The organism is Haloechinothrix aidingensis (assembly GCF_013450155.1).
Taxonomy (GTDB): Bacteria; Actinomycetota; Actinomycetes; order Mycobacteriales; family Pseudonocardiaceae; genus Haloechinothrix; species Haloechinothrix aidingensis.
In genome coordinates, this window is record NZ_JACCKD010000001.1 from 171,376 (window position 1) to 226,920 (window position 55,545).

Genomic DNA, 55,545 nt, shown 5'->3' on the forward strand with positions numbered 1-55,545 from the left:
CACACAGCCCAACGCCCGGGGCGAGATGACCGGGCCGTTCTATGACGGCAGCGTCTTCCACCGGGTCATCGACGGCTTCATGATCCAGGGCGGTGACCCCACCGGCACCGGTCGTGGCGGCCCCGGCTACAAGTTCGGCGACGAGTTCCACCCGGAGTTGCAGTTCAACCGGCCGTACCTGCTCGCCATGGCCAATGCCGGTCCGAACAGCAACGGCTCGCAGTTCTTCATCACGGTCGGCCCCGCGACGCACCTGAACTTCAAGCACTCCATCTTCGGCGAAGTCGCCGACGAGGAGTCGCGCCGGGTGGTCGACTCGATCGCTACCAGCCCCACCGGTCCCGCCGACCGGCCGCTGGAGGACATCGTGATCGAGCGGGTGTCGATCGAGCGCGAGTGAGCGCGAAGCCCGCGATGGCGACGAGGGTGGCTGCGTCGTGAGCGAACCCCCACAGAAATCCGATCAGCCGGAGGAACGCGCACCGCGTACCTGCTGGTGGCATCCGGACCGGCGGACCGGCCTGCGCTGCGCGCGGTGTGAGCGGTCCGCCTGCCCGGACTGCCTGCGCGAGGCCACGGTCGGCTACCAGTGTGTCGACTGCGTCGCAGCCGCGCGCAAGCAGCATCAGGCCCAGCGCGCGCGGTACCGCAAGTCCGGCTTCGGCTACCGCACCATCGCGGGCGCGCGCGTACCGAGCCAGCCGCTGGTGACCTACACGCTGATCGCGCTCAACGTGATCGTCTTCGCTGTCACCGCGGCGCAGGCACAGGATGTGATGCGCAACTTCCAGTCCGAGGTGATGAATCTCGGGGTGCTGGTCCCGCTGGTCGCCGCCGCGGGCGAGTGGTGGCGAGTGATCACGTCCGGGTTCCTGCACATCGGCCTGTTGCATCTCGCGGTGAACATGTTCGCCCTGTGGATCCTTGGTAAGGAACTGGAGCGCGTGCTCGGCACCGCCCGCTACCTCGTGCTGTACCTGCTGTCCCTGCTCGGCGGCAGCGTGGCGGTCTTCGCGTTCTCCAGCCCGGACACTCCCGTGGCCGGGGCGTCCGGGGCCGTGTACGGCGTCCTCGGCGGCATCCTCATCGCGGTGCTGCGGCTGCGGCTCAACCTCACGCCGATCATCGCCATCATCGTGCTCAACCTGGCGATCAGTATCGGCGTCAAGCAGATCTCGCTGTTCGGCCACCTCGGTGGGCTGGTGGTCGGAGTCCTGGTGTGCGCTGCGATGGTCTACGCCCCGTCCCGGCACCGTACCGGGTGGCAGGCAGGCGCGGTGGCGATCATCCTTGCCGCGCTCATCGGGGCATACGCGATCCGGTACGCGCAGCTGAGCGCGCTCATCTGGTACTGATCAGCGGCAACCCGCGTCAGTCCAGGTCGTCATCCTCGTGTCCTGCTGCGTCCGGGTTGTACCAGACCAGCCGCGAGCTGATCGCCCCGCGCTTGCCCTGCGGCGGCGTTGTCCGCACCTGAGTAGTTCTGCTCACCTCGCTTCGCATCTGGCGCGTTGGCGCGCCTCCTGTGGCATCCTGGGCCTGTTCGGCCCGTGCTGGGGAGGCTGCGGTGAGTGACATCGAGGTGTATACCGAGGAGCTGCGCGCGGCGGGCCACGCCACACGCGAGGCCGCGGAGTCCGTGGCAGGGATCGAGCTGGGTGCCGCGCTGACGGGTGTGAAGTCCGGGTTGCCCGGCTCGCGTGCCGCGTCGGAGTCGAGCGCGCTGGCGGAGCACTGGGACGGAATCTCGGCAAGGTGCGCCGAACGGCTGGCCGAGCGGGCGGAGAAGCTGGCCGATGCGGCGGACGACTACGACTCCCGTGAGCGGTCGGCGGCCGAGGATTTCGAGGGGTTGTTGCCGCGCGGCCCGGAGGGCCCGATCTGATGGGGGCCTGGTCGGATGTGCTGCGGTGGGATTCCGCCGCTCTGGAAGGCGTCGGCGACGCGTTGAGTTCCGAACGCAAGGTGCTCGACGGTGTGCTCGGGGACATCGAGGACGGTTCGGTGCCCCGGCAGTGGCGTGGCGAGGCCGCCGAAGCCGCCCGGAGCTCGCTGCGCGACCGGATCGAGGAACTGGAAGCGCTCAAGACCGACGTCGCCGCGATGATCGCCGAGGTGGACGGGGCGAGCGAGGCGGTCGCCGCGACGCTCCGCGCCGTCGAGGAGGCCGAGAGCCTGGCCGCATATCACGGCTTCCGGATCACCGAAGCGGGCAACGTGGTCGATGAGCGGGTCCAGCTGGAGACCACGCCACAGGATGTGATCGAGACCCGCGCAGCGGTGCAGCAGGAGCTGGTGGATCGGATCGAGCAGATCCTGCGCAGGGCCGCCGAGATCGACGAGAGTCTCGTCGGCATGATGACGCGGCTGACGTCCGGGGCGACGCTGCCGGGCGCGTACATCGATGAGATGAACGCGGAGGTGTGGGGCGGTGCCCCGCCGCCGCCGACGAACGGCTCGCCGACGGAGATCGCGGGCTGGTGGGCGACACTCAGCGACGACGAGCGTGAGTGGCTGGTGAACAACCGTCCCGAGCGGATCGGCACGATGGACGGCCTGCCCGTCGCGGAGCGCAGTGAGGCGAACATGCTGCGTTTGCCCGCCGAGCGGGAACGGCTGGAGGCCGAACTCGAAGAGCTGCGCGCGGACGGGCGGGAAAGTGAGATCCACCAGGTGCAGGCCCAGCTCGACTCCATCGAGTCGATCGAGGACATGATGGACGGCGGCGACCGGAGCCTGATCACGCTGGACCTGGACGGGGAGCGTGCGCGGGCGGCGATCGGCACCGGCGATGTGGACAACGCGGAGAAGGTGTCGGTGTTCACCCCCGGTATGAACTCCACCGTGAGCGGGAACATGGAGGACTACGTCCGCGAGATGGAGCAGGTGCAGCGTGAGGCACAGGAGATGCTTCGGGACGACGAGTTGACTTCCGACCAGGAGGTCGCTTCGGTGGTGTACCTGGACTACGAGCCGCCGAAGACCGTATTCCCGGAGGTGCGGGAAGGGCTCCATCCGGACCGCTACGAGGAGGGCGCTCGGCGGTTGGCGCCGTTCCTCGACGGGCTGGCGGCGAACCGGACCGGGGACATCCCGATGCACCTGACCGCGACGGGTCATTCCTACGGCAGCCCGACGACAGGGCTCGCCCTGCGGGAGAGTTCGGCGGCGGACGCGGTGGTGTTCCACGGGGCGCCCGGTGTCGGTTCAGCAGCACCGGACGACGAGGGCAGGCTCGCCCCCGACACCGGCGAGGAGGTCTGGACGGACAGCGACGAGATGCGGGTCCCGGAGGGCAGTATGTACAACCTGTCCAACGAGGAGGACATCATCGCCAACACCGGGTGGCACGGGGTGAACCCGAGCCTGGACAAGCACATCACCGAGCTGTCCACGGACGACGCCGTCGCCGCCGACGGCAGGGAACTGCACGCCACCTACGGCCACACCAGCTACGTCGAGGAGCGGGAGCCCACCAGCGAGGAGCTGTCCACCAGTGAGTACAACACCGCCGCCGTCATAGCCGACAAGACCGACGTTCTCATCGAGCAGCCGCGATGACGAACTCTCTGAGGATACGAACCATCAGATCGCTGGTGGTGTTGGCTGCTGTCGTGGTGTTGGGGGTGGGGTGTAGTGATGCGTCGGACTATATCGGTGGTCCTGGTGAGCGTGAGGAGCACGACAACATGAGCGCTGAGGAGCAGTTCGAGGAGCTTGCCCAGCGCCCGGACATCGAGCAGGCCGTGCGGCGTTATGAGGAGGTGCTGTCCGAGATCAGTACCGAGCTTCGGGGATTGACCGATCTTCCGGAGTGGGAGCGCCTGGAGGGGATGGGCTCTCAACCCGGCTGTAATGCGTTCCCGGATGTCGGTAACTGGGATGCCGAGCGCCGCTTCATGGATACGTGGCATTCTCCGGGGCATTTCGCTGAGGAGGAGTGGCCGGTGGTGCGTGATGCGTTGCATCGCATCGCGGGTGAGTATGGTTTCGACACGGTGGTGCAGGACATCTTCCAGGCGGGTCGCCGGTCGTACAAGCTGGTTGACGATTACGGGGCGCAGTTATCGCTTTCGTATCGGGACAACACGAATCTGAGCGTCATGACGGGGTGTCATTTGCTTGCGGAGGCGGTTGAGCATGGTGGGCCGCGTCCGCGTCCGACGGAGCGTACTCCTCGGTGACGATGCTGGCGGTGCGTCGGCGTGCGCTGCGCCTACTGGCGGTGTTGGCTGCTGTCGTGGTGGTGGGGTGTGGTGATGCGTCGGACTATATCGGTGGTCCGGGTGAGCGGGAGGATCGTGACGAGTTGAGTGTTGCGGAGCAGTTCGACGAGCTTGCGCAGCGCCCGGACATCGAGCAGGCCACCGAGCGCTACGAGGAGATGCTGTCCGAGATCAGTACCGAGCTTCGGGGATTGACCGATCTTCCGGAGTGGCAGCGCCTGGAGGGGATGGGCTCTCAACCCGGTTGTAATGCTTTCCCGGATGTCGGCAACTGGGATGCCGAGCGCCGATTCATGGACGATTGGTTCTCGCCAGGGCATATCGCTGAGGAGGAGTGGCCGGTGGTGCGTGATGCATTGCATCGCATCGCGGGTGAGTATGGTTTCGACACGGTCGTGCAGGACATCTTCCAGGCGGATGCACGGTCGTACAAGCTGGTTGACGGTTACGGGGCGCAGTTGTCCTTCGGATACAGAGACAACACCACACTTGACGTCATGACGGGGTGTCATCTTCTTCCGGAGGCGCTCGAGCATGGGGGGCCGCGTCCTCGTCCGACGGAGATGACTCCCCGGTGACGGGGCGTCCCGAGTAGCGACCGAGGCCGCGACGGCAGGACGAGTGCGGGCGGCAGCCAGCGGTGCGTGCGCGTCTCCGGTGCCTCGGCTACTCCGTCTGCTGCCGTAGCCGTTCCAAGACCTCGTGCGGGTCCGCTCCCAGCTCCAACTCGCCGAGGGCGATGAGCTCGGGGTCGGATCCGGGGTGCTCGTCGGCGATGTCCAGTTCGAGCGTGTCGACGTCCCGCCCGAGCCTGCGAGTGGTGGCCACGCGGCAGTGCACGCGGTTCCACGGTGTGTAGCGGTGCCCGCTGAGCGTGCGCACGGTGATACCGGAGGCATCGGCGGCCAGGCGGGGGCGAACGAGCGCGCCGTACAGGGTGGTCGCGGCGAAGAACACCGTGATCACGCTGAGTAGGAGAGCGCCTGGGGGGTCACCGGTCGTGCCGAACCAGGCCGCCCCGCCTCCCGCTGCCAGCGTCACTACGCCACACAGGGCGACGAGTCCGGGCTTGGGTCCCCAACGTACTGGCCAGTTATCCACACGAACAGGCGACTCGGCCGAGTTATCCACAGGGTTATCCACACTGGGGAGGGTTACATGGGTGTCATTCACGCCAGCGCATGGTCATCAGCAGCCCGGTGATCATCAGAGCGAAGCCGATGGCGAAGTTCCAGTTACCGAGGTCGGCCATGAACGGGATCTCGGTACCGGCCAGGTAGTTCACGACCAACCAGATCAGCCCGAGCAGCATCAGGCCGAACATCACGGCCTTGTACACCGGATGCGTCGGCCCCTGCGCGTGAGCCGTGGCCGACGACCTCCTGTCGGCCGGAGGGGTGTACGCGGTCTTCTTGCGTACCTTGGACTTGGGCATAGCGCTCCTCGTAGTCCTGCTCGTTCACCGGCCGGGCCGCTCACCGCGCTCGGGTCACCGGGCACTGCCGGTCACCCGGGTTCGCCGGTCGCCTACCACCCGTACTCGGTCGGCGCAGTCAGCTGTGTCGATCGTTCACGGTTACCCGTGTACCCACCGTAGGAGGGCACATCTCCACGTTAACGCAATGGTGGATGCACAGGCAGTGGGGTGAGGGCGGGCAACTACTATGTACGCCCAGCAGGCGGCGGCTCCACTCGGTGGCCGTTGCCTGTGGACGAGTTCGCGGTGACGGGGCAGAAGCCCCAGGGTCACCGGGTCGCGGGTGAGAGGAGTCTGGCGTGTCCCAGCGCCCAGAACGGGGCAACGGTGGTCGGCAGGCGACCGGGCACCGCGCCGGGTACCTCGTGATCCGGACAGCCGGGGAGCTGCTGATCACCGCGGGTATCGTGCTGCTGCTGTTCGTGTTCTACACGCTGTACGTCACCAACTGGACCTCGGCGCAGCTGCAGCGCGAGTCCGAGGAGCGGCTCGAGCAGGCATGGGACGAGCAGGACGGGATGGATGTCTCGGCCGAAGCGGGCACCGACAGCACCGATGCCGGCACCGACAGCGCGTTCGCGCGAATCCGGATCCCGGCGTTCGGTCCTGATTACCGGTACACGGTCCAGTCCGGCGTCGATGCGGACCATCTGGAGATCGGCCCTGGTCACTACCCGCAGAGCGCGTTGCCCGGCGAGCCGGGCAACTTCGGAGTCGCCGGTCACCGGATCGGCCGAGGGGCGCCGTTCACCGACCTCGACGAGCTGAGCTCCTGCGATGCGCTGGTGGTGGAGACGGCCACGAACTTCTTCGTCTACCGCGTGCTGCCGTTCGACGAGGAGATCGACGGCTGGGAGTCGATCCGCCAGCGGCGACCGGAATGCGCCAACGTGCCGACGCTGCGCGAGGCGGGGGACGGCGCGAACGAGCCGTACGGGGATACGGTGGGTCGGCGCATCGTGACCCCGGACCGCTCCGACGCCGTGGCCCCCGTGCCGTACCGGGAGGTGGATGCGCTGCCCAGGCTGGAGCAGGCCGCGCTCATCACGCTGACCACGTGCCATCCCCAGTACTCCGACCGGGAGCGGCTCATCGTGCACGGCGTGCTGACCCAGCAGGTTCCGAAGAGTCAGGTACAGGACGACTACGGGCAGTTGCTCGAACAGCTCGGGGAGGTGTGATGTACGCGTGGCTGTGGCGGCACCTGCCTGGTCCGCGTCCGGTGCGCGCGTTGATCGCCCTGGCACTGATCGTGGGCGTGATCGCGCTGTTGATGCTGGTGGTGTTCCCCTGGGCAGAGCCCCTGCTGCCGTTCAACAACGTCTCCGTGTGACGCATGCGCACGCCGCCGCGTCGCTGATCGGCGGCGTGCGCATGGCAGTTGCTGGCTCTGGCTGACTGTGGCTGGTTGTGGCGTGCCGAACGTGGTTACCGGCGCGGGCCGGGCGGATGGGCGGGCTGCCCGTCCAGCACGTTGAACGAGATCCCGGCATCCCGCAGGCGTGCGATGAGGGGCTCGGCCATGGCGGTCGCCGTGGTTACCTGGCCGGCCGTCTCCGGCAGGTCGTCGAAAGCCAGGCACAGTGCGGACTCCGCCAGCATCTTCGATGTCTCGCCGTAGCCCGGATCGCCCCCGGATACCTCCGTCACCACCTCCCGGTCGCCAGCGACGCCGTGGAAACGCACGGTGAACCAGCTCTTGGCGCGCTGGCTCTCGCTGGGCCCCTCGCCCGGCTTGCGCAACGCCGCGAGGCGGGTGCGCACCGGTGGGATCTGGGCGAGCGCGGCCAGCGCGCCGGCTCCCAGCACACCACCCACCGCGACCGGGAGCCGCTTGACGGCGGCGTAGTGGCTGTAGCGGAAGTCCGGTCCGTACCGTTCGACGGCCCGCGCCGAGCGGGCGACCACAAGCGGGTCGATGGTGGGCATGGGCAGTACCCAGGACCGGGCGATCTTGTTGTGGCGCGGCTTGCCGGGTACCGACCGGGCGATGCGGTCGCCGGGCCGGCCTTCCCGGTCACGGCGCTGCCGCGACACCGCGTTCATCTGCCTGGCACGTGACATGGCCTCCAGCGCCGAGGCGAACGTGCCGCCCGAGAAGTTCCCGCTGCCCCGGAGGAAGCCCTCCATCCGGATCGGGCGGTCGCTGGGCAGCTGGGACACCGTGTAGTAGACGCCGAGGTCGTGCGGAACGGAGTCGAAGCCGCAGGCGTGTACCAGGCGCGCGCCGGTGGACACGGCCTGGTCGTGGTACGCGAGGTACATCCGGTCGACGAACTCCGGCTCCCCGGTCAGGTCGACGTAGTCGGTTCCCGTCTCGGCGCACGCGGCGACCAGTGGTTCGCCGTAGCGCAGGTACGGGCCGACCGTGGTGATGACGACCTTGGTGCTCCTGGCGAGCTCGCGCAACGAGTCCGGGTCGCCGATGTCTGCGTGAAGCAACGGGAGTCGCGCGCAGGACGGGTCGATTTCGGCCAGCCGTGCCCGCACGGTCTCCAGCTTGCCCTGGTCTCGCCCGGCCAGCGCCCAACGGCAGTCGGCTGGGGCGTGGGCGGCGAGGTACTCGGCAGTGAGCCCGCCGGTGAAGCCGGTGGCGCCGACGACGACGAGATCGTAGGTGCGGTCGTGGGCCATTCGGAACGCTCCTTCGTTGATGCGACGCACGAGCAGTACGCGCCAGTAGCGTACTCGCGGTTACGCTGGAGGCATGCGCGTGCTGGTGGTCGACAACTACGACAGCTTCGTCTACAACCTTGTTCAGTATCTCGCCCAACTCGGCGCCGACTGTGTCGTGCAGCGTAACGACGTGGTCGAGATGGACCACCTGGGCAGTTTCGACGGGGTGCTCGTGTCTCCGGGGCCGGGGACTCCCGAACGAGCGGGGCAGAGTATGGCCGTGGTCCGGGAGTGTGCCCGGCGGGAGATCCCCGTGCTCGGTGTCTGTCTCGGTCATCAGGCGATGGCCGCCGTGTGGGGCGCCACCGTGGACCGCGCGTCCGAGCTGCTGCACGGCAAGACGAGCGAGGTGCACCATGACGGTGTCGGTGTGCTCGCGAGCGTGCCCTCGCCGTTCACCGCGACCCGGTACCACTCGTTGACCGTGCTCGCCGACACCGTCCCCGAGGAGTTCGAGGTCACCGCCCGGACTTCGTCGGGCATCGTGATGGGGGCCCGTCACAGGGAGCTGCCGCTGGAAGGTGTGCAGTTCCATCCGGAGTCGGTGCTGACCCAGTACGGGCACCGCATGCTGGCCAACTGGATGTCCGGCACCGGCCACCCGGTGGAGACCTCACTGGTGAACGGCCTGGAGGAGTCCACCCACGCCCTGCAGCGAGCCGCCGCAGTCTGAGCGCGGGTGGGAGCCCAACGGGTTGGAGCCCAATGTGACATCCGGCTCCATCTAGGGAACCAAGGTCACCTTGGGCTCCGCACCCGTCGGCGGAGTCCCGGCCAAGCGGTTACCAGTCCCCACCGCCGTCCCTGCCGGGCGGGCTGTTGTTGCCGTCGCCACCACCGATACCGAAGCCGCCGTCGTCGTCACCGCCGTCACCACCACCGTCGTCGCCCCCGCCGGGCTCGAACTCGCCGATGAGGAGGGTGACCGAGGTGGAGCGGGTCATGGTGTCCCCGGGGCTCGGGGAGCTCTCCAGCACCCGTTCGTGCTCCTCGGGGTTGTCCACCGACGTGGTCTCGACCGAGACGTTGCCGGTATGGCCCGCGTCCTCCAGCGCCGACCGGGCCTCGTCCTCGGTCATGTCGATGACGTCCGGCATCTCGATCTCCTCGTCGGCGCCCGTGGAGACCTGCAGGGTCACCTCGGAGCCCTCGACGGCCTCGCCGTCCCTCGGGGACTGGCCGACCACGGTGCCCTCGGGCTCGCTCGAGTCGACGTCCTCCCGCACGACCTCGAACCCGGCGCCGTCCAGGCCGGCTCGCGCGATCTCGAAGGTCTCACCGACGTAGTCGGTGACCTCGACCATCTCCGCCTCCTCGTACACCTTCAGCTTCACGACCTCGCCCTCCTCGGTGGACGAGCCCGCTTCGGGGGTGTGCTCGGCGACCTTCCCTGCGAGGTCGGGGTCGTTGTTCTCGACTTCCTCCTGGGTGGGATCCAGCAGGAGGTTGTGGTCCTCGATGGTCTGCTCGGCCTCGGAGACGGACTTGTCGGTCAGGTCGGGCATGTCGAACACCTCTGGCGGTGCCCCGACGTGCACGACGACCTCGGTGGAGACCTGGTGGTTGGTTCCCTGCTCGGGGTCGGTACTGATCACCTTGCCGACCTCGTCGCTGCTACAGGGCGGTTCCTCCCCGTACTCCTGCGGCCAGCACGGTACGGACTGGCGATCCAGGTTGTTGAAGCCTGCCTCTCGCAAGCTGCGTTCGGCGGAGCTGTACTCCTGGCCGACCACCATGGGGATATCGGCGGATCGCTCGCCGGAGTCGAACACGCCCATCAGCCACATGATGAACGCGAGTGCGGCGACCGCCACCGCGGCGAGCACCATGAACATCCGGTTCCGCCGCTTGCGCCGATCCTCCTCGTCGTCCTCGAAGTCCTCGCCGAACTCGTCGGTGTCGGCGTCGTCGCCGCCCGCCGCCATCACCTGCGTGCGGTCCTCGTCGGTCATGACCGCGGGAGCGGTGGGGCGCTCGTTGGCGAGCACGCGAACGAGATCGGCACGCATCTCCGAGGCCGACTGGTACCTGTTGGCAGGCCCCTTGGTGAGCGCCTTGAGCACCACGGCGTCCAGCGCGGGACTCACGTCCGGATTGATCGCGGACGGCGGCGTCGGATCCTCCCTGACGTGCTGGTAAGCCACCGAGACGGGGGAGTCGCCCGTGAAGGGAGGTTCCCCGGCGAGGAGCTCGTAGAGCACGCATCCGGCCGCGTAGACGTCGCTGCGGGCGTCGACCGACTCCCCGCGGGCCTGCTCGGGGGAGAGGTACTGGGCTGTGCCGATCACCGCGGCCGTCTGGGTCATGGCGGCTTGGCCGTCGTGGATGGCCCTGGCGATACCGAAGTCCATCACCTTGACGGCGCCACTCGTGGTGATCATGACGTTGGCCGGCTTGACGTCGCGGTGCACGATTCCGGCGCGGTGCGAGAAGTCGAGCGCGGCACACACGTCCGCCATGACCTCCATGGCGCGCTCCTGCCGGAGCGGGCCCTCGGTCTTGACGATGTCGCGCAGCGTCCTGCCGTCGACGTACTCCATCACGATGTACGGCAGGGTTCCGGAGTCGCTGTCCGTCTCGCCGGTGTCGTAGACGGCGACGATCGCGGGATGGTTCAGGGCAGCCGCGTTCTGTGCCTCACGCCGGAAGCGTTCCTGGAAGATGGGGTCACGGGCAAGGTCCGCGCGCAGGATCTTGACGGCGACCTCGCGGCCGAGTCGAACGTCGTGCCCGTGGTACACCTCGGACATGCCGCCGTAGCCGAGCGTGTCGCCGATCTGGTAACGGTCGGACAGCAGGTTGGCTGTGCTCATCTGGTTAGGCCCGTTCTCACTCTCGCAGCAAGGTCGTCATGCTCATCTACCTAACCCCATAGGGTTAACGTACGTCGACGGCGTCGGGGTTCGCGCGTGACCCCGGCTGATTATGGGCGTACACGGCGGTCCCGTCGCGCCAACTATCACTCGAATCACGTCCTCCGCCGGGTGCTCCTCTGTCCAGGGGTTCGGACCGCGCGTCCTGCTGACGCGATTCCGTGGTGTTCTCGGTGACGCTCGATGGTCCGCTGTCGCCGCGTAGTGCCAGTGGGACGATCACAGCCACGGCGATGAGCAGGACCGTGACGAGGGCAACGATCACCCACGGCCATACCCGCCCGCTCTCTCCTGAAGACGACGCGGCCCCGTGGGGCATTACGCCGCCCGATGGCGGAGTCCGCGCGTACTGGTCCGCGACCGGTACGTGTCCAGCCTGCTGATACGGCACCGGTACCGGCTGCAGGCCGGGCCGGGAGCCCGGCGGGACGGCGGGTGAACCGGCAGGGCGTGCGAGCCCGGACGGTAACGGCGGGGGCCCGCCTGCCCGCACCGCCGCTGCCGCCCCGGCGAACTCGCTACCGTCGCGGTAACGCTGGGAGGGATCCTTCACCAGCGTCGACTCGATCAGCGCGCGCACCGTCGGAGGTACGTCCTGCGGTAGCGGCGGCGGCGTGTCGCGGATGTGCATCATCGCGACCGTGACCGCGTTCTCGGACAGGAACGGGCGGTATCCGGTCAGGCACTCGTAGCCGCATACACCGAGCGAGTAGACATCGCTCGCGGGCTCGGCCTCGTGCCCGATCGCTTGTTCGGGAGCTATGTAGTGCGCGGTTCCCATGACCATGCCGTTCCGGGTGACCGGGGCGGCGTCCGCGGCCTTGGCGACGCCGAAGTCGGTGATCTTAACCGTCTCGGTGCCGTCCGCGCCACGCATGACGAGAATGTTGCCTGGTTTGACGTCGCGATGCACCAGCCCGCGCGCGTGCGCCGCGTGCAGCGCACGACCGGCCTGCTCCAGGATCGGCAGCAGGCGGTCCGCCCGGATGCGGCCGTTCCTGGCGAGGATCCCGGCGAGCGGCTCACCGTCCACATACTCCATCACCAGGTAGGCGATGTTGTCGTCGCCGCCGTCCAGCGCGCTCGCCTCACCGTAGTCGTGCACCGCCGCGATCCCCGCGTGGTTCAGCGCGGCCGTGGTGCGCGCCTCGGTGCGGAACCGGTGGAGGAACTCGGCGTCCCCGGACAGTTCGGCCTTGAGGATCTTGACAGCCACGACCCGATCCAGCCGGGTGTCGTTGGCCTGCCACACCTCGCCCATACCGCCGACCGCTATCCGGCTCGTCAGCAGGTATCGCTCCGCGAGGAGCCGTCCGGACGTGATCATTCGGACTGCCCCCTGAGCGCGGAGTCGATCGTCATCCTGCCGATCTCGGCGGCTACCGAACCTCCCGTGGCAGCCAGACCGCGGTCCCCGCCGTTTTCCACCAGCACGGCGACCGCGACCTCCGGGTCATCGGCCGGTGCGAAAGCGGTGTACCAGGCGTGCGGCGGGGTGTTCTTCGGGTCCGATCCGTGCTCGGCCGTCCCGGTCTTGGAGGCGATCGTGAGGTCGTCGCGCTTGCCCCCGCCTGCCGTGTTCTCCTCGGACTCGATCATCATGTCGCGAAGGATCTCGGCGTTCTCCTCGGACAATGCCGGTTCGCCGGTCAGCTCGTCCTCGCTGTAGTCCGAGATCGTCGACAGGTCGGGGGCCAGTAGCGACTTGACCAGCTGTGGGCGCATCGCGGTGCCGTCGTTGGCCACCGCCGCGGCGAGCTGGGCGACCTGCAACGGTGTCAGGCGCACGTCGCGCTGGCCGATCCCGCTCTGGTACAGCGAGGCCTCGTCCGGGAGCTGGCCGACGCTGGACATCGCCACGCGCATCGGAATGTCCAGGTCGGATTTCCCGATGCCGAAGTTCTCGGCGGTGTTGCGCAGCGTGCTCGCGCCGAGCTCGCCGGCGAGCTCGGCGAAGGCGGTGTTGCACGAGTACGCCAGTGCGTCCTCCAGGGTGGACCCCGGGCAGGTCTGGCCCCCGAAGTTCTGCAGCTGGGTCTGGGTGTTCGGCAAGGTGATACTGGACGCGCTGTTCACCTCGGTGTCGGGGGTTGCCCCGTTCTGCAGCGCGGCGGCTGTGGTGACGAGCTTGAACGTGGATCCGGGCGCGTAGGTCTCCCGGATCGCTCGGTTGCTCATCGGTCTGGAGGGATCCTCGGACATCGCGGTCCAGGCTTCCTCCTGTGCCTCTCCGTCATGGGTGGCCAGCGAGTTCGGGTCGTACGACGGGGTGGAGACCATGCCGAGGATCTCGCCGGTGTCCGGCTTGATCGCAACCACGGCTCCGGTGAAGCCGCGGTCAGTCATGGTCTCGTAGGCGGTGCGCTGCACCTCCGGGTTGATGGTCACCTGGACGTGCCCGCCCCGCGGGTCCCTGCCGGTGATCATGTCGGAGAGCCTGCGCACGAACAGTCGCGCGTCGTTGCCGCTGAGGATGTCGTTGCGCGCGCGCTCGAGCCCGGCCGAGCCGTACCGCCACGAGTAGTACCCGGTCACCGGCGCGTACATGGGCCCTTCGGTGTAGCGGCGCAGGTACTGCAGGCGCCCCGAGGTCGGCTCGCCGTGCGCGAGGACCCGACCATCGAACTGCGAGACGATCTGGCCGCGCTCGCGCGAGTACTCGTCCAGCAGGACTCGCTGGTTGCGCTGGTCGGCACGGTACTCGTCGGCCTTGAACACCTGGATGTATGTGGCGTGTGCGAGTACGAGCACGATCATGGTGAGCATGGCGATGCCGACGCGACGCAGTGGTGTGTTCATGACGGCCGCTCCACCATGACGGTGCCCGTGTCGGACAGCGGTGTCCGCTGCTGCTCGGCGCGCGGCCGCGCACCCTGCTGCGGCCTGCGTGCGGCATCGGATATCCGGAGAAGCAGCGCGACCAGGATGTAGTTGGCCAGCAGGGAGGAACCACCGTAAGACAGGAACGGCGCGGTCATACCCGTCATCGGGATGAGGCTGGTGACCCCGCCGACGACGACGAATACCTGCATGGTGATGGCGAACGCGAGGCCCCCGCCGAGCAGCTTGCCGAAGGTGTCCCGCACGGCGAGCGCTCCCCGCATCCCGCGCATCGCCAGGATCAGGTACACCATGAGGACGCTGGCCAGCCCGATGAAGCCGATCTCCTCACCGATCGCCGCGGCGATGAAGTCGGTCTTCGACAGCGGCACCATCTCCGGCCTGCCCGCGCCGAGACCGGTGCCGGCCACGCCGCCGGTGCCGAGGCCGAACAGTGCCTGAGCGTTCTGGTAACCCCCGCCCGCCTCGTCGTAGGTGGCCAGCGGGTCCAGCCAGTTCCTCGTTCGCTGCTGCACGTGCGTGAACAGGTTGTAGGCGATGACACAGCCTGCGGCGAACGGCACCAGGCCGACGAAGATCCAGATCGCGCGCTCGGTGGCGACGTAGATCAGCATCAGCACCATGCCGAACAGCAGTAGCGCCTGTCCCAGGTCTTTGAGCAGGACGAAGATCGCCAGCGCCGCACCCGTCGCCAGCACGATCGGACCGAGGTCGCGGGGCCGCGGCCACTCTATCCCGAGCACCCGCTTGCCGGCGGACATGAACAGGTCCCGTTTCGAGACCAGGAACGCCGCGAAGAAGATCAGCAGCAGGATCTTGGCGAACTCGCCGGGCTGGAGGCCGAGCGGGCCGATACGGACCCACACCTTCGCGCCGTTGACCTCCGAGACGGATGCCGGCAGCAGGCCGGGCAACGCGAGCGCGAAGAACCCGATAAGGCCGCAGGTGTAGGCGTAACGGGTGAGAGTGCGGTGGTCCTTGATGAGGACCAGTACGGCGAGGAAGAGCGCCAGCGCGATCACGGTCCACAGGACCTGGCGTGGCGCGTCCGGAGTGAACGCGATGTCCTGCTGGGCCGCGCGCTCGGCGCTCGCCAGGTCGATGCGGTAGATCATCACCAGGCCGATGCCGTTGAGCAGGGCCACACACGGCAGGATCAACGGGTCGGCGTACGGGGCGAAGTACCGGACAGCTACGTGCGCGACGGTGAACACACCGAGATAGGACAGGCCGTACCAGACGATGGACAGCGTGAGCTCCTGTCCCTGGTTGGCGTCCACGAGCATGAGGGCGAACGTGATGATCACCGTGGCGAAGGCCAGCATCAGCAGCTCGGTGCCGCGGCGGGTGGGGAGCTTGCGGGTCGGTCCGCTACCCGTGCCCGGAGAGGTGTCCACCGGTGAGGACATCAGCGATCGCCACCGCTAGCCTCGTCAGCGGTGCAGCTGACCTCCTCGCGCGTGCCGGCATCGGGCTTGTCATCCAGCACGAACTCCGCGCGCAGGGTCGCGATGAAGTCGCGGGCGTCGTCCAGATCGTCCTGCTGCACACCCCGGCACACGTCGCCACGCGCACCGTACTGCAGTTCCGCGAGGAACAGCGGGTCACACAGCGCGTCGCTCGGCGCACACGAGCCTTCCGACCGGGAGCTGAGCTCGAGCCCGAAGATGCTGCCCGTGACGCCCTGGTAGATCGTCACCTCGTTGTTGTCGCCCACCCCGACGTAGTACTGCTGCATCACGAAGTACCGGGTGGCCAGCGCGATGGCTGCCAGCAGCACGAGACCGAGCCCGAGCAGGGCCGTGAACGTGATCCCCTTGCGCCACCCGCTCGTCCCCGCCTCGGGCTGGTCCGCGCCGGACTCGGTGGAGTCGGGGGGTTCTGTGGACGGTGCGGGTGCCGTCAGGGCCTGCGCACGGGCTGCGGGTGAGTCACCCTGCGGCCCCTCATCACTGCCGTCCCCGGCGGCGCCGCCGACGATCGGGGCGTCCTCCCCGAAGTCGACATCGACGACATCGGCGACGATGACAGTGATGTTGTCCGTACCACCCCCCTTCAGCGCGAGCTCGATCATGCGGTCCGCACAGTCCTGCGGGTCGCCGATCGTGATCGCGTCGGTGAGTGTCTCGTGCGAGACCATCCCGGACAGCCCGTCCGAGCACAGCAGGTAACGGTCGCCTGCCCTGGCCTCCCGGACGGTCAGGTTGGGCTCCGCTTCCTGGCCGGTCAGTGCCTTGAGGAGCAGCGCGCGCTGCGGGTGGTTCTCCGCCTCCTCCTCGGTGATCCGGCCTTCGTCCTGCAGCTGCTGGACGAAGGTGTCGTCGTGGGTGATCTGCGAGAACTGGCCGGAACGGTAGAGATAGGCGCGGGAGTCGCCGATGTGCACCAGTCCGAGCCTGCTCCCGGAGAACAGGATCGCGGTCAGGGTGGTGCCCATGCCCTCGAGCTCGGGGTCGCTCTCCACCAGCTCGGCGATGGCCCTGTTGCCGCTGAGCACGCTGTCACGGAGCTGGGTGAGCAGGTCGTCTCCCGGCTCGTCGTCGTCCAGCGGCGCGAGCGCGGCGATGACGACCTTGCTGGCGACCTCACCCGCGGCATGGCCACCCATGCCATCGGCGAGTGCGAGGAGGCGAGGCCCGGCGTAGACGGAGTCCTGGTTGTTCGAGCGAACCAGGCCGCGGTCACTGCGGGCGGCGTAGCGAAGCACAAGGGTCATGGGCGCAGCTCGATCACCGTCTTGCCGATCCGTATGGGGACACCGAGTGGCACTCGGAGGGGTGCTGTGACTTTAGCCCGATCCAAGTATGTTCCGTTCGTTGATCCCAGATCTTCGACATACCAGTCCGACCCTCGCATGGACAGGCGGGCATGCCGGGTGGAAGCGTAATCGTCGTCGAGTACGAGCGTGGAGTCGTCCGCCCTTCCGATCAGGATCGGCCGATCGTCCAGCGCGATACGGGTGCCGGCCAGTGCCCCGTGCGTCACGATCAATTGCCGCGGCTGCTTGCCGCCACCGCCGCCGCGGGACTTGGGCTGCTTCTTATCGCGCTTCGAGGGCGGGAGCTCGGTGCGCACACCGGACGCCGCGTACAGATCCGAGCGCACGACCCGCAGGGCCGCTAGCACGAACAACCAGAGCAGGGCGAGGAACCCTGCTCTGGTGAGTTGAACCACTAGCTCCGGCACCGCCTACGCCCACTCCCGCTTCGTAGTGCCCATGGTTTGCGCTTGTTCCCCTGCGATTTCCGGTACGGCCCTGTCGGTCGGTGCTAGCCCTGCGTGCGGAACGTGAGTGAGGAATGTCCCACCCTGATCACATCGCCGTCGGCCAGCTGCCAGGTCTGTACCGGGGTTCCGTTGACGGTTGTGCCGTTCGTCGAACCGATGTCGGCCAGCGTGGCACTCTGCCCGTCCCACGTGATCTCCAGGTGCCTGCGGGACACGCCCGTGTCGGGCAGCCGGAAGTCGGCGTCCTGCCCGCGACCGATGACGTTACCGCCCTGCTTGAGGGAGTAGTTGCGGTTCGATCCGTCGTCGAGCTGGAGCGAGGCGGACAGCTGCCGGGGTGCGCCGCCCTGGCCTCCCGGAGGCGGGAAGCCGGGCTGACCGTAACCACCCATGCCTGGTGCGCCACCGGGTGCTCCGGGCGGAGGGCCGGCAGGACCGCCGTAGCCGGGGTCGTAACCGGGGGCGCCTCCTGGTGCGCCGTAGCCGGGGTCGTAGCCGGGTGCGCCGCCCGGCGGGCCGTAGCCCGGTGGGCCGTAACCGGGGTCGTAGCCGGGGTCGTAACCGGGTGCCCCGGCTGGGGCGCCTCCTGGTGCGCCGTAGCCGGGGTCGTAGCCGGGTGCGCCGCCCGGCGGGCCGTAGCCCGGTGCGCCGCCCGGTGCGCCGCCCGGTGCGCCGTAACCGGGGTCATAGCCGGGGTCGTAACCCGGCTGGCCGTAGCCGTACGGGTTCTGTTGACCGTACGGGTCGCCCTGGTCGTAGCCGGGCTGACCGTAGCCGGGGTCATAGCCTGCCTGACCGTAGCCGGGGTCGTACCCCGGCTGACCGTAGCCGGGGTCATAGCCGGGCTGGCCGTAGCCGTACGGGTTCTGTTGACCGTACGGGTCGCCCTGGTCGTAGTGGCCGTAGCCGGGTGGCTGACTCATTGCTCGGTCTCCTGCGTCACGGGGTGGTGTTTGTTGTCCTGCGCTTCCCACGCTGTGCACTGCGGCGTCTGGGTCGACAGTAGAGCGGACCCTGAACTGCCCAGTATGCAGCGCCTCAGTGCGCTCAAGCGAGACTACGACGTCACCATATGTGTCCCATCCATGTTCTGCGAGATGTTCGGCGACTGCGTTCGCGAGGATGTGGGTGATGCGGGACTTGCCGTCCGCCATGTGGTCATAGTCCCTCTGTCCCAGCAGCACGACGTAATGGTTCGGTGCGAGTAGCCGGCCACCGGCGAGTTCACGGAGGTTGTCCTCGCTTTCTCGTTCGAGTGCCTGCGCAACTTCCTGTGTGACGACCTTGCCGCCGAACATGCGTGCAAAGGTGTTACCCACGATGCCCTCGAGGCGCCGATCAAAGCGCTGTACGCGGCCCATCGTTCCCGGCCTCCTTTGCACGACCTCTCACCTTTAGATCGTATCTGCGTGCGGTAGGGCCGGCACTGGCCCTGTCGAAACGTGCGTTCGAGGCCCTGCTAGAGTGGTCCCGCTTGCGATTCAGCACTCGGGCGAGTGGCGGAATGGCAGACGCGCACGGTTCAGGTCCGTGTGTCCGAAAGGACGTGAGGGTTCAACTCCCTCCTCGCCCACCCTTCCCGGTGTCCTCTGGGGCTTCCCCCAGGAGACGCCGCTTCGCGGAGGAGCCGAAGGTGACACTCGGCTCCTTCTACGGAACCGAGGTCACCTTCGGCTCTGTCCTTCACTCCCGCCCGGGCCTGGTCAGGCCGTGTGCCGCGGCACCGTCCCCGAGTACGGCGCCGTCCGTACGCTCCAGTGCCTCCTCGCGCCGCGGCGTGGGATCAGCGGTGGTCAGGTCGACGAGCCGGATCGGCTCGTCGAGGTCGACCAGGGTGGGGATGTACTCGGCGGTCTCGGCTACCCACCCGTCATCGGTGTGGGTGAACTCGAAGCGTGCCGCGATGCCCTCCTCGGTCGTGCCGCGCGGCTCGGCGTGCCGCGCGACATGGTTACCGAGGCCGTAGGCCACCCACCGCTCGCCGACGCGGTCGATGGACTGCACCACGTGCGCGTGGTGACCCAGGATCAGGTCGACCGCCCCCGCCTCCAGCAGCCGCTCGGCGAGCTCGCGCTGCGCAGGGGACGGGACGTGCTCGTACTCCCGTCCCCAGTGCAGGCTGGCGACGACGATCTCGGCGCCGTTCTCACGCGCCAGCGCGGCTTCCTCGACGATCGCCTCGTGGTCGAGCTTGTCGGCGAGCCACTCCTTGCCCTGCGGGAGCTGTAGACCGTTGAAGCCGAACGTGTAAGACAGGTGCGCGACACCGACCCCATCCACGTCGATCACGGTCGGGGAAGCGGCCTCCTGCTCGGTACGCGCCGAGCCGGCGTGCTCGATGCCGTTGCCGTCCAACGCGTCGAGCGTGCGCACGACGCCGTCCTCACCCTGGTCCAGCGTGTGATTGGAGGCTGTGGAACACGTGTCGTAGCCGGTGGCGGCCAGCGCGTCGGCGATCTCCGGCGGGGCGTTGAAGCTCGGCCACCCGCTGAACGGGCCGCCCTGCTCGGCCAGCGGTACCTCCAGGTGGCAGATCGCCAGATCGGCGTCCGACACCAGCGGCTCCACGCCGGCCAGCAAGGGCCGGAAGTCGCGCTCGCCGCGTCCGGTCGTGCTGGCATCCCGGGCGGCCTGCTCGGTCAGGTCCGGGTGCAGGAGTATGTCCCCGGTGCCGAGCACGGTGATCGAGTCGGGACGGCCCGTGCGATCGTCCGGGGCCTGCTGGCTGCCTTCCCGGTCCGGCTCCGCGGGTTCGGGCGCAGCGTCGCCCAGTGTCGTCGTGCACGCACCGAGCAGCACGGCGCAGGACAGCGCGAGTGCTGGACGAACCCTACGCCGCATACTCGCTCTCCTTGATTCCCCAGGTAGGTGGGAGCCGAACGTGACATTGGGCTCCCAAGAAGGAACCCGCTGTCACGTTCGGCTCCCACCTACTGCCGAGTGGTGATGGCTTCGGACAGCGCGAGGATGCGCCTGGCGTTGTCCACGTGCAGGTTCTCGATCATGCGGCCATCCACCGTCACGACCCCGCGCCCTTCCGCGCGGGCCTCCTCGAACGCATCGATGATCTTGCGCGCCTGCGCCACCTCGTCCTCGGAAGGCGCGAACACCCGGTTGCACGGTTCGAGCTGGCCGGGATGGATGAGCGTCTTGCCGTCGAAGCCCATCTGCCGCCCCTGCAGGCACTCGGCCTCGAATCCTTCCGCGTCGGAGACGTCGTTGTAGACGCCGTCCAGGATCGTCTTGCCCGTCGCTCGGGCGGCCAGCAGTGCCAGCGACAACCCCCCGAGCAGTGGAGTACGACCCGGCACGAACTCGGCGTGCAGTTCCTTGGCGAGATCGTTGGTCCCCATGACGAGGACGTCGAGTCGCGCGCTCGCCGCGGCGATCTCCTCCGCGTGCAGCATCGCCACCGGTGTCTCGATCATCGCCCAGATCGTGGTGTGCTCCGGAGCGCCGGTGAACTCCAGGGCCCGCTCGATCGTGTGCACCTCCGCCGCGGAGTTCACCTTCGGGACGACGATGCCGTCCGGCCCGGCCTCGGCCGCCGCACGCAGGTCCGCCTCGTGCCACTCGGTGTCGAGCCCGTTCACCCGGATCGTCACCTCGCGCGAGCCGTACCCGCCGGAGGACGCCGCCGAGCACACCCGTTCCCGGGCCTCCTCCTTGGAGTCCGGTGCCACGGCATCCTCGAGATCGAGGATCAGGGCGTCGGCGTCGAGTGTCTTGGCCTTCTCCAGTGCCCGCTCGTTGGCTCCGGGCATGTACAGCACGGAGCGGCGGGGTCGCAGGGTCTCGTCAGTCATCGGCCATCGCTTCCTTGGTCGCCTCGTCGTAGGCCTGACCCAGCTCCGGGTCACGGGAGGCCAGCTGTTCGGCCAGTTCGGCGACCACCCGGCACTGCTTGACGGTCGCGTCGTCCTGCATCTTGCCGTCGATCATCACCGTGCCGGTGCCGTCGCCCATCGCGGCGATCACCTTGCGCGCCCAAGCCACCTCGGAAGGCTCGGGGGAGAAGACCTTCTTCGCGATCGCGATCTGCTTGGGGTGCAGGCTCCAGGCACCCACGCAGCCGAGTAGGTAGGCGTTGCGGAACTGGTCCTCGCAGCCGACGACGTCGCGGATGTCTCCGAACGGTCCGTAGTACGGCAGGATCCCGTGCATGGCGCAGGCGTCGACCATCCGCGCGACCGTGTAGTGCCACAGGTCCTGCTGGTAGCTCGTGCGCCCCTCGGTGACGTCCTCACCGGTCGGGTCGGTGCGCACGAGGTAGCCGGGATGCCCGCCACCGACGCGGGTGGTCTTCATCCTCCTGCTCGCGGCGAGGTCGGCCGGCCCGAGCGAGATGCCCTGCATGCGGGGGCTCGCCGCGGCGATCTCCTCCACGTTGGCCACCCCGCTGGCCGTTTCCAGGATCGCGTGCACCAGCAGGGGGTGGCGCAGCCCGGCACGGGCCTCCAGCTGGGCGAGCAGGCGGTCGACGTAGTGAATGTCCTCGGCGCCCTCGACCTTCGGCACCATGATCACGTCGAGCTGCTCACCGACCTCGGTCACCAGCGTGATCAGGTCGTCCAGCACCCAGGGAGAGTCCAGGCTGTTCACCCGCGTCCACAGCTGCGTGTCCCCGAAGTCCGTCGACTTCGCGACCTCGACCAGCCCGTTGCGCGCCGCTTCCTTGTGGTCGGCAGGCACGGCGTCCTCGAGGTTGCCGAGCAGCACGTCGACGTCGCGAGCCATATCGCCGGCCTTGGCGCGCATCTTCTCGTTGCTCGGGTCGAAGAAGTGAATCATCCGGGACGGGCGCAACGGGATCTCCCGGACGGGGTCAGGAGCACCCAGGGCCAGGGGTGCGAAGAAGTCCTTCGGTGAGCGCATGGAACCTCCGTGTTCCGGGTTCTAACTCCTCAGGCGGACCGTTCACCGTGCTCGGGTCACCGGAGACCGACCGGTGCGTGCCGCCGGTGGTCGTGAGCCACCCGGTGGGCAGCCCCGCCAGCCGGCTGGTGAACAGCCCTCCTGGGGTTTCCTCTTCACTCGTCGGCAGCGTGTGGTTACCGCTCACCTTAGATCCCGCCGGCGCGTTCGCGCGGGGGCGTCGGCAGCGGTGTTAGTCACCTCCCATTCGTGACGGCAGGTCGCGGAGAGGGCCGTGCCCTCCCGCCACAGGGTCAGCCGGCTGTTGCTCTCCGTGGCCATATGGGCGGAAATGCTCGGCGACCACCGGTATGGCATCACCCGTCTGGTCGTACGGTCGGACTGAACTGGGTGTACCGCTCGTCGACCGGTCACCGACCGCTCACTGCCGTCGGTCGCATGTCGATCGCGAGAAGCAGACGCAGGCGATCACGCCCTGATAGCTAGTAGGGAGAAGCGCTCGCACGCCCAGTTGCACGGGCAGTACGCGTGCGCCGAGCGGCAAGATTACGAGGAGGCTGAACTTCGTGGCGGTGACACCTGGACACACAGGATCGACGTCGGTCACTGGTGGTTCGCAGGGTGCGGGTGCGTGCCCGAACCGAGTCGTCCCGCCGGGTCCCCTCCCGGACGACACCCGGCGTGTGGCGCAGAAGGCCGCCGCCGAGCTCGGTTGGGGCGGCGAGGTTCTGCCGGAGATGCGCGTGCTCGGCAGGAAGGTGCACCTGGTGGCGCGGCTGCGCCCCGATGCGCATGCCGAGCGCATCGCGACCGGGTACGAGCCGGTGATCGACCGTACGACGGTCGCGACGTGGACCTGGCCGGAAATGGCGGATGTGGCGCCCGCCCCCGCCGTGGAGATCAGCGGTGTGCTCACCGTGACGCGGCACTGGCGTACGGCGCTGGCTTGGGCCGTGCCGTTCGCGCGCTACTTCGACGCCGCGATGTTGCTGCCGGGCGAGGCTGCCCTCACCCACGATTACGTGACCAACTGCCTTCCCCGGGCGCGGGCCTACGGCCTGTCGATCCTCACCCTCGACGGCGAGGACGGGGTGAGTCGCGATCTCGCGGGCAGCGTGGACCGGGTGATGATGGGCGTCGACCCGATTTCGCGGTGGATCAACGAGCTCGCCTACGAGCAGGTCCTGGAGTCCGCGGACGTGCCGGCAGGAGCCGAGTGACGGCACGCCCGGCCGACACGCACGCATGATCATCTCGCTAGAGTGAGATCATGCGTGTAGTGATCGCGGGCGGGCACGGCTTGATCGGTCTCCGCCTCGCGCGGCTGCTGTGCGAGCGCGGCGACGAGGTATGCGGCATCGTCCGCAACTCGGCGCACCGGGACGACCTGTCCGCGGTCGGTGCATCCAGCGAGGTCTGCGACCTCGAGGAGGCAGGCGCGGACGAGGTCGCCGCGATCCTGACCGGCGCCGACGCGGCGGTGTTCGCCGCGGGCGCAGGCCCGGGCAGCGGGGCGGCACGGAAGGAGACGGTCGACCGCGACGCGTCCGTCCTGCTCGCCGATGCCGCCGAGCGTGCGGGTGTGCGCCGGCTCGTGCAGATCAGCGCGATGGCGCTGGATCGTGCCGATGATCCCGCTGTGGGTGAGGTGTTCGCGGCGTACCTGCGCGCGAAAGCCGCGGCCGAACAGGACCTGCGTGCTCGCGACCTCGACTGGACCATCCTGCGTCCCGGTCGGCTCGATGACGCGCAGGGCACCGGCCGCGTGTGGCTCGCCGAGCAGGTCGACCGCGGGGAGGTCTCCCGGGACGATGTCGCCGACGTGCTGCGCGCCTTGCTGGACGCGCCGGAGACGGCACGGATGACGCTGGAACTGATCGGGGGCGAGACCCCGGTCGCGGAGGCTGTTCGCGCGGTGGCGAGGAGCCGAAGGTGACAGCCGGCTCCATAGATGGAGCCCGCTGTCACCTTCGGCTCCCGACCGGGCCGAGGACTCGGTCGGTATAGGCGTTGCTGAACACGCCGTCCGGGTCGAGTTGCCGGCGCAGGTCGCGGAAGTCGTCGAAACGCGGGTAGCGCTCCCGCAGCGCATCGGCGTCCAGGGAATGCAGCTTGCCCCAGTGCGGCCTGCCGCCCGCAGCCGAGACGATCGCTTCGAATGCCGCGAAGTACTCCCGGTAGGGCATCCCTGCGTACTGGTGCACGGCGATGTAGGCGGAGTCGCGCTGGTAGGCGGTGGACAGCCAGATGTCGTCGGCCGCGGCCACCCGGACCTCGACGGGGAACGCGATCGGGTCGCGCAGCAGCGGCACCACGGCACGGAGCTCGGCGAGCACGTCGCCGAGCGCGGCACGCGGGATCGCGTACTCGGACTCGACGAAGGGCACCGTGCGCCTGGTCACGAAAACGCGGTGCGACCGGTCGCTGTACCGGCGTGTGGACAGCATCCGATCGGTGACCGCACCGATCGGCCGCACCAGCGTGGGTACCGCCCGGCCGAGCCTGCACAGCGCGCCGAAGGCACGGTTCTCCACCAGCTCGTACTCCACGAACTCGCGTACCGGCCCGAGTGGGCGGGGTCGCTGCGAGTCCGGGATCCGGTTGTTGCGCTTGACGACCGCGTTGCGCCCGTACGGGAACCAGTAGAACTCGAAGTGGTCGTTGCCGCTGATGCCCTCGTCGAGGCCGTCCAGTACGTCCTCGAGCGGCTCGGGGCGCTCGCTCGCTTCGAGGGCGAACGCCGGGACGCAGCGCAGCGTGACCGTGCTGATCACGCCGAGCGCGCCGAGCCCGACCCGTGCGGCCTGGAACAGGTCCGGGCGCTCGGTGGGCGAGCAGCCGACGATCGAGCCGTCGGAGAGCACCAACTCGAGCGCGGCGACCTGTGTGGCCAGCCCGCCGAGCGATGCCCCCGTGCCGTGCGTGCCCGTGGAGATGGCACCCGCGATGGTCTGGGCGTCGATGTCGCCGAGGTTGACCATGGCGAGCCCGAGGGCATCCAGGATCGTGGTGAGCTCGCGCAATGTCGTGCCCGCGCGCACCGTCACCAGCCCGGCGTGCATGTCCACGTCGGTGACGCCGGTGTACCCGGTCAGGTCGATGGCGTGCTCGTCGGTGGCCGCGGCCGCGGTGAACGAGTGCCCGCTGCCCCAGGCACGGATGCGCTCACCACCCCGGGCGGCGTCGGTGACCGCGTCGGCTATCTCCTCGGTCGAGCGCGGCCGGTGCACCGCTCGGGGGCGCGCGTGTACCGTGCCGGCCCAGTTTTTCCACGTCACCTCGTGCACAGGGGTTTCCTACCTCATCGGGCGCTCGTTGACCAGTCGGTCATGGCGCGCTGTCGGGAACGAATACGTGAAAGATGTTCGCATTAATTCCGGCGGTATCGTACGGTGCGGGTGTGAGGATCATGCGTGGAGACGGCGATCGCGGCGCGGCAGCGCGCACGCGATACGAGGCAGCGACGTGCCACCTGGAGGCCCCGCTGGCGGTCGTGGACCGGGACGCCTTCGACGCCAACCTCGATGACCTGGCCGCAAGGGCAGCCGGGCTCCCGATCAGGGTGGCCAGCAAGTCCGTGCGTTGCCGGCACCTGCTGGAGCGCGCCCTCGCGGCGCCGCACACCGCGGGCGTACTGTCCTACTCCCTCGCCGAGGCACTGTGGTTGCACGGGCACGGGGTCAGTGACGACCTTCTCGTGGGCTACCCCACGGCGGATGCGCGGGCGCTGGACCGGTTCGCCGCCGATCCGGCCGCGCGGCGGCACGTCACGCTGATGATCGACGCACCGGCGCAGCTCGATCTCGTCGATGCTGCGGTGCGCAGGATGGGGACGGCGGGCCAGGAGGTCCGGGTGTGCATCGAGCTCGACGTCTCGTGGCGCCCGTTGCCAGGGGTACATATCGGCAGCCGCCGCTCCCCGGTAGTCACCCCGCGGCAGGCGGCGGAGCTGGCCGGGATAGTCGCCGCGCGTCCGGGCTTTCGCCTGGTCGGGTTGATGGGCTACGAGGGGCAGATCGCCGGGGTCGGCGACGCGAGCGGTAACCCGCTGCGGGCGGCGGTCATCCGGCGGATGCAGGAGCGCTCCGCACGGGAGCTCGCTGCCCGCCGTGCGGCCGCGGTACGCGCGGTGCGCGAGGTGTGCCCGCTGGAGTTCGTCAACGGGGGCGGCACGGGCAGCTTCGAGACGACAAGGGCCGATGAGTCGGTCACCGAGCTCGCCGCGGGATCGGGCCTGCTCGGTCCGGCACTGTTCGACGGGTACTCCCGGTTCCGGCCGCGCCCGGCCGCGCTGTTCGCGCTGCCGGTGGTACGCAAGCCCGCGAGACGGGTCGCGACACTGTTCTCCGGCGGCTATGTCGCCTCCGGCGAGGCAGGGCCGTCCCGGCTGCCGACACCGCACCTTCCGGCGGGCTTGCGGCTCCGTGACGTCGAGGGAGCAGGGGAGGTGCAGACCCCGGTCACGGGACGTGCCGCCGGCCGGTTGGCCGTCGGCGACCGGGTGTGGCTGCGCCACGCCAAGGCCGGCGAGCTGGCCGAACGGTTCAACGAGTACCACGTGATCGCCGGCGACGATCCGGTGCGCACCGTGCCGACCTACCGCGGGGAGGGTATGAACTTCGGCTGACCCCGTGTCGGGCGAGCCGAGGGGCTCCTTCGGTGCACATGATGTACCCGAGGAGGCCTTCGGCTCGCCCCTGGCGGACAGCTAGTAGTCGCGCCAGGACAGCGGTGGTACCTCCGGCGCGACCTCGGCGATGCGGCGCGCGGTGCCGGTGGACAGCGCCTTGCGGGCGGTGGCGATCCACTCGTCTACCTGGCTGACTCCGCTGTTGGCGTACTCCACGGCCTGCAGGAGCATCTCGAGCTTGTCCGCGTCGCGCGCACAGCGGGCTTCCGGCGTGCTCGCCGACTCGTACTCGTCGACCGCGGCCCGCACCGTGTTCGCCGCGGCGGCGGAGAGCGCCTTGGTCTGGTCGTCGGTGATCCGGCGAGCGTCGGGTTTGGTCACGTAGGGCAGTGCGGCGCGCGGGAGGTCTCCCGTGCGCGCTTCCTGGGTGTCGTGCCACAGCGCGAGGTAGGCGGCCTTGGCCGGATCGGCCCCTTCTTCAGCTGCGAGGAGCGCGGCGAGCTGGGAGGCGCGCAGGCTGTGTTCGGCGACCGACTCCGGATCCCGCACCCCGGCGTGCCACCAACCGGCCCGGCTCATGCGTTTGAGTACGCCGAGCTCGTAGCCGAATGCGGCAAGCGCGGCATCGGAGTCGGCCATGTGGTTCTCCCCGGAGGTAGCTACTTCTCGCCGAAGCGACTGGCCAGATACTCCTTGATCATATGCTTGGTCTCGTCGACGATCTGCTGGTCGCCTTCGGCGTTGCGGCGAAAGGCGTACTTCAACAGTGTGTCACCCGCTTCCACGGCCACGCTGATCGGTAGCGTGACGCGCTCGGGTGGTAGGTCGAGCAGCTCATCGAGCAGCGCCACGATGGAGTCGGCGACGACGGCGTTGTTGTCCCGCTGCTCGTCGAGCAGGTGCACGTCCACGACATCGCCGAAATGCACCTGGGCGAAGCCAGGAACCTCCCGGTGCATGGCCACGTAGACGTCCAGCAGCGAGTCGACCACGTCCCACCAGTGCGTGTGGTCGACGGAGTTGAGACGCTCGCGCACCACCTGGAGGAACCGTTCGAAGTTGCGTTGGGTGAGTGCCTGGACGACCGCGCGCTTGTCGGGGAAGAACTGGTAGAGCGAGCCGACAGCCACACCGGCCCTGCGCGCGATCATCGTGGTGGACAGCGTCTCGTAGCCGACCTCGTCGAGCAGCTCCGCGCAGGAGTCCAGCATCAGCGTCACGCGCTTGGCGCTGCGCTGCTGGACGGGCTGCCTGCGAAACGGCGTGGGTTCACCGGGCACCGGGGCGGACCGTCCGGCTGGGGCCGATTGCACCTGAGACACGAACCACTCCTCGCTGGTACCCGATACAACACTTGCTTGCGATCGAGTGTTTCATGTTACCCAGAAGTAAGCGTTACGCAAAGTCATACTTATAACGCGCGTAAAACCTCGCACCGTCCTGCAGGTGACTGCACGGATTCGTACAGATGGAGTGGAAGACCGCGGGCCGGTACCGGTCGGGGGAGGGGGTGCGCAGTACCGGCCCGCGGAGTCTGGGGGCCTTCGTCAGGCGGGGATCAGCGGCTAGTGTGCTCCCGCACCGGTCGCATGCGGGGTCGCCGTGTGGAGTGCGTGTCGCCCCGTCCCGCTCGCCGGTGCCGGGCTCCTGCGGGTCTGTTCGGGGGCGAGCCCGCCTGCGACCAGGTGCTCGTGCGCGGCCTGCCAGACCGTGCACGGTGCCTTGCTGCGATGCCAGCGGGTGGAGCAGGTGGGGCAGTCTCCGCGCTCATCGGGTTCGTGGGCGCGCAGGATGGACCGCCATCCCTCAGCCAGACGTGGAAGCTCGGATTGAGCCGCTGAGGCCAGTGAGGCGGTGTCCGCGCGTTCGGCCAGCTCGGAGAGCATGTCCAGCCGTTCCCACACGGCTTCGCGGAGAATCTGCCCAAGGATCTGATCCACGGCGTACTCACCGGTACCTTTCTGCCAGCCTCGTCGCTTCACCGAGTGCCACCTGCAGGCGGCTGACCTGCTCGGCGGACATCCGTGCGGTCTCCCCCGGGGGGCAGGCCACGACGACTTCGCCCGCGTCGACGTAGACCGTGACGCAGCGGCCACGGTTGATCAGGTCACCACACTGCACGCGCCACACGGTGTGGTCGCCTTCGTTGCTGCGGAGCATTCCGTTGCCGTCATGGACCAGCCCGTCGGGTACGCCTGCCGGTGGGATGGTCCCGGTGGGCGCGGACCCGCCCTGGCCGCCGACGGGCCCGGCGTATCCGGTGGCGATCGAATCAATGAGCTCCATCGGCCAAACTCCGCCCTTCTTCGTCGAATGCTTGTGGTCCGCACCGTCGGTGTGGCGTGACCATTCGCTCCGCGACTGCACAGCTGTCCTGCGTGTGAAGTTGTCAAACTGCCCGTTCCCGTCCGCGGTCCGCCCGGTGGATCCCGGCGACCCTGGTGCTGACGGAGGGCTACTTTCTACATTGATGGGTAGCGGGCTTGATCGGGAGTCATGAGCGCCGACCGGCAGAAGTTCACCGGTAAGCGGTCGATTGAATTCGTTTCGACCGATCAGGCTCCACATTTGCCGCCTCGCGCGGTTCAATGGGGATGCTTACGCTGCAACACCGAAGCCCGATGGAGTAGTGAGGCCGCATATGGGCGACAGCGATACCGATCTGGGGCATCCCATCAAGGCTGAAGTCTGGGAGTCCAGCGAGATGCGTGAGGCACTCGCGAGCAGGGACGTCAGCGTGGTGTACCGGCTGCTCAGGAAGGAAGGCGTGTCCCAGCGTCAGATCGCGGCGCTGACCGGCCAGTCACAGTCCGAGGTCTCGGAGATCCTCAAGGGCAGGCATGTCATCGCCTATGACGTGCTCGCACGGATCGCGGACGGCCTCGGGGTTCCACGCGGGTACATGGGCCTCGCGTACGACGAGGCGACAGCAGTGAGTGTCGTCGGAGCTGGCGCCGAAAGCTCCGACGAGCAGCCCGAGGAGGACGAGTCGGTGAAACGACGCAGGTTCCTCGCGCACGCAGCGCAGGTCACCATGGGCGCCGCTGTGCTGGGAACGGAATCCGGGCCCGTTGCGGCGGCGAGCCCGGCCACGACACCCGCACCGGGCCGGATCGGCATGGCCGACGTGCGCCAGGTCGAGGCAGCCACACGGGCGTTGCGTGCGCTGGACTACCAGTACGGTGGCGGCTTCTGCCGGGATGCCGTTGTCGCGCAGCTGTCCTGGGGGCAGCAGCTCCTTACCGCGGGAGGCGCCGAAGGCGTGCGCTCCCGCTTGTTCGTCGCGCTCGCGGACCTGCACAGTGTCGCGGGGTGGACCTCGTTCGACACCGGGTTGGTCGACGCGGCGCGCGGGCACTTCTCCAGCGCCCTGGAGCTGGCGAAGCAGGGCGGCAGCGACCCGCTCGTGGCCAACGTGCTGTACCGGATGGGTCGGGTCTACCTGCACCAGGAGTCGGCCAACGACGCGCTGAAGCTGTTCCAGCTCGGCCAGATCGCGGCGCAGGAGTCCGGTTCCGAACTGGCCGTGGCCGTGCTGTGCGCGAACGAGGCGTGGGCCTACGCGTTGCTCGGCAATGCCGAGCAGGCGTCGAAGTTGCTAGGGAGGACGCGGGACGAGTTCGCCCGCGCGGACCTGGCCAGCGCCGAGTCCTGGGTGCAGTTCTTCAACGAGACCGACGTGCACGCGATGGTTGGGACGGTGCACACCGTGCTCGCGCAGACCGTGGACCGTACCCACACCAAGTACGCGATCCCGGCGCTGAGCAGGGCGGTGGAGAACTACGGTGACGACATGGCGCGGAGCAAGGTCTTCAACCTGAGCTCGCTGGCCACCAACCACCTGCTGGAGGGTGACGTCGATCATGGCTCACGGGTGGGGCGAGCCGCGCTGGACGCGGCCGAGGGCCTGAAGTCGAAGCGGGTGCGCGACCGGATGCAGCCGATGAAGAAGGAAGCCGAGCGCAGGGTGAACAACGTCGACGCTCGTGACCTTGTGGAGCGCATCAACGATTTCTACGCAGCCTAGCCGGAGCGGCGTGCGGCGAGCCCGCTTCACCAGGGAGAAGCTGGACGAGGCACTCGCGGCGGTATGTGCACGGCTCGGCCTGGACCACCGGGGAGCCCGGCTGGTCCGGTTCACCAACAACGCGGTGTACGCGCTGGAAAGCGCCCCTGCAGTGGTGCGCATCGTCGGCTCGCACGGGTTACGCCATCGCGTGTACAAGGTGGTTGCCGTGGCGCGCCACCTGGCCGCGCACGGGGTCCCCGCGGTACGCCTGTATCCGGGGTTCGAGCAGCCGATCGTCGTGGGGCAGTACCTCGCCACGGTATGGCGCAAGGTCGAGGAGTCGGAACGCACGGCGACCGCCGGCGAGCTGGGGAAGCTGCTGAGCGGCATGCATTCGCTGCCGGTGCCGCCGCATATCCCGCAATGGAACCCGCTTGATGACGTGCAGGCCAGAATCGCCGACGCGGAGGAGCTCGACGACAGGGATCGCCGGTTCCTTCAGGATCACTGTGCCTCGGTGCGTGACGCGTTGGGCAGGCTCGAGTTCCCGCTCGCGACAGCCCTGGTGCACGGGGACGCCCATGCGGGGAACGTACTCGTCGGTGCGGACGGTCCCGTGCTGTGTGACTTCGACTCCGCCAGTGTCGGCCCGCCGGAATGGGATCTGGTGCCGCTCGCGGTCGGAGTGCTGCGCTTCGGGGACAGCATGGCGGACTACCGCGCGCTGGCCGACGCGTTCGGGTTCGACGTCATGGCCTGGGAGGGGTTCGACGTGCTCCGCGCCGCGCGGGAGCTCAAGTTGACCACCAGCGTGCTGCCAATCCTGCGGAGCAAACCCGACGTCCGTGCCGAGCTACACAGGAGGTTGGCGGATCTGCGGGACGGACGGTCGGGAACGCGGTGGGAGCGGTACCGCTGACCATGCCGGTCACAGACGGGTGACTGCCGTTCGGCGTCTTTCTGATTTGTTCCGTATGTCCCGATTTCACGGCGCGATCGGTAGAACCGAAGTGTTCACTGACAGTGACGAGATCGCGCCGGGAGTGCGCTGACAGCCCGCTCAGCCTACCGCTGTCCGGCTGAGCACGACAGCGAAACCGAACGCCAGCCCCATCAGTGCCAGCTCCAGACCGGCCCAGCTCGCGAACGCGGTCGGGACGTGTCGTGCGATGCGCGGGACGAGCCGGAAGCGCAGGCGGGCGCCGAGCAGGCCGATCGCGGCCAGGCACACAACCTTGGCGATCACCAGCTGCCCGTAGCCGGTGCCGAGCGCGGCCGTGAAGCCGAGCGTGCCCTGTTGATCGAACGCGGCGAACGCGCTCGCGAGCCCGGTCACGGCGGTGAGCAGCAGGCAGATCGTCGCGAGCACGGAGAACCGCGGGACCGCTGTCGCGAGCAGCCTGCGGTTGCCTGCCAGGAGGAGCAGCGCGGCGAGGCCGCCCGCCCATGCGGAGGCGCCGAGCACGTGGAGCTCGACGGCCATCGACAGGTACTCGTGCCGGTCCCAGGTCGACGCGTGCCCGGTGACCGGGAGGGGAAGCAGCGCGAACAGGGCCAGCCCGGTCCGCGCTTCGGCGGGTACCTTCTCGCCTGCGCGAACGGCCACGGCTCCGAGCGCGACGTGCGCCAGGGCGAGCGCGGCCACGATCACCAGCGCGCGGCCTCCCGCGACCTGCGTCGCGTACTCCCGCAGGTCGCCGACGCCGATGGCGGTGGTCGTACCGTGCAGCTCGGCGACCTGGAGGACCAGCACGACCATCGCGCACGTCGCCCACAGCAACGCCGTGACCGTCGCCGCCCGGCGCGCGACGGCGAGTACCGGCTCGGTCACCGGTACCCGCTCGTCGCGGACCAGGATGGGTAGCAGCGAGAGGCCGACCGTGGCCACGGCGGCCACGGCCAGTAGCGCACGAGCCACCGGTATGCCGACCAGCACCGCTGTCGGTGGGTCGACGATGCCGTTCGCGGCACCCGCGCCGGTGACGGCGATACCGATCAGGGCCCCGCCCAATGTGGCAGGGACCGCGTAGACCGGTATCGCCGCACGGATCCGGGGTGCGGTCCGTCCCGTGGGCACGTTCAGCCGGTTGCCCTGCCCAGACGCAGGGCGAGGGCTACGCCGATCACCAGGAGACCCCCGGCGCCCACGAGCCATACCCAGATGCCGACCCCGGAGTCGCCGTCCTCGGCTGCCCCTTCGGGGTCCTCCCCGGGAGCGTTCTCCCGCTCGTCCGCGCCGTCGTCTCCCGCATCTTCGGCTGCCGGGTCACCCGCGGCCGGAGTGCCGGCTTCCCCGGCGGTCAGCGTGAACGGGATCTCGTCCCCGACAGGATGGCCATCGGCGGACAGGACGTAGTACCCGATGACGTACTCGCCTGCCGGGCCGAGCTCGCCGAGCGGGACGCTCACCTCGTTGCCGTCCACATCCGGCGGCGCATCGACCCACTGCTCGCCGTCCGGCCCGGTCACCGCGATCTGGTTGATATCGCTGTCCTGGACGGCCTGGTCGAACGTGAGCGTGACCGCCTCAGGGCTGCTGTCCAGGCTGACCCCGTCCTCGGGCTCGGAGGAGACCAGCACGTTGTGCGCCGCGGCCGGGGTGGCCAGGCCGAGCACCGCACACGCGGCGACAAGCGCGGCGAGCGTGCCAGTACGCACCGCACTCATCGTGCCGCACCACTTCCCTCGTTCGCCGCCCCGCCGGTGGAGGCGTCTCCTGCGCGGCGCGCACGCACGGTGGCGCCGATGCCGACACCGAGGCCGAGCGCGCCGAGTCCGAACCCGGCACCGCCGAGCCAGCGGGCCGTGTTGTCGGTGCCCTGTTCGCTCAGGGCTCCGTCCGTACCGCCTGCGTTGCCGTTCTCCGTGTCCGGCTCGTCGTCGTGGCCGTGCCCGGATGCCCCCTGTTCGGCAAGCGGGACGACGGGGGCGGGGTACTCGGGCTCGTCCGCACCCTCGGCAGGTGGAGGGGCATCCCACTCGACGACTTCGCCGCCCTCGTAGGTCTGCGCGGTGGGTAGGACGAGCTCCTCGACATCCGAGGGCAGCGTTCCCACGGTGAACGCGAACTCCTGGTACTCGGAGGTGCCCGCGGCGATCTCGTTGCCGGGCTCGGCCTGCCAGACGATCCCGGTGACCACCTCGTCGACCTCGCCGCCGTGCGGGCCATCGATCGGCTCGGCCAGCTCGTCGGTGCGTATCTCGGCGGACCAACCAGGCACGGGTTTGGTGCGCGCCGACGTGATCGCGTACTCCTCGGGGATGGTCACCGCCACCTCGGTCGTGCCGCGATCGGCTTCCTCGTTGGGCACCCGGAGCGTGATCGCTCCGTAGCCCTCCTGCTCCGGTCGATCACCGTAGCTGTGTGCCGTGACGTGGGCCGCGGCCGTTCCGGTCGCCAGCAACCCGGTGATCGAGACGGCAGCGGTGAGCACTGCGGTGCGGAACGTTGCATGTTTTATCGACATAGCGATACTCCTGACTGGATGCGTTGGGCTGCCCGGGTGATCGCTCCGGCTCGCGGGCGGTATATCCGCCCGGGACAGCGGGATGGTGTCGCGTGCGTCAGGAGTGCACTGGTGGGCCGCGCCGGGTACACACCTTGCGGAAGTGCACCTCGACGACCGGGCGTGGGCCCGCGGGGGTGACCACGGCCGGCAGCACCCGGCCGGGAGGTAGTGGCGGGACCGGTGGGTTCGCGATGGGCAGCAGGCCGCGCAGCCCGGCAAGGGCGACGGCCAGCCCGTGCGCGGCGCCGGGAACCAGCAGGGCGGTCAGGACCGTCGCCACGACGTGCGCGGCGAGCATGGCCCGTGGGTCGAAGGCGGTCACGTGGCCGGAATGGCCTGCAAGAAGGGTGAGCCCGAAATGCATCGCCAGCTGCGCCGCGCCCAGGATCACGAGCGTGCCGGACACGCCGCGCCCCCGGTCCGCGAGCGAGGCCGCCACCCAGGCGATGAGGCCGAGGAGCACCACGGTGATCGAGGCGTCCGGGAGTCCGCCGCCCCCCGCCGCGTGGGCCGAGGCCGCTAGCGTCGCGGCACTCGTGACGAGCAGCGGCCGCCGGCAACGTCCCGACGTGTTCTCGGCCTGCTCTCGTCCCACGCGGCCAGCATATGCGCCCCGCGTCGGGCAGCGTGGCTCGGGACGTGCCGTTTGCCGGTCAGCTCACGCCGAGGTGGTGCAGCAGGTCGTTCTCCATGGCGTCGAGCTCGTGAGCCACCGCGGCGTGCGCCGCCTTCCGCCGCGCGGCTGGCATCCGTTCGGCGGCGCGTACGGCAGCGGTGAGCTGCCGCAGGGTCGCCTCGGACTCCTCGGCGAACGTGACACGGTCCGGGTCGCCTGCCGCGCTCTCCCGCAGCCCGGTGAGCTCCCTGGCGATACCGCTGATGCGGGCGTGCAGGCGAGCGCCGCGCCCGGAGAACTCCCCGATCGAGTCGATGCTGACCCCGAGCCTGCGGGCGCGGAACCGGTCGTAGGCCTCACGCAGTGCGGACGCCGCGCGTACCGCGAGCGGAGCGAGGACCGGGATCACGGCAGGTGCGATGACCTTGATCACACCGATGGCGTTGCGCGCCTTCGCCGGTGTGATGCGTGGTTCGGGTTCTTCGGGCTTGTGCTTGTGCCCCATCGACGTGCCACCTCGTGTGCGATACCTGTACGGTCCGGCCGGCTTCCGCGTGACCCTCCGGGCAGGGCCCGGTGTCGTCCCTACCGGACGGCTGATCAAGCCTGCTGGAGTGCCCAACGTACTCGGTACCGGCGCGGCCGACACGGGTGCGGTGCGACCCGCGCGTGTCATTCGCGTCGTCCCCGACGCCTAAGCTGGGTATATGTGTTCGGATAGTGCGCGAGGGGCGGCGGGGCGGGTGCCCGTGCTGCTCGATGCCGTCGCGGTCACGCGATGCCGCAGGCGGGTACACCTCGAGCACGACCCGCACGCGCCGAAGGACGAGCGCCTGCCGACGGACGCGGGTACCCGGCAGCGCATCGTCGACGCCGCCGAGCACAGGAGGGACGTCGCGGAGCGGCTGCGGGGCGTGCACCGCGGTGCGCACTGGGTGACCGTGCCGGAGGGCGTCCCCGCGGCGGAGCGCGTGGCGGCCACGGTGGCCGCGCTGGAGGCAGGCGCGGCGTACGTGTGCGGGGCCGTGCTGCCACCGGACACCGAAGGGGGACGGCGAGGAGGCGCCGAGCTGCTGGTCCGTACCGATGCGGGGTACGTACCGGTGATCGTGGTGCGGCACAAGATCAGTGATCCCGGGACGGCGCCGAACCCCGTGTACACCACGCCGTTCGGTGACCTCGACCCGGACAATGCCCGGCCCGACCCGGAACGCAAGCTGCGCTCACAGCCGCGTGACCAGCTGCGGTTGGCGCACCTGTGGGAGTTGCTGCGGGTGGCGGGCCACGCCGAGCCGGACCGTTCACGGGGTGGGGTGATCGGGATGGAGGCGGATGTCACGGTCTGGCACGACCTCGACGCCGCCACGTTCCCCGGCGGCCTCAGCGCGCGCGAGGAGTACGGCAGGCGCTTCACCGACCGGTTCGCCGTGGCGAGCGCGGCCGCGCACGAGGAGGAACCCCTCGCGCAACCCTCGCGGATCCTGGAATGCCGTAGCTGTCCCTGGTGGTCGCTGTGCGAGCGGGAGCTGCTCGCCGCGCGGGACGTGAGCCTCGTGGTGCGCGGGGACGACGCGGTCGAACTGCGCAGGGCGGGGATCACGACGGTGGACGAGCTCGCGGCGCTCGACCCGGGCGGAGCGCAGCCTGCCCCGCTGAACGGTAACGACCCCGCGCACCTCGTCGCACTCGCACAGGCATGGCTCGGTGGTCACAGCGTGGTCCGCAAGGTGGACGCGCTGCGCGTCCAGCGCGCCGATGTCGAGGTCGACGTCGATATGGAGAGCTACTCCGACCGCGGCGCGTACCTGTGGGGAGCGCTACTGGGTGGCGCGGACATCGGCCTCCGCCACGGGTACTACGCCTTCTCCACCTGGGACCCGCTACCGACCGGGGACGAGGCTCGCTCGTTCGCCGAGTTCTGGGCGTGGTTCTCGGACGTGCGCGCCCGAGCGGCCCGGCGGGGCCTGAGCTTCCGCGCCTACTGCTACAACGCGCGCGCCGAGAACCGGTGGCTGCTGTCCTCGGCGGAACGCTTCGCGGGCCTGCCGGGGGTGCCGGAGATCGCCGAGGTCAAGTCGTTCGTGGAGTCCGAGCAGTGGGTGGACCTGTTCCGCACGGTTTCGGACAGCTTCCTGTGCGTGCGCGGCAAGGGGCTGAAGGTGGTCGCCCCGCTGGCGGGTTTCTCGTGGCGCGATCCGGACGCCAGCGGGGAGGCGTCGATGCAGTGGTACCGGGAAGCGGTCGGGATGACGGGCGAGACGCCGGACGTCGCGCAGCGCGACCGGTTGATGCGCTACAACGAGGATGATGTGCGCGCCACCGCCGCGCTGCGCGAGTGGATGTCCGGCTCCGCCATGACCGAGATCCCGCACATGCGCGACCTGTAGTCCCGCCACCGTGTCGGGATTGCCGGCACCCCGTGTCGGGCACGCGGGAACCCCGTGTCGGGCCCGTCGGCAGGCCGTGTCGGGTGTGGGCAGTGCCGATCAGCGCGGCGCCATCCGCAGCGAGCCGTCCAGGCGGATCACCTCGCCGTTGAGGTAGTCGTGGCCGACGAGGTCGAGGACCAGCTGGGCGTACTCGTCGGGACGGCCGAGACGCTTCGGGAACGGCACGCCGGCGGCGAGTCCGGCCCGGACGTCCTCGCCCACCGTGGCCAGCATCGGCGTGTCGATGATGCCGGGCGCGATGGTGAGCACCCTGATACCCACCGAAGCCAGGTCCCGGGCCGCGGGCAGGTTCAACCCGACCACGCCGCCCTTGGAGGCCGCGTAGGCGACCTGGCCGATCTGGCCGTCGTAGGCGGCGATGGACGCGGTGTTGATCACGACGCCGCGCTGATCGTCCGCCAGCGGCTCGGTCTTGGCGATGGCCTCGGCTGCGAGCGTGGTGACGTTGAAGGTCCCGATCAGGTTCACCTCGACGACCTTGCGGAAGAGGTCGAGATCGTGCGTGCCCTTCTTGGAGAGAATGCGCGCCGAGGGGCCGATGCCCGCGCAGTTGACCACGGTGCGCAGCGGTACGCCCGCGCCCGCTGCCGTGTCGACGGCGGCCCGCACCTGGTCCGGATCGGTGATGTCGGTTTCCACGTAGGTGATGCCGTCGATCCGCTCGGCGGCGGCGATGGGTTCGGCGAGGTCGAGCGCGAACACGCGCGCTCCGTTGCCAGCGAGTGCCGTGGCCGTCGCACCACCGAGACCCGATGCGCCGCCGGTGACGATCGCCGCTGTCTGGCTGAGTTCCATGCTGCTGGCCTTCCCTTCGTGTGACGTTCCTTCGTTGTCGACGCCCGACACGGCGACCCGATGGTCGAGAGGTTAACGAACGCTTACGCTTCCCGCATCAGGTGGTGCTGAATGACGCTTTCCTCCGTTCGGTGGACTGAAAGCGTCATTCGGCATTCCGCCGTACCGGGAGGGTGCGTTAGGTTGTTAGCAGTATGCCAATAACCTGCGATCGAGGTGGCGATGTCCGTGCAGTCGCAGCAGAGCGTTCACCGGCACACCTGCACGCTGTGTGAGGCGGGATGCGGGATCACGGTCTCGGTCGAGGGCGACCGCGTCCTCGAGGTGCGCGGGGACCCCGACGATCCCGCCTCACGCGGATACATCTGCCCGAAGGCCACCGCGCTCGCGGACCTGCATCACGACCCGGACCGGCTGCGCCACCCGATGGTGCGCGACGGCGACCGGTGGACCGAGGTGGGCTGGGAGGAGGCATTCGACCTGGTCGGTCGCAGGCTACGGGAGATCCGGGAACGGCACGGCCGCGACTCCCTCGGCGTGTACCAGGGCAACCCCACCGCGCACAATCTCGGCCTGCTCACCTACGGGCAGGCACTCTTCCGCGGCCTCGGCACCCGCAACGTCTACTCGGCGACCTCGGTCGACCAGCTCCCGCACATGCTGGCCGCCTACCTGATGTTCGGGCACCAGTTGCTGATGCCGGTACCGGATATCGATCGGACCGAGCTGTTCGTGTGCCTCGGCGGTAACCCGGTCGTGTCCAACGGCAGCATCATGACCGCACCCGACATGCGTACGCGGCTCAAGGCACTGGCCCGGCGCGGTGGGCGGGCGGTCGTGCTGGACCCGCGCCGCACGGAGACCGCCGAGCTCACCGGCGAGCACCACTTCATCCGGCCGGGAACCGACGCGCTGCTGTTGATGTCGCTGGTGCACGTGCTGTTCACGGAGCAGCTGGTGCGCACGGGGCATCTGGGCGCGTACCTGACCGGCCTGGACAGGCTACGGGAGGCGGCAGCGGACTTCCCGCCGGAACGCACGAGCGACGTGACCGGGGTCGACCCGGCAGTAGCGCGGCAGCTGGCGCGCGACCTTGCCGAGACACAGCGCGCCGTACTGTACGGCAGGGTGGGCACCTGCACGCAGGAGTTCGGCGGGCTCAACGGCTGGCTGCTCGTGGCCGTCAACGCGCTCGCGGGCAATCTCGACACCCCTGGTGGGGCGATGTTCAGCACGCCGGCCGTCGACGCGGTACCGGTGGCGAGATGGGCGGGTCACGCTGGCAGCTTCGCGCGGTACGGGAGCAGGGTCCGTGGGCTTCCCGAGTTCGGTGGAGAGCTGCCGGTGTCGGTGCTGGCCGAGGAGATCGATACCCCGGGGGACGGCCGGATCCGGGCGCTGGTCACATCGGCGGGCAACCCGGTGCTGTCCACGCCGAACGGCGCGCGCCTCGAACGCGCCCTCGACCGGCTCGACTTCATGGTTTCCGTCGACCCGTACCTCAACGAGACCACAAGGCACGCGGACGTGATCCTGCCGCCGACCAGCCAGCTGGAGCGTTCGCACTACCCGCTGGCACTGGCCAACTACGCGGTACGCAACACGGCCCGGTACTCGCAGGCGGTGTTCCGGCGTGCCGCCGACCAGCGGCACGACTGGGAGATCTGCATCGGCCTGGCCGCGCAGCTGTTCCGCCCCGGCAACGCGCTGCTCCGGCGGGCCGCCGGGCTCGGTTGGCGGGCGCTGCGCGCGCTCGGTCCGGAGCGCATCGTCGCGATCGGGCTGCGGCTCGGCCCACACGGCCTGCGCAGGGGGCGCCACGGCGTGTCCCTTCGCAAGCTGCGGGAGCGCAGGCAGGGCATCGACCTCGGACCGCTGGAGTCCCGGCTACCGGACCGGTTGCCCGGCAGGTCGTCGACGATCGCACTCGCGCCTGCGGAGTACCTCGCCGATGTGGCCAGGCTGCGGGAGCGGCTGGCAAGCGCGCCTCCGGACGGGCTCGTCCTGATCGGCAGGCGGCAGCTGCGCAGCAACAACTCCTGGATGCACAACAGCCCGCGGCTGGTGAAGGGCAGAGCGCGCTGCACGCTGCTGATGCATCCGGATGATGCCGCCGAACGGGGACTGGCCGATGGCGAGTTCGCCACGCTGTCCTCCCGCGCCGGACGTATCGACGTCGGGGTGGAGGTCAGCGACGCGATGATGCCCGGAGTGGTGAGCCTTCCGCACGGCTGGGGCCACCATCGCCCCGGAGCCCGGCTGTCGGTGGCAGGCGCGAACCCCGGGGCGAGCATCAACGACGTCACCGACGAGTACCTCGTCGACGAGCTGACCGGGACGGGCGCGGTCACCGGTGTTCCGGTCGCGGTACACGCGCGGGAGGCGGTAGCCGGGTAGCGCAGCGCGTCACCCCTGCGTGACCGGAGGGACGCGGCCGGCGGACGGCGGGCTAGGTGTCCGTGGGCATCGCGTCGAGCTGCGACATGATCGCGTTCTCGAAGTCCGCCGTAGCCACCGTGGGTTCGCTCGTGTTGTGGATCTCGAGCCGCACGATCACGTCCTCGCTGCCGTAGTGCCCGCGGATCTGCTCGTGGCCGTTGTTGAGGAACTCCGTGACGTGCACACCCGGCGGTGCCTCCGGCACCTCGTCGGCGTCGTTGCTGAGGTGAATGTCCCGCAACTCCTCGGCGGCCGTGTCGGCGTCGGAAGGGCTGGAGGCCGTCACGAGCAGCACGATCGCGCGGCTGCCGCTGGGGAGGCGTTGCACGCGGAAGTCCGCGTCGCCCTCGCCGTATTCCCGGTAGACCTCGATCTCCCGGGAGATGAGGTAGTTGAGCTCGGGGAGGTCGTCGACCGAGTCGATGCCGCTGTCGTTCTCCGCCGAACCCGGCAGGTCCGGCATGACGAGCTTGTTCTGCTCCTCCTGCGCTGCCCCGCCGGAAGACGGCATGGGCTCGTCGCGGCTCGTGGCCGTTTCCCAGAGGATGTACGCGCCAAGCGCGCCCCCCGCGAGGAGTACGACGGCGAACACGCCGCCGAGGAACCGCCTGAGGAACGTTCCGCCACCGGCGCCGTCCGGGACGATGTCGCCGGATTCGGGGGCATGCGGCGTGGCGTCCTCGCCCGCCGCGGGATCGTCGAGCTTGTTCTGCTCCTCCCGCCAGGTCACGCCTGGCACCCCCTTTCGGGATACATCCTCGGCCGCGCAGTTCCGCGTGGTATTGGCTTCCGCCGGCGCGACCGCGTTGTCGGCCGTGGGCTCGCGGGAGGTCGCTGGTAGTTCTTCTCCGCGCACAGGGTTATGGAAAGCCTCATCCATTGTGCAATGTGCGCGCAGGTGCGCTGCCGCGGCGTAACCGGCAGCCGTCCGGGTGAGAATCATTCACGTTGTCGCGAGAATATCCCGATTGAGCACTGACGATGTAGTTGTCGGTTCGGTATCCGGCGCGCCCGGACCCGCCCGGTGCTCCCCGGTCTCGACCTGCGATGAACGCGTAACGTAGGTATAACTATCCGGTGTGGCTCCGTAACATGCCCGTGCAGCGGAGCGCTCGGATGGGACGCCGGCCGCTGTTCTGGCAGAGTGAACGCATGTCGTTCTCCGGTGACAAGACGCAGTTCGTGGATGCTTCGGAGGCATTGCCAGGACGCGCCGAGCCGATACAGGTCCAGCCAACCCACGCCGTCTATCCGGACGCGCGGATCGTGCCGCCGTTCCCGGACGGTACGCGCCGGGCGGTGTTCGGGCTCGGTTGTTTCTGGGGCGCGGAGCGGGTGTTCTGGCAGCTGCCCGGTGTGTACTCGACCGCGGTGGGGTACGCGGGCGGGTACACCGTCAACCCGACCTACGAGCAGGTGTGCACCGGTCTGACCGGGCACGCGGAGGTCGTACTCGTGGTCTACGACCCGGACCGTGCCGCGTACGGCGAGCTGCTGAAGGCGTTCTGGGAGAACCACGACCCGACGCAAGGCATGCGCCAGGGCAACGACGTGGGTACGCAGTACCGCTCGGCGATCTACTGGACCGGCGAGACGCAGCGGGCCGAGGCGGAGGCCTCCTACGAGCAGTACGCCGCCGCGTTGCGCGCGGCCGGCTACGGGGACATCACGACGGAGCTGGCCGCGCTGGACGCGTTCTACTATGCCGAGGACTACCACCAGCAGTACCTGCACAAGGTTCCTGGCGGCTATTGCGGCATCGCCGGCACCGGGGTGACCTGCCGCGTGCCGTGAGCAAGCCGGGGCACGCGCGGCGTGCCGGGCTCACTCGGCCCTGTCGGGCTCCTCGGTCGACGAGGGCTCGTCCGTGCCGCCGGTGCCGGGCTGCGGGGACAGGTCGGGCAAGCCGGACGGGATGATGGTCCGCCCGGCGCCCCACAACGTGCTGTAGACGCTGTTGGCTACGGCGCCGTGCGCGTCGCGCAGCAGCCGGACGGTCCCTTTCGGCATGGGAGTGGCTTCCAGCAGGGCGAACGGAACCCCGGAGATGATGTCGTAGGAGCGCCTGACCACGTCGCTGTCCGCGCTGTCCGGCGAGCCGATCACCTCGTCGCGGGCATGCTGGACACGTTCGATCTCGGCGACGGCCGCGCGGGTGCGCCGCAGCGTCCGCTGCGTGGCGACGGCCTGCCTGCGCAGCCGCAGCGACTCGCGGAGCAGCGGCAGCGACGCGAGAAGCAGGACGAGACCACCGAGCAACGCGGTACCGCTCGCGAGGTCACCGACCACGGTGCACCTGCACGTCCGCCTCGATGTTCAGCTGCGAGAGCTGCTTGTCCACCTGCGTGACGGCCTGCTTGTAGACCAGCTCACGCAACAGGTTCGGGGTGATCGCCGACATGGGCTTGGCGACCCACGTCTTCTCGGCGGCCAGCTCCACCGGGTTGAGCAGCTCGGCGGTGAGTACGAGCCGGTCACCCTCCCCCAGGTAGTCCACAAGGTCCGGGGGCAGCGCGTGCACGCGGTCAGCCACCTCGTCGGCATCGGCGGCCAGCTCGGCCAGCCGTGCGCGGAGCGAGCGGAGGGTGAGCGTGGCGAGTACGACGGCCACAAGCCCGGCGAGGAGTACGCAGTACCCGATGATCTCCATATGACAACCCGCCTTCCATGGAAGGCCATCCACCACCCTGCGGGTGGGTCGCGCCGGACGGCGCTGACACGAACACCCTCGCGGGCCGGATCCGGCCCGCGAGGGTGGTAACGGAGCGGACGACGGGATTCGAACCCGCGACCCTCACCTTGGCAAGGTGATGCGCTACCAGCTGCGCTACGTCCGCCTGTGCGGCGCTCACGGTGCGTCCGCATCGCGTGCGATTACCAGTCTATACGGCACGCTCAGTGATCAGTAACCCACCCTAATGGGGGTAGCGACAACGAGTTGAGCGATGGCCTGGTGACGTAACCATGATCACTCCGTATTGTGTTCGCGCGGCCAACTCATTCGGGAGTGTAAGCCACCGGTACCGCGGGGAGGTGCTCGACGGGATGACATCCACGTCCTCGGCTTCTCGGTCCGACGATGCCGAGCTGCTGCGCCGGTTGCGGCGGGACGATGACGCCGCGTTCTCCGAGCTGTTCGAGCTGCACGCCGCTGCCGTGCGGCGGCTGGCGCGCGGGCTGACCAGGCACGCCAGCGAGGCCGAGGACATCACATCGGAGACGTTCTTCCGCGTCCTGCAGGCTGTCCGGCGGGGCTCCGGACCGACGGACTCGGTACGCGGCTACCTCCTCACGGTGGCGCGCCGTGTGGCGATGGAACACCAGGCGGCGTCACGGGACGTCCCGGTCACCGACGAGGAGCTCAGCAGCCGCGCCGGGAGTTACGAGCACGGCATCGCACGATCCGCCGAACGCTCCTTGATCACCCGCGCTTTCTCGAGCCTGCCCGCGCGCTGGCGCGCGGTGTTGTGGCAGACCGAGGTCGAGGGTGAGCAGCCCGCGGTGATCGCACCGAACTTCGGGTTGAATGCCAACGCGACGGCCGCCCTGGCACGGCGGGCGCGCCAGGGCTTACGGGCCGCCTACCTCCAGGCGCACCTGAGTGAGAACGAGCGGGGTCAGCTGTCCGCGGGTTGCGGGGATGTGCTCGACAAGCTCGGGGGGTACACCGCGGGCAGCGTGACCGGCGCGGAAGCTCGCCGGGTCCGGATGCACCTCGCCGAGTGCGCCTTCTGTGCGACCCGGCACGACGAGCTGCGCGACGTATCCTTCTCGCTGCGCGAGCACGCCGCCGCGCTTGCCGCCGTGACGACGGCGTCCAGTGCCCCGGCAGCGGCCGCCGCAGGCGATACGGCCGCGGCCGCTGCCGCCTCCTGGTTCGGGCGACAGGTGGTGCGGGTGTGCGGCGCTGTGCAGAACGCCGTGGGCGGGGTGCAGGTCAAAGTGGCGATCGCCGTGACATCGACCGCAGCCGCAGGGGTGTTCGGGTTCACCGCGGCCGCGCAGCTGTCCGACGCCCCTCCGGAGATCATCGGATTGCCTGGCCAGCAAGGAGTTCCCGAGCTGACCGCCGAGAGAACCAGCGAGCGGGACGGCCCGCACGGGGTCGTCCCCCCGAGGCCGGAGGAGCTCAACGAACCGGACGGTTCCTGGGGAGTCGACGCTGGAGAAGGAGAAGACACCGAGGAGGGCACGCACCACGGGGGCCAGCACGAGCCGGGCGAGCCGGCCGCGCCGGGCGAGGACGGGGCGGCCGGTGACGTGCCTGGCGCGAACGAGGAGGTCCGCGACGCAGGCGACACGGCCGGGGAGCTGACCGAGCGCGGCGACGAGGCCGATCCGGCGGGCAACGGCGCGCGTTCCGATGACGTGTCGCGGCCGAGCGCGGCCGAGGAAGCCCGTAGCGCCGCGCGGGACGAGCAGGGCGCTACGGCGAACGCCGAGGGTGCCGCGGGCGGCGAGCAGGGCGCTACGGCGAGCGCCGACGGTACCGCGGGCGGCGTGCGCGTGATGGAGGACACGGACGGCTCGGTGGCCGGGGAACAGAGCAGGGGAGAGGATCAGGCCGCCGGAGTGGACGCGGACCCCGGGGAAACCACCGAGGTGCGTCCCACCGGCGAGCAGGACCCGGGGGCCACGGGCGCCGCCGCCGACCGCACGTCGCCGGAGTGCTCCTGCGAGGAACAGAGCTCCTACGAGGTCTATTACTACGAGGAGGAGTACTACTACGAGTACTACTATGTCGAGTACGGGTCCGGTTACTACTATTTCGGCTACTGATCGTGATCACACGAGTGGAGTATTCCGACTACTTGCCTGGTCACGATGCGGATCGGGCCTCGCCACGATGTCCCGCGGCGCGGTACTTTGCGTGAGGTGCTGACAACCGAGTGCGAACGGAGCTGGATACGCGATGGACCGGGTGGTTACGGGCGCCGACGGCCGCGAGTGGTCGGTACGCTGCCAGATGGAGTGGCGTCCTCCGGTCACGGCTGAGGACTTCGAGCACGACGTCTCCGGTGGGGCGCGGCCCGGGTACGTGATGCTGGCGATTCTCGCGGTGCTGGTCGCGGCACTGGTGATCTGGATGCCGGAGGGCGTGCACGTCCCCGGCTGGTTCCTGCTGACGCTCGCCCTCGTGATGCTGTTCTTCCCGCTGCGTTGGGCCCTGCGGCGCCCGTGGACCGTGGTCGCCGAGACCGGTGGCCTCGAGCCCGAACCGGTCCCACACGGCCGGCGCGATACGCGGGAGGACGACGGCGAGCAGGACGGTGACGCGGAGCGGACCGAGGCGGTCGTCGAGGACGCCGAGCCGGAGAACGACCCGTATCCGGCCGAACGCTGGGTGGGTACGGTGCGCGGCATGTTCGCCGTCCGGCAGCAGATGGCGCGGGCGGCCAAGGACATCGCACGCGGGTCGGCTCCCGACCCGACCGGCCCGCTGCGGCCGGTGGACTGAGCCCGTGCGGGAGACCCGTTCCGGGCTGGGCGGAGCCACGCACAGGGAGCGAACTGGCACGCAAAGTGAGCCAGGCTCTTGTCATCTGTGCCGAATCCGCCCAGCATTGACGTCGTGACCAGCGTACCGGCCTCGCTCGTGCTCCCGTGGGGCGTCGCCACGCTCGCTGTCCTGGTGCTGCTCTGGGTACTGATGCGTTCCCGGCGTCCGGGCAAGGCGACCGAGGACGCCGTGCTCGACGCGGTGCACCGGCTCTCCCTCGCGGCTCCCGGCCTGCGGGAAGGGTTGGACCAGTCGGCGGCCGACCGGATCACCATGCACCTGTTGCTGCTACTGAAGTGCGTGGCAGTGGGGATCACCGATCGGCACGGCATCCTGCAGAGCTGGGACGGCGAGGCCAACGACCACTACGTCGATCTCGAGCCTGCCATCACCGCAGCACGTGTCCGGCATCGCAGGGAGATCGTCGCGCACGAGAACCTGTTCTGCTCGGCGCGGGGCGAGTGCCGCATGCGCACGGCGGTGGTCATCCCCCTGATCGTGGAGGGCAGCACGCAGGCGGTGCTGATCGTCGTGGGGCGCAGCAGGGGGCAGCGGCTGATGCAGATGGCCGACGCCGTCGCGCAGTTCGTCCGCACCCAGTTCGAGCTGGCCAGCCTGGAGGAGTCCAGACGCGCGCTGAACGAGGCCGAGATCAAGGCGCTGCGCGCACAGATCTCGCCGCACTTCATCTACAACGCGCTGAACACGATCTCGTCGATGATCGAGAAGGATCCGGAGCAGGCCAATGACCTGCTGCACGAGTTCGCCGACTTCACCAGGTACTCGTTCCGGCAGTCGAGCATGTTCACCACGCTCGCCGAGGAGCTGCGCAATATCGAGCGGTACCTCGCCATCGAGTCGGCGCGGTTCGACGACCGGCTGGACGTGCGCATCAAGATCGCCCGCGAGGTGCTCACCGTCGTCGTGCCGTTCCTGCTCATCCAGCCCCTCGTGGAGAACGCCGTCAAGCACGGGCTCGCCCAGAAGCCGAGTGGCGGCACCGTCAGCGTGGTCGCCGAGGACGCCGGCAACGAGGCCGTGATCAGCGTCGAGGACGACGGCGTCGGGATGGACCCGGCCAAGTTGACCGAGCTGCAGAACGCGCACGCCCGCTCGAGCGGCCACCACGTGGGCCTCGGCAGCCTCAACAAGCGGATGAGGCAGCTGTTCGGCGACGAGTACGCGCTGGTCGTGGAGACGGCGGTGAACGCGGGGATGAAGGTCACCCTGCGGGTGCCGAAGTTCACGCCAGGGGTGCGTCCCGACCTGCCGGACTACGGGGCAGGCAAGAACGGTGAACCGGACGAGACGCCGGAGTTGCCTGGCCAGCGTGACGGCTCGGCGGGCGGCAGGGGCAGCACCAAGCCGTCGATGTCGCCCGTGGACGGTGTGTGAGCGGCGGCATCGCCTGCGCGGCGTGAGGGCGGCGAGGGAGGTCACGCCCGTGAACAGGCTTACCGGCGGGGCGGTGCGGCGGTCCTGACGGGTGGGACACCCTCCGCTACGGTGGCCCGTATGAGCGTGGCGGAGATGGTGACGTCGAGGATTCCCGGGATCGGTGACCGCGGTGACCGTACGGACGTGGTTTCGGTGCTGAAGCTGCACGGGGTGATCACGCCGACGCCGAGCCCGCTGTCCAGGGGAGCTCTCAACATCAACTCTCTCGAGTCAGCGATCGTGCGGGCGTTCGCGCCCGACCGGCTCCGTGCGGTGGCCTTGTTGATCAACTCGCCGGGAGGGGCTCCCACCCAGTCCGGCCTCATCGCCGAACGTATCCGGCAGCTGGCCGACGAGAAGAACGTGCCGGTGCTGGCATTCGCCGAGGATGTCGCCGCGTCCGGCGGGTACTGGCTGGCCTGCGCCGCCGACGAGATCTTCGCGCACCGCACCTCGCTCGTGGGGTCGATCGGTGTGGTGTCCGGGGGTTTCGGGTTTCCGGAGCTGCTCTCCCGGTTCGGCGTGGAACGCAGGCTCTACACCGCGGGTGAGAACAAGCGCAGGCTGGACCCGTTCAGCCCGGAGCGCTCCGAGGACGTGGAGTGGCTGAACCAGCTCATCGTGCAGCTGCACGACGAGTTCGCCGACTGGGTCCGGAGGCGGCGCGGCTCGCGGATCGCCGAGCACGACGACCTGTTCAACGGCGACGTGTGGCTGGGGACGAGGGCAGCGGAGCTCGGCCTTGTCGACGGGCTCGGCACGATGCGCGAGATCGTGTCCCAGCGCTACCCCGAAGCCGAGGTCACCGTCGCCGAGCCGAAGAAGCCACTGCTGGCCAGGCTCGGGTTGGGCGCTCCTGTCGGCAGCGGTATGTCGGCGTTGCTCGACGTGCTCGAGCGGCGGTCGCACTGGTCGCGGTTCGGGTTGTGAGGCATCGACGGCCTGGACATCGCGGAGGTGACGAGGCAAGATGCGGGTCACTGTGAGTGCTCGAGGGGACACGGGAAGGCTCGGCGTTCTCGTTGTGGACGCTTCGGACGCACCGCGGGTACTCACCGCGCTCGAGCTGTACGACCGGGCTCGGCCGGACCGGTCGAGCCGGGCGCCGCAGGCGGGTGCCGCGTCGACGCGGCCGCGCGCGGGCCGGGGTGGCTGCCGGGGCGTCGTCGGGGACCGCGAGCGGGTACTGCAGGCGCGTCGAGGGCACATGCCGGAGCTGGCGCGTCGTTCGACGGTCAGCGCCCGGCGCAACCGGGTACCGTACGTCGGTGAGTAGGACACGTCGTGAACCAGCACCGGTCGAACCAGCCGAGACGGGGAGGGCAGCACCGCCAGCCCCGGCACGGCTCCTCCGAGGCGGGGACGCGTATGTGGCGGGCGAAGCCGGCCTCGCTCACCGACGGCGCCCAGTCCGGGAAGCTCCCGTCCGCCGAGCAGGCCGACTCGCCGACGAAACCGAAGCGGCAGCGCGTGGTGCTCGCCGACAGCAGGCAGCAGAAGACCGGCATCCGACCCCGCGTGGAGCTGGCCCAGCAGACCAGCTGGGGGGAGATGCTGATCAAGGACCTGATCGGCGCGCAGCTCAGGCTGGGACTGGCGATCGGGCTCGTGGTGCTGGTGCTGCTCGGGTCGTTGCCGGTGGCGTTCGTCGCCGCGCCGGGCTTCGCCGAGTTGACCGTGGTCGGGATTCCACTGGCGTGGCTGTTGCTCGGCGTCGTGCCGTTCCCGCTGCTGTTCGGGGCGGGGCTGCTCTACAACCGCATTGCCGAGCGCCATGAGCGCGCCTTCGTCGACATGATCGAGAACTAGTGGATGGTCGCGCGGGGCAGGTGAGGTACTGGTGGAGCTGAACGCCTGGGCACTCGTGGCTGTCGGGGTCGTCGGTGCCGCGACGTTCTACCTGGGGCAGCACTCCTCGCGAATGGCGAACTCGACGCACGACTTCTTGCTGGCCAGGCGCGCGGTGCGCTCGCAGCGTAATGCCGCGGCGATCTCCGGCGAGTACTTGTCCGCGGCGTCCTTCCTCGGCATCGCCGGTGTGGTGCTCAAGGACGGCGCGGACGCGCTGTGGTACCCGATCGGGTTCGCCGCGGGTTTCCTGGCGCTCATGCTCTTCGTCGCCGCCCCGCTGCGCCGCTCGGGCGCCTACACGCTGCCCGACTTCATGGAGGGCAGGCTGGCCGCGTCCCGGCGGATCCGGGGGTTCGCGAGTTTCGTTGTCGTGCTCATCGGCGTTCTGTACCTGGTCCCGCAGCTCCAGGGCGCGGGGTTGGCGTTCGCGACCGTGCTGCCAGCACCGGTGTGGGTCGGTGCCACGGTCGTCGCGCTCGTGGTGATGGTCAACGTCGTCGCGGGCGGGATGCGGTCGATCACGGTGGTGCAGGCATTCCAGTACTGGCTGAAGCTGTTCGCGATCAGCCTGCCCGCGTTCGTGCTCGGCGCGGTGTTCGTCAGCGGCTCGGCCGGGCCGCACTCCGGTGGGCTCGATGCTCAGGCTCCGCCGGTGTTTCCCGAACGGACCACGGTGGAGATCGAGACACCGGTGATGTTGCAGGTCGACGAAGCGACCTTGCTGCACGCCGACGGTACGGTGAACGGGGCGCCCGCCGAGGGTGAGGTGTTCTGGTCGTCCGAGGTCTCCCACGAGGTCGATGCCGGAACCACGCTGCGTTTCGATGCCGGTACGCCGGTGCCTTCCGTGGAGGGCTCCGTGCCGGACAACGCGAGCTGGCTGGTGCCGGGCAGCGACGGTGCGGGTGGCCTGGTCGGGACGTACTCCCTGATGATCGCGCTGTTCCTCGGCACCATGGGCCTGCCGCACATCCTGGTGCGCTTCTACACCAACCCGGACGGCAAGGCGGCTCGCCGCACCACGGTGCACGTCCTGCTGTTGCTGGGGTTGTTCTACCTGTTCCCGACCATGCTGGGCGCGCTGTCCCGGCTGTACGTCCCGGAGCTGCTGGTTACCGGCGAGACCGATGCCGCGGTGCTGCTGCTGCCCTCGGCGATGCTGCCCGGGGTGGCGGGTCAGGTGCTGGCTGCCGTGATCTTCGCGGGCGCGTTCGCCGCGTTCCTCGCGGCGTGCTCGGGGCTGGTGTTCAGCGTGGCGGGAGTCGTCGCGACGGATCTGCTACCCGGCAGCGTGCGGGACTTCCGGGTGGCGTCGGTGATCACGGCGGTGATCCCGCTGGTGCTGGCGGTCGTTCTGCGGCCGACGGACCTGTCGTTGAGTATCGGGCTGGCGTTCGCGCTCGCCGCGTCGACGTTCTGCCCGCTCCTCGTGCTCGGCATCTGGTGGCGCGGGCTCACGGCGCGGGGTGCGTTGCTTGGCATGCTCGCCGGCGGGGGCCTCGTGCTGATCGCGTTCGGGCTGACACTGGCTGCCGGGTATACCGGCGGGTCGGTTCCGGTGCTCGTCCAGCGGCCTGCCCTGGTCTCGGTGCCGGTCGCGTTCCTGGTGATGATCATCGCGAGCAAGGCGACCCAGCGCGCGGTCCCGCCCGGCGTCGGCGCGCTCATGCTGGGCATGCACGCCCCGGACCCGCTCGGTTTCGTGCAGGACAGGGAGATCCCCAGGTTCGGTCGCGCCGAGGAGCGCCTGCGCTTCAGCAAGCGCCGCCACGAGGAACGCTGAATGACACTTTCAGTCCGTCAGGTACTGAAAGCGTCATTCGGCACACCCTTACGTGAGTCAAACGTGTGTACTGGCACCATCGACATCGTGGTGTTCCCGGAAGATGTACCCACGGCTTCGGTGTCGGACCTGCCTTCGGACGGCTACCTCCTGCTCGACGTGCGGGAGAGCGACGAGTGGCGGGCCGGGCACGCACCCGAGGCCGTCCACATCCCGCTGCGCGACGTGCCGGTGCGGATGGATGAGCTCGCCGACCAGGTCGACGAGCGCCCGGTGTACGTGGTGTGCCGGACCGGCGGGCGGTCCGCGCAGGCGACGGCCTACCTCAACGCGCACGGCTACGAGGCGGTCAACATCGCGGGCGGCATGAAGTCCTGGCACACGGAGGGCAGGCCGATGGTCGCGGACGAGCCGGGTGCCGACCCCGAGGTGCTCTAGCCGGATGCCGGACACGCGGCAGCGGCCGACGTCGACGGGGCGCGGGTGGGTCGCCGTCCCGCCGGTATCGCCGCCTCGCGGCCGGCCCGAGCCGCCCGAGAGGCCCTACACCGGCCCCCCGAGCTACCCCGCCCCGCCGCGCTGGGGCTTTCCGAGCGTGACGTGGCGATGGCCGACCAGCGTGCCCGGCACGGTGACCGAGCACGACGATCCGGTGCGACGGCAGTGGGTACTCGGTGGCAGGCTGCTCGTCCTGCTGATCATCACGGCCACCCTGGCGGCGATCGCGACGGGGGCCGAGGTGTGGCGTTACGTCCTGCTGGTGCGCAGCCGGGACAGCGCGCTCAACTCGTCCATGGTGCTGTCCTCGGACGCGCTCGTGGTCTCGGCCTCCGTGTTGCTGTTCATCGTCGCGGTGGTCACGATCGCTGCCTCCTACCTCTGGATCCTGCGCGTACGGGCGGCGATCGCCGAGCAGCGGGGCATGGACCCGCCCCGCTCGGCGTGGCGAATCGCCGCGGGGCTGTTCGTCCCCGGTGTGAACTGGGTGCTCGCCGGGCCGATCGTGGCGGAGCTGGAGCATCTCGCCAGCGGGTACTCCGCCACCGCGCGCCCGCGACCGTCGAGGCTGGTGTTCGCCTGGTGGGCCGCGTGGGTGGCGAACGGAGTGCTGGTGACCGTGACGCTGCTGTGGCGTACGCGCGACGGTGTACAGGCCCAGGCGGACAGCGTGTTACTCACCGCGATAACCGACCTGGCCGCGTTGCTGCTGGCCGCGTTGACCGTGCTGCTGGTGCGGCATGTGATGAGCCTGCTCGCACCGATGGCCGCGGAGAAGCTGCGCGGCAGCTGGGTGGCGGCCGTGCGCGACGCCCCGCGGCCCGAACTGCGCCCGCGGCGGACTCCGTGGGCGCGCCGGTGACCGAGGGCGTACGCAGCCGCGGCCGGCGGGTAGCGTCGCTTCCCGCCAGGACACCGATACACGAACGGAGGTACGCGACGTGGGCAAAGGGGCGCGCAAGGCGCGGGAGGCGCGGAACGGTAAGCGTCGCAGCAGCGGTGCGGCGTTCGTCGCCCGGTCCTTCGAAGGGCTGGCCGCGGAACCGGAGTTGATCGCGCTGCGCGAGTTCGTGCCGTCGGCCACGGCACGGTTGCCGGTGGCCGGTGCGGAGCGCGAGATCCATGTGGCGAGCGTGCTGCCCGGCGCGGCCGCCGCGATGGTCCGCTCGGACGGCACGGCGTTCCTCGGCTTGCAGGTGCAGGCAAAATCGTCCGATGTGAGCCGGGACTTGGGGCGCGCCCTGCGGTGGCTGCGCGACGCCGACACCGGGGACACGCTGGCGGTCCCGGACACCACGAGTGAGCCCGTCGATGGCGAGCGCCTGCAGGACCAGCTGGACCCGGACGTCGCGCTGGAACCCGAGCTGCATCCCGACTTCTCCTGGTGGTTGCCACCCGGCGAGCGGGACTCGGCCGGCACGGATCCGGCGGTCCAACGCGCGAACGAGGCGATCATGCCCACGGAGCGGTTGCTGAGCGCTCCGGCGGAAACCGGTCAGGCGACCGCGGCGTACTGGGTGGACGCCGGGGAGAAGGCACACCTGCGGTGGGTACGCCCGGAGCCGGAGAGCGAGTTGCTCGCCGCGCTCGCACGGTTGTCCGCGCGCGGTGAGCTCGGGCTCGGCGACGGGTCCCGCTACGCCGGTTCGTTCCGCGCGCACGGACTGCTCGTCCCGGTGTGGGACCTCGATCGCGAGGCGCATCCGCGGGAGTGGGTCGGGCCGGCCGGTGAGCTCGGTGACCGGCTCTCGGCGACCCTCGCGGGACTCGCCGACCAGCCGCTTGATGCCGCGGAGCGGCGTGCGCGGGACGGCTTGCTCGGGCGGCAGATCACCATTCGGTGAGTGTGACCGGGGCGTGACCGGTTACGGTTTGGCGAGGGGTTGACACCCGTTCGAGTAGCGCACACAGGGGGCTGCACGTGGCGAGCGAGCGCACGGACTTCGCGGAGTTCGTGGAAGCCGCCTTGCCCGGGCTCCTGCGGTACGGCCATGCCCTGACCGGCAACCCGCACGATGCCGCCGACCTCGTGCAGACCGTGCTGGAGAAGGTGGGCTCGCGCTGGTCGGACCTGCAGCGCAGGACCCAGGATCCGACCGCGTACATCCGCCGGTCCATGGCCAACGCGCATATCAGCAAGTGGCGTCGCACGCGCAGGGAGAACCTGGTCGCGGAGCTGCCCGAGCGGAAGGGCAACCCGCAGGCGGACCCGTTCGAGCACGAACCGCTGTGGCTGGCGCTACGGGAACTGCCTCCCAGGCAACGTGCGGTCATCGTGTTGCGTTATTACGAGGGACTCTCCGAACAGGAGATCGCCGAGTCGCTCGGCGTGAGCCAGGGCACGGTGAAGAGCCAGGCGAGCAAGGCGATTACGTCGCTACGGACGAAGCTGACCGCGGTGACCGAGGAGTGGTGAACGCGGACCGGCAGGTGGGAAAGGAGGTGCACCCGTCGTGAGCAACCCGCACGAGCCCGATGAGCTCGGCGAGGATCTGCGCAGGCTGTTCGCGGACGATCGGCTCGCCGTGCCGCACACGTCGGGTGCGCGCGACGCGATCGTGGCGGGTGCGCAGCGCAGGCGGCGCCGCAGGCGCGCGGCGTCGAGCTCGGCGGCGATGGCGGGTGTGCTGATGCTTGTCGGCGGCGTGTTCGCGATCCCGGCGCCGTCCGACGCGCCTCCACCGGTCGCCTCGTCGGACGGGATCGAGCGGGTTCCTTCGACGCAGCCCCCTGGTGCGGCGCCCGATCCGGAGAGCGCGGACGCGCCCGACCGTCGCCTGCCCGAACCGCGGACGTTCGCGGATCCGGGACCGGGAGCGGGGAACGCCGAACCCGCTCCGCGGACCGGGCCGGAGACGTATGCGGAACGTGGCGAGGACGGCACGATGTTCAGCGCGGGCCCGGTCCTGGGGCCGGACGGGTACGGCCGGCTGCGGCTGGGCATGACGTTCGAGGAGGCGCGGGACGCGGAGCTGCTCGCCGACCCGGACGCCGACCCCCCGGAGGGCTGCGAACCGTACGCGCTCGCGGAGGGCATCGAGTCCGTCTGGCACGTGCGCATCTCCGAGGACCTCGGGGTGGCCGTGATCAGCGCTTCGGGGGCGCACACCCCGGAAGGCATCACGACGGGTTCCTCGCGTGCGGAAGTCGAGTCGGCCTACTCGCGGCTGCGGGCCGAGTCGGGTGGCTACCATGCCGTCGCGGGGGAGGACTCGCACTACCGTTTCGTCTTCGACAGTCACCACGATGTCCAGCAACTGTTCCTGCGTGGCGACCGTCTCGGGCAGTGCGCCTGGGACTGAACGCCCCGGGGCCGGGCGGCTCCGGCGGGTGAGCCGCCCGGCACGGGGCGCATTCGGATCGCGGTCGCAATGCCCCGGTGCGCTCCAGGGCCGGTTACAGCGGGACCGGCGCCACCGGGACCGGCTACAGCGCGCCGCCCGCGACCGGGGGCATCGTCGGGTCGGGCCCCTGGCCACCGGCCTCGCGTTCCAGGAAGCGTTCGATCTCGAAGACGTTGCCCCCGGCGCGCTTCGCGACGTTGAGCAGTGTGGACATCGTCGAGATCTCCTCGACCTGCTCCTTGAGGAACCACTGCACGAACTGCTCACCGGTGTAGTCGTCCTCGGCGCGCGCCGTCTTGGCCAGTGACTCGATGTCCGCGGCGACTTGCTTCTCCTGCCGGAGAGCCAGCTCGATCAGCTCGACCGGGTCGCTGAAGTCGTTCCGGACGGCATCGGTACCGCCGATGCCCACCGGGTGATCGGTGTCGAGCAGGTACTGCACGATCGCCATCGCGTGGTTGCGTTCCTCGACGGCCTGCCGGTAGAAG

At 69.5% G+C, this 55,545-nt stretch carries 57 protein-coding genes and 2 tRNA genes (2 of these 59 cut by a window edge); 30 read left to right on the top strand and 29 right to left on the bottom strand.

All coding sequences use genetic code 11. The annotated features are described in order from the left end of the window. From H0B56_RS00790 to H0B56_RS00815, 6 genes are all read left to right on the top strand, one after another. Positions 1-400, top strand: partial view of a peptidylprolyl isomerase gene (locus H0B56_RS00790; protein WP_089299502.1) — the 3' portion only. It extends 149 nt beyond the left edge of the window; 400 of the gene's 549 nt are visible here — the last part of the coding sequence; its start codon lies beyond the left edge, outside the window; it ends in the stop codon at positions 398-400. Positions 401-437: 37 nt separating this feature from the next. Continuing rightward, entirely contained in the window at positions 438-1,355 is a 918-nt protein-coding gene (locus H0B56_RS23375) for a rhomboid family intramembrane serine protease (protein WP_180890986.1), read from the top strand. Positions 1,356-1,567: 212 nt separating this feature from the next. After that, entirely contained in the window at positions 1,568-1,885 is a 318-nt protein-coding gene (locus H0B56_RS00800) for a hypothetical protein (RefSeq protein WP_180890987.1), read from the top strand. Next, positions 1,885-3,561 (top strand): alpha/beta hydrolase, encoded by a 1,677-nt coding sequence (locus H0B56_RS00805; RefSeq protein ID WP_180890988.1) that lies wholly within the window; start codon positions 1,885-1,887, stop codon positions 3,559-3,561. The genes H0B56_RS00800 and H0B56_RS00805 overlap by 1 nt, the downstream gene beginning before the upstream one ends. Then, entirely contained in the window at positions 3,558-4,184 is a 627-nt protein-coding gene (locus tag H0B56_RS00810; protein ID WP_180890989.1) for an LppA family lipoprotein, read from the top strand. The genes H0B56_RS00805 and H0B56_RS00810 overlap by 4 nt, the downstream gene beginning before the upstream one ends. Before the next feature lie 2 nt (positions 4,185-4,186). After that, positions 4,187-4,804 (top strand): LppA family lipoprotein, encoded by a 618-nt coding sequence (locus H0B56_RS00815; RefSeq protein ID WP_246360808.1) that lies wholly within the window; start codon positions 4,187-4,189, stop codon positions 4,802-4,804. Positions 4,805-4,892: 88 nt separating this feature from the next. On the opposite strand, the gene H0B56_RS00820 is transcribed toward H0B56_RS00815, so the two are convergent. Together H0B56_RS00820 and crgA are read right to left on the bottom strand one after the other, a co-directional pair. Next, positions 4,893-5,267: a PH domain-containing protein gene (locus H0B56_RS00820; RefSeq protein ID WP_343063699.1), complete on the bottom strand. Its 375-nt coding sequence runs from the start codon at positions 5,265-5,267 to the stop codon at positions 4,893-4,895. A 124-nt stretch (positions 5,268-5,391) separates the two neighbouring features. Further along, complete coding sequence (crgA, locus tag H0B56_RS00825; protein ID WP_180890992.1) at positions 5,392-5,661, bottom strand: cell division protein CrgA; 270 nt, start codon at positions 5,659-5,661, stop codon at positions 5,392-5,394. A gap of 341 nt (positions 5,662-6,002) precedes the next feature. On the opposite strand from crgA, the gene H0B56_RS00830 reads away from it, so the two are divergent. Both H0B56_RS00830 and H0B56_RS00835 read left to right on the top strand, forming a co-directional pair. Further along, on the top strand, positions 6,003-6,884 hold the full coding sequence (locus tag H0B56_RS00830; RefSeq protein WP_180890993.1) for a class E sortase: 882 nt from the start codon (positions 6,003-6,005) through the stop codon (positions 6,882-6,884). Next, a complete protein-coding gene (locus H0B56_RS00835; RefSeq protein WP_180890994.1) occupies positions 6,884-7,036 on the top strand; it encodes a hypothetical protein in 153 nt (50 codons plus the stop codon). Before H0B56_RS00830 ends, H0B56_RS00835 begins: the two co-directional genes overlap by 1 nt. A gap of 95 nt (positions 7,037-7,131) precedes the next feature. Here H0B56_RS00835 and H0B56_RS00840 read toward each other — a convergent pair whose 3' ends face one another. Then, positions 7,132-8,337 carry a saccharopine dehydrogenase family protein gene (locus H0B56_RS00840; protein WP_180890995.1) on the bottom strand — a complete coding sequence of 402 codons (1,206 nt, stop codon included), beginning with the start codon at positions 8,335-8,337 and terminating at the stop codon, positions 7,132-7,134. Between the two features lie 73 nt (positions 8,338-8,410). Between H0B56_RS00840 and H0B56_RS00845 the strand changes: the two genes are divergently transcribed. Then, positions 8,411-9,052, top strand: a complete 642-nt coding sequence (locus H0B56_RS00845) for an aminodeoxychorismate/anthranilate synthase component II (RefSeq protein WP_180890996.1) — start codon at positions 8,411-8,413, stop codon at positions 9,050-9,052. 109 nt (positions 9,053-9,161) lie between these two features. On the opposite strand, the gene pknB is transcribed toward H0B56_RS00845, so the two are convergent. The 7 genes from pknB to H0B56_RS00880 form a co-directional block, all read right to left on the bottom strand. Beyond that, the gene (gene pknB / locus H0B56_RS00850) at positions 9,162-11,192 is read right to left on the bottom strand and encodes a Stk1 family PASTA domain-containing Ser/Thr kinase (protein WP_180890997.1); all 2,031 of its coding nucleotides are present in this window, start codon (positions 11,190-11,192) and stop codon (positions 9,162-9,164) included. A 64-nt stretch (positions 11,193-11,256) separates the two neighbouring features. Further along, positions 11,257-12,579, bottom strand: a complete 1,323-nt coding sequence (locus H0B56_RS00855) for a serine/threonine-protein kinase (RefSeq protein WP_180890998.1) — start codon at positions 12,577-12,579, stop codon at positions 11,257-11,259. Next, positions 12,576-14,051, bottom strand: a complete 1,476-nt coding sequence (locus H0B56_RS00860) for a peptidoglycan D,D-transpeptidase FtsI family protein (protein WP_180890999.1) — start codon at positions 14,049-14,051, stop codon at positions 12,576-12,578. The genes H0B56_RS00855 and H0B56_RS00860 overlap by 4 nt, the downstream gene beginning before the upstream one ends. Then, positions 14,048-15,502 carry an FtsW/RodA/SpoVE family cell cycle protein gene (locus H0B56_RS00865; RefSeq protein ID WP_180891000.1) on the bottom strand — a complete coding sequence of 485 codons (1,455 nt, stop codon included), beginning with the start codon at positions 15,500-15,502 and terminating at the stop codon, positions 14,048-14,050. Before H0B56_RS00865 ends, H0B56_RS00860 begins: the two co-directional genes overlap by 4 nt. Then, a complete protein-coding gene (locus H0B56_RS00870) occupies positions 15,502-16,809 on the bottom strand; it encodes a PP2C family protein-serine/threonine phosphatase (RefSeq protein WP_180891001.1) in 1,308 nt (435 codons plus the stop codon). The genes H0B56_RS00865 and H0B56_RS00870 overlap by 1 nt, the downstream gene beginning before the upstream one ends. After that, entirely contained in the window at positions 16,806-17,279 is a 474-nt protein-coding gene (locus H0B56_RS00875) for an FHA domain-containing protein FhaB/FipA (RefSeq protein ID WP_089299514.1), read from the bottom strand. Before H0B56_RS00875 ends, H0B56_RS00870 begins: the two co-directional genes overlap by 4 nt. Positions 17,280-17,362: 83 nt before the next feature. Beyond that, a complete protein-coding gene (locus H0B56_RS00880; protein WP_180891002.1) occupies positions 17,363-18,682 on the bottom strand; it encodes an FHA domain-containing protein in 1,320 nt (439 codons plus the stop codon). A gap of 129 nt (positions 18,683-18,811) precedes the next feature. Here H0B56_RS00880 and H0B56_RS00885 point away from each other — a divergent pair. Then, positions 18,812-18,894 (top strand) — tRNA-Leu (locus H0B56_RS00885). Between the two features lie 110 nt (positions 18,895-19,004). Here H0B56_RS00885 and H0B56_RS00890 read toward each other — a convergent pair. The 3 genes from H0B56_RS00890 to H0B56_RS00900 all read right to left on the bottom strand — a co-directional run bounded on the left by H0B56_RS00890 (position 19,005) and on the right by H0B56_RS00900 (position 22,196). Then, the gene (locus tag H0B56_RS00890; protein WP_180891003.1) at positions 19,005-20,162 is read right to left on the bottom strand and encodes a CapA family protein; all 1,158 of its coding nucleotides are present in this window, start codon (positions 20,160-20,162) and stop codon (positions 19,005-19,007) included. An 89-nt stretch (positions 20,163-20,251) separates the two neighbouring features. Further along, on the bottom strand, positions 20,252-21,112 hold the full coding sequence (locus H0B56_RS00895; RefSeq protein WP_425484487.1) for an HpcH/HpaI aldolase/citrate lyase family protein: 861 nt from the start codon (positions 21,110-21,112) through the stop codon (positions 20,252-20,254). A 7-nt stretch (positions 21,113-21,119) separates the two neighbouring features. After that, on the bottom strand, positions 21,120-22,196 hold the full coding sequence (locus H0B56_RS00900) for an HpcH/HpaI aldolase/citrate lyase family protein (protein ID WP_180891005.1): 1,077 nt from the start codon (positions 22,194-22,196) through the stop codon (positions 21,120-21,122). A gap of 566 nt (positions 22,197-22,762) precedes the next feature. On the opposite strand from H0B56_RS00900, the gene H0B56_RS00905 reads away from it, so the two are divergent. After that, positions 22,763-23,416: a hypothetical protein gene (locus H0B56_RS00905; RefSeq protein ID WP_180891006.1), complete on the top strand. Its 654-nt coding sequence runs from the start codon at positions 22,763-22,765 to the stop codon at positions 23,414-23,416. A gap of 50 nt (positions 23,417-23,466) precedes the next feature. Continuing rightward, the gene (locus H0B56_RS00910) at positions 23,467-24,132 is read left to right on the top strand and encodes an NAD(P)H-binding protein (protein WP_180891007.1); all 666 of its coding nucleotides are present in this window, start codon (positions 23,467-23,469) and stop codon (positions 24,130-24,132) included. A 28-nt stretch (positions 24,133-24,160) separates the two neighbouring features. Here H0B56_RS00910 and H0B56_RS00915 read toward each other — a convergent pair whose 3' ends face one another. Next, on the bottom strand, positions 24,161-25,474 hold the full coding sequence (locus H0B56_RS00915; protein WP_180891625.1) for a D-arabinono-1,4-lactone oxidase: 1,314 nt from the start codon (positions 25,472-25,474) through the stop codon (positions 24,161-24,163). A gap of 131 nt (positions 25,475-25,605) precedes the next feature. Here H0B56_RS00915 and H0B56_RS00920 point away from each other — a divergent pair, with 131 nt between their 5' ends. Continuing rightward, on the top strand, positions 25,606-26,823 hold the full coding sequence (locus H0B56_RS00920) for an alanine racemase (protein ID WP_180891626.1): 1,218 nt from the start codon (positions 25,606-25,608) through the stop codon (positions 26,821-26,823). An 81-nt stretch (positions 26,824-26,904) separates the two neighbouring features. Here H0B56_RS00920 and H0B56_RS00925 read toward each other — a convergent pair whose 3' ends face one another. From H0B56_RS00925 to H0B56_RS00940, 4 genes are all read right to left on the bottom strand, one after another. Then, positions 26,905-27,465, bottom strand: a complete 561-nt coding sequence (locus tag H0B56_RS00925) for an HD domain-containing protein (RefSeq protein WP_180891008.1) — start codon at positions 27,463-27,465, stop codon at positions 26,905-26,907. Between the two features lie 20 nt (positions 27,466-27,485). Further along, complete coding sequence (locus tag H0B56_RS00930) at positions 27,486-28,148, bottom strand: TetR/AcrR family transcriptional regulator (RefSeq protein WP_425484479.1); 663 nt, start codon at positions 28,146-28,148, stop codon at positions 27,486-27,488. 243 nt (positions 28,149-28,391) lie between these two features. Beyond that, positions 28,392-28,766, bottom strand: coding sequence for a hypothetical protein (locus tag H0B56_RS00935; RefSeq protein ID WP_180891009.1), 375 nt, complete (start codon positions 28,764-28,766; stop codon positions 28,392-28,394). A 7-nt stretch (positions 28,767-28,773) separates the two neighbouring features. Next, complete coding sequence (locus tag H0B56_RS00940; RefSeq protein WP_180891010.1) at positions 28,774-29,112, bottom strand: hypothetical protein; 339 nt, start codon at positions 29,110-29,112, stop codon at positions 28,774-28,776. A 355-nt stretch (positions 29,113-29,467) separates the two neighbouring features. On the opposite strand from H0B56_RS00940, the gene H0B56_RS00945 reads away from it, so the two are divergent. Both H0B56_RS00945 and H0B56_RS00950 read left to right on the top strand, forming a co-directional pair. Continuing rightward, positions 29,468-30,853 carry a helix-turn-helix domain-containing protein gene (locus H0B56_RS00945; RefSeq protein WP_180891011.1) on the top strand — a complete coding sequence of 462 codons (1,386 nt, stop codon included), beginning with the start codon at positions 29,468-29,470 and terminating at the stop codon, positions 30,851-30,853. 10 nt (positions 30,854-30,863) lie between these two features. Beyond that, on the top strand, positions 30,864-31,754 hold the full coding sequence (locus tag H0B56_RS00950) for a phosphotransferase (RefSeq protein ID WP_343063700.1): 891 nt from the start codon (positions 30,864-30,866) through the stop codon (positions 31,752-31,754). A gap of 141 nt (positions 31,755-31,895) precedes the next feature. On the opposite strand, the gene H0B56_RS00955 is transcribed toward H0B56_RS00950, so the two are convergent. The 5 genes from H0B56_RS00955 to H0B56_RS00975 all read right to left on the bottom strand — a co-directional run bounded on the left by H0B56_RS00955 (position 31,896) and on the right by H0B56_RS00975 (position 35,465). Continuing rightward, the gene (locus tag H0B56_RS00955; RefSeq protein ID WP_343063701.1) at positions 31,896-32,912 is read right to left on the bottom strand and encodes a copper resistance D family protein; all 1,017 of its coding nucleotides are present in this window, start codon (positions 32,910-32,912) and stop codon (positions 31,896-31,898) included. Between the two features lie 2 nt (positions 32,913-32,914). Further along, a complete protein-coding gene (locus H0B56_RS00960; RefSeq protein ID WP_180891014.1) occupies positions 32,915-33,502 on the bottom strand; it encodes a copper resistance CopC family protein in 588 nt (195 codons plus the stop codon). After that, positions 33,499-34,302 (bottom strand): YcnI family copper-binding membrane protein, encoded by an 804-nt coding sequence (locus H0B56_RS00965; protein ID WP_180891015.1) that lies wholly within the window; start codon positions 34,300-34,302, stop codon positions 33,499-33,501. Before H0B56_RS00965 ends, H0B56_RS00960 begins: the two co-directional genes overlap by 4 nt. Positions 34,303-34,399: 97 nt before the next feature. Continuing rightward, positions 34,400-34,939 carry a hypothetical protein gene (locus H0B56_RS00970; protein ID WP_343063703.1) on the bottom strand — a complete coding sequence of 180 codons (540 nt, stop codon included), beginning with the start codon at positions 34,937-34,939 and terminating at the stop codon, positions 34,400-34,402. Positions 34,940-34,997: 58 nt separating this feature from the next. After that, a complete protein-coding gene (locus tag H0B56_RS00975) occupies positions 34,998-35,465 on the bottom strand; it encodes a DUF6474 family protein (RefSeq protein ID WP_180891016.1) in 468 nt (155 codons plus the stop codon). 202 nt (positions 35,466-35,667) lie between these two features. Here H0B56_RS00975 and H0B56_RS00980 point away from each other — a divergent pair, with 202 nt between their 5' ends. After that, entirely contained in the window at positions 35,668-37,347 is a 1,680-nt protein-coding gene (locus tag H0B56_RS00980) for a TM0106 family RecB-like putative nuclease (RefSeq protein WP_180891017.1), read from the top strand. Positions 37,348-37,446: 99 nt separating this feature from the next. Here H0B56_RS00980 and H0B56_RS00985 read toward each other — a convergent pair whose 3' ends face one another. Further along, the gene (locus tag H0B56_RS00985) at positions 37,447-38,205 is read right to left on the bottom strand and encodes an SDR family NAD(P)-dependent oxidoreductase (protein WP_180891018.1); all 759 of its coding nucleotides are present in this window, start codon (positions 38,203-38,205) and stop codon (positions 37,447-37,449) included. Between the two features lie 222 nt (positions 38,206-38,427). Between H0B56_RS00985 and H0B56_RS00990 the strand changes: the two genes are divergently transcribed. Next, complete coding sequence (locus H0B56_RS00990; RefSeq protein ID WP_180891019.1) at positions 38,428-40,602, top strand: molybdopterin oxidoreductase family protein; 2,175 nt, start codon at positions 38,428-38,430, stop codon at positions 40,600-40,602. 52 nt (positions 40,603-40,654) lie between these two features. Here the strand turns inward: H0B56_RS00990 and H0B56_RS00995 are convergent, their stop codons facing one another. Continuing rightward, positions 40,655-41,374, bottom strand: a complete 720-nt coding sequence (locus tag H0B56_RS00995) for a hypothetical protein (protein WP_180891020.1) — start codon at positions 41,372-41,374, stop codon at positions 40,655-40,657. Between the two features lie 422 nt (positions 41,375-41,796). Here H0B56_RS00995 and msrA point away from each other — a divergent pair, with 422 nt between their 5' ends. Beyond that, positions 41,797-42,438 (top strand): peptide-methionine (S)-S-oxide reductase MsrA, encoded by a 642-nt coding sequence (msrA, locus tag H0B56_RS01000; RefSeq protein ID WP_180891629.1) that lies wholly within the window; start codon positions 41,797-41,799, stop codon positions 42,436-42,438. A 30-nt stretch (positions 42,439-42,468) separates the two neighbouring features. Here the strand turns inward: msrA and H0B56_RS01005 are convergent, their stop codons facing one another. From H0B56_RS01005 to H0B56_RS01015, 3 genes are all read right to left on the bottom strand, one after another. After that, positions 42,469-42,933, bottom strand: coding sequence for a hypothetical protein (locus H0B56_RS01005; protein ID WP_180891021.1), 465 nt, complete (start codon positions 42,931-42,933; stop codon positions 42,469-42,471). After that, complete coding sequence (locus H0B56_RS01010) at positions 42,923-43,294, bottom strand: hypothetical protein (RefSeq protein WP_180891022.1); 372 nt, start codon at positions 43,292-43,294, stop codon at positions 42,923-42,925. Before H0B56_RS01010 ends, H0B56_RS01005 begins: the two co-directional genes overlap by 11 nt. 114 nt (positions 43,295-43,408) lie before the next feature. After that, positions 43,409-43,481: transfer RNA gene (locus H0B56_RS01015), tRNA-Gly, on the bottom strand. Between the two features lie 208 nt (positions 43,482-43,689). On the opposite strand from H0B56_RS01015, the gene H0B56_RS01020 reads away from it, so the two are divergent. From H0B56_RS01020 to H0B56_RS01075, 12 genes are all read left to right on the top strand, one after another. Next, a complete protein-coding gene (locus H0B56_RS01020) occupies positions 43,690-45,423 on the top strand; it encodes a sigma-70 family RNA polymerase sigma factor (RefSeq protein ID WP_180891023.1) in 1,734 nt (577 codons plus the stop codon). 133 nt (positions 45,424-45,556) lie between these two features. After that, the gene (locus H0B56_RS01025; protein ID WP_180891024.1) at positions 45,557-46,102 is read left to right on the top strand and encodes a DUF983 domain-containing protein; all 546 of its coding nucleotides are present in this window, start codon (positions 45,557-45,559) and stop codon (positions 46,100-46,102) included. A 105-nt stretch (positions 46,103-46,207) separates the two neighbouring features. Beyond that, positions 46,208-47,539, top strand: coding sequence for a histidine kinase (locus H0B56_RS01030; RefSeq protein WP_180891630.1), 1,332 nt, complete (start codon positions 46,208-46,210; stop codon positions 47,537-47,539). Between the two features lie 120 nt (positions 47,540-47,659). After that, positions 47,660-48,511, top strand: coding sequence for a S49 family peptidase (locus H0B56_RS01035; RefSeq protein ID WP_180891025.1), 852 nt, complete (start codon positions 47,660-47,662; stop codon positions 48,509-48,511). Between the two features lie 52 nt (positions 48,512-48,563). After that, positions 48,564-48,857, top strand: a complete 294-nt coding sequence (locus tag H0B56_RS01040) for a hypothetical protein (RefSeq protein WP_180891026.1) — start codon at positions 48,564-48,566, stop codon at positions 48,855-48,857. An 8-nt stretch (positions 48,858-48,865) separates the two neighbouring features. Then, positions 48,866-49,390, top strand: coding sequence for a hypothetical protein (locus tag H0B56_RS01045; RefSeq protein ID WP_180891027.1), 525 nt, complete (start codon positions 48,866-48,868; stop codon positions 49,388-49,390). A 31-nt stretch (positions 49,391-49,421) separates the two neighbouring features. Next, positions 49,422-51,215, top strand: coding sequence for a sodium:solute symporter family transporter (locus H0B56_RS01050; protein WP_180891028.1), 1,794 nt, complete (start codon positions 49,422-49,424; stop codon positions 51,213-51,215). A 63-nt stretch (positions 51,216-51,278) separates the two neighbouring features. After that, complete coding sequence (locus tag H0B56_RS01055) at positions 51,279-51,653, top strand: rhodanese-like domain-containing protein (protein ID WP_343063704.1); 375 nt, start codon at positions 51,279-51,281, stop codon at positions 51,651-51,653. A gap of 157 nt (positions 51,654-51,810) precedes the next feature. Next, entirely contained in the window at positions 51,811-52,575 is a 765-nt protein-coding gene (locus H0B56_RS01060; protein WP_343063705.1) for a DUF4328 domain-containing protein, read from the top strand. A gap of 79 nt (positions 52,576-52,654) precedes the next feature. Beyond that, entirely contained in the window at positions 52,655-53,557 is a 903-nt protein-coding gene (locus tag H0B56_RS01065; protein WP_180891030.1) for a DUF5926 family protein, read from the top strand. A 77-nt stretch (positions 53,558-53,634) separates the two neighbouring features. After that, positions 53,635-54,129, top strand: a complete 495-nt coding sequence (locus H0B56_RS01070; protein ID WP_180891031.1) for a SigE family RNA polymerase sigma factor — start codon at positions 53,635-53,637, stop codon at positions 54,127-54,129. 37 nt (positions 54,130-54,166) lie between these two features. Further along, positions 54,167-55,015 carry a hypothetical protein gene (locus tag H0B56_RS01075; protein ID WP_180891032.1) on the top strand — a complete coding sequence of 283 codons (849 nt, stop codon included), beginning with the start codon at positions 54,167-54,169 and terminating at the stop codon, positions 55,013-55,015. 124 nt (positions 55,016-55,139) lie between these two features. Here the strand turns inward: H0B56_RS01075 and H0B56_RS01080 are convergent, their stop codons facing one another. Next, positions 55,140-55,545: the 3' portion of a ferritin gene (locus H0B56_RS01080; protein WP_180891033.1), read on the bottom strand. It continues 143 nt past the right edge of the window; the window shows 406 of its 549 coding nt (coding positions 144-549); the start codon falls outside the window, past its right edge; its stop codon occupies positions 55,140-55,142.

Excerpts from the sequence above, each read along its gene's own strand:
- H0B56_RS00945 (WP_180891011.1), top strand. The coding sequence starts at position 29,468 with ATGGGCGACAGCGATACCGATCTGGGGCATCCCATCAAGGCTGAAGTC.
- H0B56_RS00845 (WP_180890996.1), top strand. The coding sequence starts at position 8,411 with ATGCGCGTGCTGGTGGTCGACAACTACGACAGCTTCGTCTACAACCTT.
- crgA (WP_180890992.1), bottom strand. The coding sequence starts at position 5,661 with ATGCCCAAGTCCAAGGTACGCAAGAAGACCGCGTACACCCCTCCGGCC.
- H0B56_RS00870 (WP_180891001.1), bottom strand. The coding sequence starts at position 16,809 with ATGACCCTTGTGCTTCGCTACGCCGCCCGCAGTGACCGCGGCCTGGTT.
- msrA (WP_180891629.1), top strand. The coding sequence starts at position 41,797 with ATGTCGTTCTCCGGTGACAAGACGCAGTTCGTGGATGCTTCGGAGGCA.
- H0B56_RS01025 (WP_180891024.1), top strand. The coding sequence starts at position 45,557 with ATGGACCGGGTGGTTACGGGCGCCGACGGCCGCGAGTGGTCGGTACGC.
- H0B56_RS00900 (WP_180891005.1), bottom strand. The coding sequence starts at position 22,196 with ATGCGCTCACCGAAGGACTTCTTCGCACCCCTGGCCCTGGGTGCTCCT.
- H0B56_RS00910 (WP_180891007.1), top strand. The coding sequence starts at position 23,467 with ATGCGTGTAGTGATCGCGGGCGGGCACGGCTTGATCGGTCTCCGCCTC.
- H0B56_RS00975 (WP_180891016.1), bottom strand. The coding sequence starts at position 35,465 with ATGGGGCACAAGCACAAGCCCGAAGAACCCGAACCACGCATCACACCG.
- H0B56_RS00815 (WP_246360808.1), top strand. The coding sequence starts at position 4,187 with ATGCTGGCGGTGCGTCGGCGTGCGCTGCGCCTACTGGCGGTGTTGGCT.
- H0B56_RS00840 (WP_180890995.1), bottom strand. The coding sequence starts at position 8,337 with ATGGCCCACGACCGCACCTACGATCTCGTCGTCGTCGGCGCCACCGGC.
- H0B56_RS01020 (WP_180891023.1), top strand. The coding sequence starts at position 43,690 with ATGACATCCACGTCCTCGGCTTCTCGGTCCGACGATGCCGAGCTGCTG.
- H0B56_RS00925 (WP_180891008.1), bottom strand. The coding sequence starts at position 27,465 with ATGGCCGACTCCGATGCCGCGCTTGCCGCATTCGGCTACGAGCTCGGC.
- H0B56_RS00985 (WP_180891018.1), bottom strand. The coding sequence starts at position 38,205 with ATGGAACTCAGCCAGACAGCGGCGATCGTCACCGGCGGCGCATCGGGT.
- H0B56_RS00920 (WP_180891626.1), top strand. The coding sequence starts at position 25,606 with ATGCGTGGAGACGGCGATCGCGGCGCGGCAGCGCGCACGCGATACGAG.
- H0B56_RS00965 (WP_180891015.1), bottom strand. The coding sequence starts at position 34,302 with ATGTCGATAAAACATGCAACGTTCCGCACCGCAGTGCTCACCGCTGCC.
- H0B56_RS00855 (WP_180890998.1), bottom strand. The coding sequence starts at position 12,579 with ATGATCACGTCCGGACGGCTCCTCGCGGAGCGATACCTGCTGACGAGC.
- H0B56_RS00865 (WP_180891000.1), bottom strand. The coding sequence starts at position 15,502 with ATGTCCTCACCGGTGGACACCTCTCCGGGCACGGGTAGCGGACCGACC.
- H0B56_RS01010 (WP_180891022.1), bottom strand. The coding sequence starts at position 43,294 with ATGGAGATCATCGGGTACTGCGTACTCCTCGCCGGGCTTGTGGCCGTC.
- H0B56_RS01035 (WP_180891025.1), top strand. The coding sequence starts at position 47,660 with ATGAGCGTGGCGGAGATGGTGACGTCGAGGATTCCCGGGATCGGTGAC.
- H0B56_RS00880 (WP_180891002.1), bottom strand. The coding sequence starts at position 18,682 with ATGGGCCGCGTACAGCGCTTTGATCGGCGCCTCGAGGGCATCGTGGGT.
- H0B56_RS00890 (WP_180891003.1), bottom strand. The coding sequence starts at position 20,162 with ATGCGGCGTAGGGTTCGTCCAGCACTCGCGCTGTCCTGCGCCGTGCTG.
- H0B56_RS00940 (WP_180891010.1), bottom strand. The coding sequence starts at position 29,112 with ATGGAGCTCATTGATTCGATCGCCACCGGATACGCCGGGCCCGTCGGC.
- H0B56_RS00835 (WP_180890994.1), top strand. The coding sequence starts at position 6,884 with ATGTACGCGTGGCTGTGGCGGCACCTGCCTGGTCCGCGTCCGGTGCGC.
- H0B56_RS00810 (WP_180890989.1), top strand. The coding sequence starts at position 3,558 with ATGACGAACTCTCTGAGGATACGAACCATCAGATCGCTGGTGGTGTTG.
- H0B56_RS00860 (WP_180890999.1), bottom strand. The coding sequence starts at position 14,051 with ATGAACACACCACTGCGTCGCGTCGGCATCGCCATGCTCACCATGATC.
- H0B56_RS00805 (WP_180890988.1), top strand. The coding sequence starts at position 1,885 with ATGGGGGCCTGGTCGGATGTGCTGCGGTGGGATTCCGCCGCTCTGGAA.
- H0B56_RS00990 (WP_180891019.1), top strand. The coding sequence starts at position 38,428 with ATGTCCGTGCAGTCGCAGCAGAGCGTTCACCGGCACACCTGCACGCTG.
- H0B56_RS00980 (WP_180891017.1), top strand. The coding sequence starts at position 35,668 with ATGTGTTCGGATAGTGCGCGAGGGGCGGCGGGGCGGGTGCCCGTGCTG.
- H0B56_RS00960 (WP_180891014.1), bottom strand. The coding sequence starts at position 33,502 with ATGAGTGCGGTGCGTACTGGCACGCTCGCCGCGCTTGTCGCCGCGTGT.
- pknB (WP_180890997.1), bottom strand. The coding sequence starts at position 11,192 with ATGAGCACAGCCAACCTGCTGTCCGACCGTTACCAGATCGGCGACACG.